This is a genomic window from Flammeovirga yaeyamensis, assembly GCF_018736045.1.
Classification (GTDB): Bacteria; Bacteroidota; Bacteroidia; order Cytophagales; family Flammeovirgaceae; genus Flammeovirga; species Flammeovirga yaeyamensis.
The window spans coordinates 3,342,033-3,399,703 of record NZ_CP076132.1; the positions used below are offsets into that span (position 1 = coordinate 3,342,033).

General features: G+C 33.1%; 30 protein-coding genes and 1 pseudogene (2 of these 31 cut by a window edge). 16 read left to right on the forward strand and 15 right to left on the reverse strand.

What is annotated here, in order from left to right:
- Positions 1–315, reverse strand: the beginning of a protein-coding gene (locus tag KMW28_RS13115; protein WP_066206201.1) for a 5'-nucleotidase C-terminal domain-containing protein. Its footprint begins 417 nt before the window's first position; 315 of the gene's 732 nt are visible here — the first part of the coding sequence; the start codon lies at positions 313–315; its stop codon lies beyond the left edge, outside the window.
- Between the two features lie 200 nt (positions 316–515).
- Here KMW28_RS13115 and KMW28_RS13120 point away from each other — a divergent pair, with 200 nt between their 5' ends.
- The gene (locus tag KMW28_RS13120; RefSeq protein ID WP_169663023.1) at positions 516–8,426 is read left to right on the forward strand and encodes a T9SS type A sorting domain-containing protein; all 7,911 of its coding nucleotides are present in this window, start codon (positions 516–518) and stop codon (positions 8,424–8,426) included.
- 138 nt (positions 8,427–8,564) lie between these two features.
- Here the strand turns inward: KMW28_RS13120 and KMW28_RS13125 are convergent.
- Both KMW28_RS13125 and KMW28_RS13130 read right to left on the reverse strand, forming a co-directional pair.
- A pseudogene (locus KMW28_RS13125) lies at positions 8,565–9,410 on the reverse strand (IS3 family transposase); the annotation flags it as partial.
- A 41-nt stretch (positions 9,411–9,451) separates the two neighbouring features.
- Positions 9,452–9,847 carry a transposase gene (locus tag KMW28_RS13130; RefSeq protein ID WP_205958251.1) on the reverse strand — a complete coding sequence of 132 codons (396 nt, stop codon included), beginning with the start codon at positions 9,845–9,847 and terminating at the stop codon, positions 9,452–9,454.
- Positions 9,848–10,440: 593 nt separating this feature from the next.
- Between KMW28_RS13130 and KMW28_RS13135 the strand changes: the two genes are divergently transcribed.
- Positions 10,441–12,417, forward strand: a complete 1,977-nt coding sequence (locus KMW28_RS13135) for an OmpA family protein (RefSeq protein ID WP_169666070.1) — start codon at positions 10,441–10,443, stop codon at positions 12,415–12,417.
- Positions 12,418–12,517: 100 nt separating this feature from the next.
- Positions 12,518–13,489, forward strand: a complete 972-nt coding sequence (rfaD, locus tag KMW28_RS13140; RefSeq protein ID WP_066206189.1) for an ADP-glyceromanno-heptose 6-epimerase — start codon at positions 12,518–12,520, stop codon at positions 13,487–13,489.
- A gap of 85 nt (positions 13,490–13,574) precedes the next feature.
- On the opposite strand, the gene KMW28_RS13145 is transcribed toward rfaD, so the two are convergent.
- The 5 genes from KMW28_RS13145 to KMW28_RS13165 form a co-directional block, all read right to left on the reverse strand.
- Positions 13,575–15,377, reverse strand: coding sequence for an alpha-amylase family glycosyl hydrolase (locus KMW28_RS13145; RefSeq protein ID WP_169666071.1), 1,803 nt, complete (start codon positions 15,375–15,377; stop codon positions 13,575–13,577).
- 85 nt (positions 15,378–15,462) lie between these two features.
- On the reverse strand, positions 15,463–18,909 hold the full coding sequence (locus KMW28_RS13150; RefSeq protein ID WP_169666072.1) for an alpha-amylase family glycosyl hydrolase: 3,447 nt from the start codon (positions 18,907–18,909) through the stop codon (positions 15,463–15,465).
- 202 nt (positions 18,910–19,111) lie between these two features.
- Positions 19,112–21,169 carry a SusF/SusE family outer membrane protein gene (locus KMW28_RS13155; protein WP_169666073.1) on the reverse strand — a complete coding sequence of 686 codons (2,058 nt, stop codon included), beginning with the start codon at positions 21,167–21,169 and terminating at the stop codon, positions 19,112–19,114.
- Positions 21,170–21,214: 45 nt separating this feature from the next.
- Positions 21,215–22,819, reverse strand: a complete 1,605-nt coding sequence (locus KMW28_RS13160) for a RagB/SusD family nutrient uptake outer membrane protein (RefSeq protein WP_169666074.1) — start codon at positions 22,817–22,819, stop codon at positions 21,215–21,217.
- Between the two features lie 16 nt (positions 22,820–22,835).
- On the reverse strand, positions 22,836–25,823 hold the full coding sequence (locus tag KMW28_RS13165; RefSeq protein ID WP_169666276.1) for a SusC/RagA family TonB-linked outer membrane protein: 2,988 nt from the start codon (positions 25,821–25,823) through the stop codon (positions 22,836–22,838).
- Between the two features lie 627 nt (positions 25,824–26,450).
- Here KMW28_RS13165 and KMW28_RS13170 point away from each other — a divergent pair.
- The 6 genes from KMW28_RS13170 (at position 26,451) to KMW28_RS13195 (ending at position 37,679) form a co-directional block, all read left to right on the forward strand.
- Complete coding sequence (locus KMW28_RS13170; RefSeq protein WP_169666076.1) at positions 26,451–27,479, forward strand: LacI family DNA-binding transcriptional regulator; 1,029 nt, start codon at positions 26,451–26,453, stop codon at positions 27,477–27,479.
- A 365-nt stretch (positions 27,480–27,844) separates the two neighbouring features.
- A complete protein-coding gene (locus KMW28_RS13175; protein ID WP_183364000.1) occupies positions 27,845–31,069 on the forward strand; it encodes a two-component regulator propeller domain-containing protein in 3,225 nt (1,074 codons plus the stop codon).
- A complete protein-coding gene (locus KMW28_RS13180) occupies positions 31,017–31,682 on the forward strand; it encodes an ABC transporter ATP-binding protein (protein ID WP_066206165.1) in 666 nt (221 codons plus the stop codon). The genes KMW28_RS13175 and KMW28_RS13180 overlap by 53 nt, the downstream gene beginning before the upstream one ends.
- An 89-nt stretch (positions 31,683–31,771) precedes the next feature.
- On the forward strand, positions 31,772–36,589 hold the full coding sequence (locus KMW28_RS13185; RefSeq protein ID WP_169666080.1) for an AsmA family protein: 4,818 nt from the start codon (positions 31,772–31,774) through the stop codon (positions 36,587–36,589).
- The gene (locus KMW28_RS13190) at positions 36,589–36,963 is read left to right on the forward strand and encodes a DUF1523 family protein (protein ID WP_066206157.1); all 375 of its coding nucleotides are present in this window, start codon (positions 36,589–36,591) and stop codon (positions 36,961–36,963) included. The genes KMW28_RS13185 and KMW28_RS13190 overlap by 1 nt, the downstream gene beginning before the upstream one ends.
- Positions 36,964–36,971: 8 nt before the next feature.
- Positions 36,972–37,679, forward strand: a complete 708-nt coding sequence (locus tag KMW28_RS13195; protein ID WP_169666082.1) for a YceI family protein — start codon at positions 36,972–36,974, stop codon at positions 37,677–37,679.
- 99 nt (positions 37,680–37,778) lie between these two features.
- Here the strand turns inward: KMW28_RS13195 and KMW28_RS13200 are convergent, their stop codons facing one another.
- The 3 genes from KMW28_RS13200 to KMW28_RS13210 form a co-directional block, all read right to left on the reverse strand.
- Entirely contained in the window at positions 37,779–38,234 is a 456-nt protein-coding gene (locus KMW28_RS13200; protein WP_066206151.1) for a CBS domain-containing protein, read from the reverse strand.
- 170 nt (positions 38,235–38,404) lie between these two features.
- Positions 38,405–39,151: a LytR/AlgR family response regulator transcription factor gene (locus tag KMW28_RS13205; RefSeq protein WP_169666084.1), complete on the reverse strand. Its 747-nt coding sequence runs from the start codon at positions 39,149–39,151 to the stop codon at positions 38,405–38,407.
- A gap of 3 nt (positions 39,152–39,154) precedes the next feature.
- Positions 39,155–40,066, reverse strand: coding sequence for a sensor histidine kinase (locus tag KMW28_RS13210; protein WP_169666086.1), 912 nt, complete (start codon positions 40,064–40,066; stop codon positions 39,155–39,157).
- Between the two features lie 400 nt (positions 40,067–40,466).
- On the opposite strand from KMW28_RS13210, the gene KMW28_RS13215 reads away from it, so the two are divergent.
- The 4 genes from KMW28_RS13215 (at position 40,467) to KMW28_RS13230 (ending at position 46,916) form a co-directional block, all read left to right on the forward strand.
- Positions 40,467–41,591, forward strand: coding sequence for an efflux RND transporter periplasmic adaptor subunit (locus tag KMW28_RS13215; protein ID WP_169666088.1), 1,125 nt, complete (start codon positions 40,467–40,469; stop codon positions 41,589–41,591).
- 21 nt (positions 41,592–41,612) lie between these two features.
- Positions 41,613–44,831: an efflux RND transporter permease subunit gene (locus KMW28_RS13220; protein ID WP_169666090.1), complete on the forward strand. Its 3,219-nt coding sequence runs from the start codon at positions 41,613–41,615 to the stop codon at positions 44,829–44,831.
- A gap of 81 nt (positions 44,832–44,912) precedes the next feature.
- Positions 44,913–46,238 carry a TolC family protein gene (locus KMW28_RS13225; RefSeq protein ID WP_169666091.1) on the forward strand — a complete coding sequence of 442 codons (1,326 nt, stop codon included), beginning with the start codon at positions 44,913–44,915 and terminating at the stop codon, positions 46,236–46,238.
- A gap of 156 nt (positions 46,239–46,394) precedes the next feature.
- Entirely contained in the window at positions 46,395–46,916 is a 522-nt protein-coding gene (locus KMW28_RS13230; RefSeq protein ID WP_169666093.1) for a GNAT family N-acetyltransferase, read from the forward strand.
- 160 nt (positions 46,917–47,076) lie between these two features.
- Here the strand turns inward: KMW28_RS13230 and KMW28_RS13235 are convergent, their stop codons facing one another.
- Positions 47,077–48,426, reverse strand: coding sequence for an MATE family efflux transporter (locus tag KMW28_RS13235; RefSeq protein WP_169666095.1), 1,350 nt, complete (start codon positions 48,424–48,426; stop codon positions 47,077–47,079).
- Positions 48,427–48,501: 75 nt separating this feature from the next.
- Positions 48,502–49,095, reverse strand: a complete 594-nt coding sequence (locus tag KMW28_RS13240) for an NUDIX domain-containing protein (protein WP_169666097.1) — start codon at positions 49,093–49,095, stop codon at positions 48,502–48,504.
- 83 nt (positions 49,096–49,178) lie between these two features.
- On the opposite strand from KMW28_RS13240, the gene KMW28_RS13245 reads away from it, so the two are divergent.
- Together KMW28_RS13245 and KMW28_RS13250 are read left to right on the forward strand one after the other, a co-directional pair.
- Complete coding sequence (locus KMW28_RS13245) at positions 49,179–49,631, forward strand: PH domain-containing protein (protein WP_169666099.1); 453 nt, start codon at positions 49,179–49,181, stop codon at positions 49,629–49,631.
- A 112-nt stretch (positions 49,632–49,743) separates the two neighbouring features.
- On the forward strand, positions 49,744–50,238 hold the full coding sequence (locus tag KMW28_RS13250) for a hypothetical protein (RefSeq protein WP_169666101.1): 495 nt from the start codon (positions 49,744–49,746) through the stop codon (positions 50,236–50,238).
- Between the two features lie 51 nt (positions 50,239–50,289).
- Here the strand turns inward: KMW28_RS13250 and KMW28_RS13255 are convergent, their stop codons facing one another.
- Together KMW28_RS13255 and KMW28_RS13260 are read right to left on the reverse strand one after the other, a co-directional pair.
- On the reverse strand, positions 50,290–51,603 hold the full coding sequence (locus KMW28_RS13255; RefSeq protein WP_169666103.1) for a hypothetical protein: 1,314 nt from the start codon (positions 51,601–51,603) through the stop codon (positions 50,290–50,292).
- 294 nt (positions 51,604–51,897) lie between these two features.
- Positions 51,898–54,231, reverse strand: coding sequence for an amylo-alpha-1,6-glucosidase (locus KMW28_RS13260; RefSeq protein WP_169666105.1), 2,334 nt, complete (start codon positions 54,229–54,231; stop codon positions 51,898–51,900).
- A gap of 497 nt (positions 54,232–54,728) precedes the next feature.
- Between KMW28_RS13260 and KMW28_RS13265 the strand changes: the two genes are divergently transcribed.
- A protein-coding gene (locus tag KMW28_RS13265; RefSeq protein WP_169666107.1) for a glycoside hydrolase family 38 N-terminal domain-containing protein crosses the window boundary here: on the forward strand, positions 54,729–57,671 show its 5' portion. Its footprint extends 360 nt past the window's final position; only the first 2,943 of its 3,303 coding nucleotides appear in the window; the start codon lies at positions 54,729–54,731; its stop codon lies off the right edge, out of view.

Below are 57,671 nucleotides of genomic sequence, written 5' to 3' on the forward strand. Positions count from 1 at the left end.
CATAACAACTAGATCAGCGTCAAATCCATTTTTCTTGACAATATCCAAACTTAAATCACACAAAAAATTCCCTAACAGGTTATTTGGTTTTGAAATAACTAAATCCTCATCTACAGTGGCGATCACTTGATTCATTTCTTTATCAAGCTTTGTTTTATAAGGGTCGATGAAAGAATTCATCTCTTTATTATCCGAAATTTCTTGATTTATTAGGTTTGATTTAAAATCAACTTGATTTAATGAAACTTTTTCTTGTTTACATGCTGTTATAGAAAATATAAACAAGGAAAAAATTAAAAGAACTCTTTGATACATGCTCGGTATATTTATAATTACACTCACAGAAGTTAAGAAAATTTAAATTAGTAAAGATCAATAATGATATTTTTTTGATTCCAACATCAAATTAATAGCATTTTATAAAGAATAAGGTTAATTTGCATAACTTTATGTAATAACATTCGTTAACAAACGAAGCTAAGTTAATTTTTCATTCTATAACTTCAATGACTAACATGAATAAGCTATACAATAGTTTTATTGCTGCTCTAACTATTATAATTGTTGTTTTCTCTACTTCAAGTAATATTTATGGGCAAAATGTTGAGTTTCTAGGTTCGGTAAAATCTACTAATAATGGTACATTTGGCAACTCTTTAACCTCTTCTTCTAACGGAGAAAATTTAGTTGTTCACAATGATCAAGGTGAAGTAAATTTCTACGAATACAGAAACAATACCCTCAAACATTTAGGTTTAATTACTCAGACTTACCAAAAAAGAGTGATTAGTGTGAATGGTGAAGATTTCACATTCTACCCCCTTGTGGAAAAAGGTAGAGTTATTTCAAATAATAACGATTCTAACAATACACTTTTTGAGTTAGATGATATTTCAGGAGATGAAATTTGGGTTGCTGATTCTAAACTTGGATTTTTTTACTTTTACATCAAAGTTGATGTACAGGACATTTCTTATTCTGTAGTTAGTTCATCTTTCGAAATATTAAAATATTCTGGAGATTTAAATTCTTCTAAAACGATTGATGGAAGCGGGACCTTTCCATATGACATTACTTATACTTTAAACCCAGTCGAAAAGGACTTAAGTTTATTTGGTAGTCATGTCTCATTCGAAAATGATTTCACTGTATATATCAATGATCCTCAATATAATGGTTATAGAGGTAGAATTGTAAAATACGTAATGGAAGGTGGTTCATGGGTGGAAAAACCATTAGAATCTTTCATTCCAACAAATGTCCCTTATTTCAAACAATTTGGTTTATTCTTTGAATACGCTACAAGAAACAATCAAGCAGAAAAGTCACTTCAAGTATTCGGTGTTGATGAAATTTTCAGTACATATAATTTCACATCTGGAAATATTGCTTATTCCAAAGTACAGGGTTTTGTTCCATCAATAGTTAAATCATTCCCCTATTATTTTAACTCAAGTGGTTCAGCATTTGGTTCTTTTACTGTACAAGAGACAGCAGGAAAACAAAATTTATTCTTCACTACCTACGAGTTTGGTGATTTTGTTGTCGAAAACTTACCTGTAAACTCCACAGAGTTTGATGAGATTTACGATGTAGAGATTTACGAAGATTTCGGAGAAATCTATGTACATGTTGCAGGTGTTAGTGGAACGCAGGAAGTTGTAGAAACTTACGTTACTTTTGATAATTATAATTTCAATATTGTAACAAATGGCTCATATGTAATGAATAATGTTGGTAACACATCAACAGGGCAATTACAAATAACAAAACTTACAGAAGAATGGTACACTATCTATTCTCGTAATGCACAAAAAATCTACTTTTTCAACTTAGGTAATGATTATGAATTTGCCTATAGAGGCGATAATACAATAGATAAATCCGATGATTGGTCTCAGTTTGGTAATGGGTACTATTCTAATGGTTTGAACTTTTTGTTTACGGATACAAATACTAATCAGATTGATACTTATCGATTGCCGTATACTACAATAAATGATGGTGAATGGGATAGTGGAAATACTTGGATAAATGGAATTATGCCATTACCTAATGATGAAAACGCTAAAGTAATTATTAATGGTAATGCAGTTAATCTTGTTTATGGGGTTAATATCGACAACTTAACTTTAAATTTCAGCTCTAAACTAACATTAAATCCTTTTATTGAAGGAGGTGGATCCATTTCTGCAAATTATGTTACTAATAATGGTATTATTGATATAAATCAAGATTGTTTTATTCAGTTTCAATCTGGTATTAGTAATGGAACCATAAATGCTTTTGATAATTCAGCAGTTATGGTTAATGATTTCACTTCAAATGGGCTTATTAATTTTAATAAAAATGTTTATAATGAACTCGGTATAAACTTGATAGGACGAATTAATTCATCATCAGATATTATCATTACTAATACCACAACACTAAATGGTTTAATTGACATTTTAGATGATACAAAAGGTGTTAAGGTTCATCCTTATAACAATTTTGATTTAAGTTCTGGAACCGCAATTCCAACTTTTTTAGAAATCGAAGATATAAATGAAAGCTTGGCAACAGTTACTTTTAAAGGTATTTTTAATATCTACAAAGAACTTCGTTTGATAAGTGATATCGCTGATTTCTCAAATGCAGATATAACAATGGGCGACGGTCTTGAAGGTACCCTCTCATATATTAATTACAGTTATATAAATAACTTAACCTTCAAAAACCTTACTGTTAAATCCTCAACAAAAATCACTGACCAAAGCTATTCTGGAGGTATTTTAAAAGTTACTGATGCTTTAACAGTAAACGAGAAATTTGTACTAGAAGCAACTAACTTAGAATTAAATTATAACTCATCTCCTGATATCATAAAGGGTACACACCCTGTAAGTATTGTTGCAGGATATGATTCTTATATATATGTTGACTTAGGTTCAAAAGTTTCTGCTCCTTTCCAATTAAATTTCCCAATTGAAGGACAAATCATGGAAGATGGCCCTGGTCCATTTACAGATGCTGCATTCTCATTTACGGTTGATGAAATCAATTATTTATCTGGCGATGGCGGAAATGGGCTTATGTTATTCCTTAATAATTATGATGCTTACAGTAACCCGATTATTGATATAAGCGGTACTAAATATGGAGTATTACCAGGTAAAAGTTGGTACTTAGAAGGAGGCGAAAATGTAGATTCTTTTGGAGGAAACTTCACTACTAATTTAGGGAATACAAATGGTTTTAAAATTACAGATGTTTCTGAACTAAAATTAAATTCATCAAAAACAGATCTGATTTTTTCAGCTACAGGAGATTTAAATAATGCTGTGTTCTCAAAAATGAGCCCAGCAACAAATCAATTCTTTGAAGTTCAATTACTATCAACAAGCTTTGGTAAAAAATATACTTCTATTGCTGACTCCTATTTTGACAATCCTTCTACTTGGGATTTAGGAACTGTTCCTTCCACAGAACAAGATGAAATTATAGTCAAAAACTTAGTGCATTTTGATATTTATAATAACGAGACATTCAAAAAAATCACTGTAGAAGATGGTGATTCTCTGATTATGAATACAAATATCGAAGGATATCCATCCGTTCCTGAAATAGTCACGTTAGAAGAGTTAACCCTCAACAATACAGGCGTTTTAACTACAAACTATGTAGATCTAATTATCAATAAAACACTAAATATTGATAACACCTTAAACGATGTCCACAACATTACTGAAACCTCTCCACAACCAACTCCAAAGTTAATTTTCAACGGTGATGCTATTACTACTTCTGATAGAACTAAGGCTCATCTTAGTTATACTAATATTACTATTGGTAATAAAGGTGGAGCAAAAGAAGTAAATATTGATGCAAAGCTGAAAGTGAGAAATGGTGGTTTCTTTGAAGTTGAAGGACTTACTAAAGTTAAACTTACCAATGACTTCGTACTAGAAAATTCTAAAATCAGAAGAGGTGGTCATTTTATTATTGATAACAGAATTGATAATATCCCAAGAGATTACGAATTATCGTTCTCTGGAGACAACTCACCGGAATTTAGAAACTTCGAAGCTTACAGTACTAATGACATTGTTTTTATTACTCCTGCTGTTATCCAAGACTCTATGTATGTAAAAGGAGCAACAGGTGTATATCTAGAAGAAAATGCTTCTATTACAATTAATGGTGAAGAAGATGATAAATCAAAAACTGCAAATACTACCCCTTTCCTATTGGAAGTTGGAGAATTTGCTGGCTTATCACCATCTTCTATCCCATCAAAAATTAATATTTCAGTAGATGCCTCTCAAAACAGAGCCTATTTAGTTGATGCCAATATTTCCCAAATCAATTCTATTGGTGATACTTTATATGTCATCCGAGGTACTGAAGGAGGATTCAATACAGGTGCAATAAAGCATATCGTCAATAACCTTTTGGCTTCTCCACAATTGGTTGTCAATTCTTCTAATTTAATTGAAGAGCAACCTATTGTAACCAACTCAACAGAGTTTGTAGAAGTTTTCTTAGGAGTAAATGATCCGATTACAGGAAATTTAAGAAACTTAGATAAAGAGGAGAATGTTGTTATTGAGCTTAGTGGTAATCCAATCACTAATTTCACGTTAAAAGAAGTAACATTAACAGATCAATTTGGCTCTGTTGATTTTACTGTAGCGAGCATTCCAATGTCTGAGTTTTCTAGTATTATAACTACTGAGCCTAGTGTATTTGGATTAGATGTTTATTTAAATCACACAACATATACAAGCTTAAAAACTCCAGCTCAAGGTATTCTTTACCAATTCCTTCCGGAAGGCTATATCGATGGACAAGACCTTCTTCCTGTAGTCGATTTCCTTAACTCACTTACTTTCAGAAATGAAGATTTCAGAACGAACTTCAGTGTTACTTGGGATCCATCTGAATTATATTCATGGTCAGGTAAAATGAGCGATTTCCCAGGAATTGAAAATATTATTGAGCTAGATGAAGTGGGTGGATTATCAAAAATTAATATTGAAAACAAAGATATTAACGGTTGGAATATAGCCACTCTTAACGGTTTAGTTGGCCCTCCAATCGAACCTCAAAGTATTGACGGAGGTGATGTCCAACCTTTATTTGTCGAAGAAATACCTGAAGGACCTCCTGTTTCATCAGGCTACAGTCATGTTATCATTAACGCTGATGGAAACTACTTATTCTTCGATCAGTTTTATGATTACATTACAGGAGTTTCCCCTCAATTAAATTATACTCCAGGTGTTCCATTCGAGCTTTTTGATAAATCTTATATTCTAAACACTTCATTTATATTCTCTTTTGAGGAAGAAGGATATTATGGTGAAACCTATGAGTGGTTTAAGTATAATGATATCGATGACATATACGAATCTATTCCTCTATCTGCATCGTCAATAGATATTGATAATGTACTTCAAGCAGGTGAGTATAAAGTGATTCTCAAAGACAAAATGGTCTCACATGATTTTGAGGTTGAGATGAAACTTACAATAGCCATAGAAAGAGGTGATAATGACAAAGAATACCTTAGAAACATTTTAACAGAAGCTGGTATAAGCTTTGATGCTGAACTTCCTTTCTGGGAATGGTATCAACAAGCTACTGTGGATGATATGGGGTATATAACTGCTATCAACTTAGATGATTTATCTTTAAGATCTATACCTAATGATATTCAGTTCCTGACGCAATTAAAAGATTTGTCATTAGCGAAAAATAAAATTAAAGATATCCCTGGTTTCCTTTTAGAAATGGGACATATAGAAACACTTAATGTATCCGATAACTTATTATATTTTGACGATTTTGATGATCTATTTGTATTAGAGGGAACATCCACTACAGTAGGAAATCAGTCTTTTGAGACTATTGAAACTACAGTTAAAGTAAAACATGGTGACAATGCAGATTTAAAAGGATCTAATACTTATGGAACTGTTAGTACTATTTGGTACTCAGACCTAACTTTAACCCTAATAGAAAATGTTGGTGATACCTACTCTATTGTAAACATGACACCAGACGATGCTGGAGAATTTTATGTAACAGTAACATCTTCTGGACACCCCGGCTATCAATTCGTTACAGATAAAGTTACTTTACAATACGCTTTAGGTGATGCTGATTCCCTTGTTCTTCAAACTTTCTTAGAAAATAATTCCATTGAATTTAATATAGAAGATGAATTCAGAAATTGGTTAGCTAACGAAACAGTAATTGATGACTTCGGTAAAATTACTTCTTTAGATTTATCAAGTTTAGGGTTAACATCTCTTCCTGTTGGATTAGAAAGCTTCACATCACTATCAGCCTTAGATTTAAGCGACAACATTCTTTTCTATGATGAATTAAATAAATTAGCTGATCTTAAAGCAATTACAACAGTAATTCCTCAGTCATATCAAGAAAAGGTGATAACGGCAGAAGTTCTAGAATATAACAGTTATTCAAATACCGAAATGGGTGTAGAAATCCCTGGTATCTCATTGGATTACATTTGGTATTTAGATGGTGAACCTTATTCTAATGGAGAGAACTTCAGTATAGATAACTTCACTTTCTCTGATGAAGGTCAATACACTCTAAAAGTTACGGAAGCCTTGAATAACTGGCCTGGTTTAGAAATTCAAGTAGCAACTTTAAATCTAGTTTATAGATCACTTATTACTGAAGAAGATTCACTTGCCTTACATCAATTATTCACAGAAATGAATGTTGATTTTGACGACACTCAAAGAATAGTTGAGTGGCCAAGATTTTCTTTTGATCCTGAAACAGGAAAAATCATAGGGTTAGACTTAAATGAACTTGAAGGTGTTACTGCATTGACTTCAACAATTGGTTTATTCGATGATCTTGAATCACTAAAATTATACGAAAGTAATCTTACAGATCTTCCAAACGAATTATGGTCATTACCAATGCTTAATTACTTAGATTTATCTAAAAATGATTTTGATGATGAAGATATTGTAGGAATAGATAATCTATTTAATCTAAGAACTCTTTGGTTAAGTGAAAACAATCTCACTACATTACCTGATCTAAGTAATTTGAATCAATTACTATATTTAATTGCAGATGACAATGACATTTCTAATGTAGATTTCGATTTATCAGCTTTAACTAATTTGATTCATTTATCATTATCAGGTAATAATATCAATTCTATAACTGCCGATTTCTCTAATATGATCAACTTAAAGAAGATTGATTTATCAAATAATAATCTTACTTCTTGGAGTAGCGCTTTACCAGCGGGATTCGAAGAATTGATCTTATACAGTAATCAGTTAGAATCGTTAATTAATGTTCCAAACACCATATTACTTGATATTGCTGACAACTATTTATTCTTTGATGATTTCGAAGGGTTTGATAAGTCATCAATTGTAAAATATATACCACAGAACTACCCTATTTACTATGAAAATATTGCCTTAATTGAAGGCGGTTCTTATTCGGTACAAATTCCTATTGAAATTAAACCTGAATACATTTTCACATGGTATAAAGATGGAGTTATTCAAGGTACGTTTACAAACAACCAAATAACATTGGAGAATATGTCAGCCCTTGATGTCGGTATTTATTCTTGTTTCATTTCTCATACCTACTGGTCTGATTTGAATATCAAGATTGCAGAAATTGGTGTTGGCTTTGATTGTTCAGAAAACCTTTCTGTTGCTATTGAACCAACTTCTTCTACTGACTTCTGTTACAATGAAGAAATCACAGCTACAATATCAACAACTGTTTCTGATGAAAATGTCACTTATGCTTGGTATAAAGGTGATGTTCCTCTTCAATTACAGAATGCTGCTAATTTAACTGTTCATGAAGCAGGTGCTTATTCGGTAAGAATACGTAATGCTAATGGGTGTATAGCTTTATCGGACACAGTTCATGTAACAACATCTGAAATTATTGAAACGCCAATTGTCGTATTTAATGGTGACTCTCTGAATGTAAGTAATACTTATGATAACATGACATACCAATGGTATTTGGATGGAGAACCTTTGGATCAAGTGTTTAGTAGTATGTTACCTACACGTTTAGGAAGTTATACTGTAGAAGCAATTAATGAGAATGGTTGTTCGGCTTTATCACCTAATTATTCATTAGGTGAAGACGATGTTACTAACCTGGAAGATGAGTTAGTTAAATTACATATTTATCCTCAACCAGCTGATGATTACCTATTCATTGATAATTATGGATATCAAATAGAGCAATTAAATGCATTTGATGTATCGGGTCAGGCTCACACATTACAATACAGTAATGAGCAAGGTAAAGCCCGAATATCTACATCATCTTTAACAAATGGAATGTATATCCTATATATTAAAACTAATGATGGTAAAACAGTTCATCAGAAAATTCTGATTTCGAATTAATCAATTTCATGTAAAGTCCTGAAATAACGATACAGGTTTTTACTAAATTTATTTTAAATATAAGACTCAATAATTTAAAAGTTATTGGGTCTTTTTTTCGCCTAACATATTTCCACCATTAAAGGTTTCTAAAATTTGTTATGTTGCTTTTACCTTTACCTTTTGGTAAGTTCTTCTTCTTTTTCCTCTTGTTTTATGCATTTGAATTGGTGTTTTCATATAGCATGACATATGAGGTCGCACTAAGTTATAAGTTTTTATACATTCTTTTAAGTATGCTTCAAAGACTATTTCATAATTAACATATTTACTCAGATTAAAATCATGCTTTATGGTTCTGTTGATGCGTTCTGCAATAGCATTTTTATATGGATCATAAGTCTCAGTCATACTCGTTATAATTTTTGCTTTTCTAAGCAATTTCTGATAAGCTTTGCTGCAATACTGTACACCTCTATCTGAGTGATGAATTAACTTTTCCCCCTTATACTCACGTTGTTTTATTGCCATTTTTAATGCCCTAATTGCACCTTGCTTATCTAACGACCTAGATAAGTCATATCCCATAATTTTTTTAGAATAAGCATCCGTAATTAAAGCTAAATACCAAGGGTTATCTCTTGTGCCAACATATGTAATATCAGCTACCATGACTTGTTCAGGCCTAGTAATTTCTAAGCCATCAACCAAATCTGGATAAGTTTTGAATCTATGATCTGAGTCTGTTGTTACATGATATGCTCTCTTAGGTTTTATATCTAAGTGATTGGCTTTCAAAATCTGCAGCAATTTATCTCGTCCTACACCCAGAGATTTCAAATCAGAGTACAGTAGAGTGTACAACATTCTATGACCACTGTTGGGTAACTTTATTCTAACGTTTTCTACGAGTGATACTACTTGCTCAGAAATTTTCAGATCTTTTTCTTTTCGCTTAATAGAGCGGTAATACACTTGACGGTCTTTCCCAAGTAATTGACTTGAATATTCTACACCTTTAGAATACTCACCTCTGAAATGGTCTACTACTTGGGTGAAGAGTTTTTTCTTATATCAATTTTATATTCCTTTTCAGCCAAATCAATCATCATATCGAAAATAATTGATTTATGGTCAGCTTTTTCTGCTTCAGCCTCTAATCGTTTGATTTTCTTTTTTGCTGTTTCCAACTCAAGTTTAAGCTCTAATAACTCTTGTTCAGGTGTTTTTTTCTTCATGGCACTTACTTTATGGTTCCAGTCAAAGTTACCATATTTTTGTAACCAAATCTTTACAGTTTGATTCCCTTGAATACCATATTTACGTTGAGCTGCTTTAAGACCTAGTTGACCGTTTTCAACTTCCGAGACAATTTGAAGCTTTAAGGACATTGGATAATCCTTTTGGGTACGTTTAATGAACTGATTTTTATTTTCTTCCATGATAACGATTGTTTTAGTGTATCGTTATTTTAGGACTGTACATCACATAAATAGAAAAGAGGCTGAATCATTTTCATGATCAGCCTCTTTTTTTATTCCTAATGGATTATATATATAGTATTTGTGTTATTATCTTATCTTGATAATGATGCTGCTTCCGGCATCGCTGGTTTTGAAGTTTTTTCAATAGTAATATTCACTTCCTCAGTATGGCTTACACGGTTGAACATAAGGAATAATCCTATGAGAAAAATGATGGTGAATATTTTTACTAATGTCTTCATAAGAGTGGTTGATTATCTACAATTATTACAATTATGTACGAGACCTAGACAAAAAATATTTCAAAATTTAACATCTTATTTAAATATTGAAATGCATTTCTTTAAATAGTACAAAATCTTTAAAAAGCATCTAATTATGTGACATTTTTGATACAAATTTAGTTCGATTTCTTCCTATTTTTTTTGATTTTTTTATACCTATCAAATTTTTATTGGTAACTTGATATAAAGAGCTAATTTGAAATTCCATCAGATTTCTCCTTTATTCTAAATTTGTTGAATTTTCACATCACCTTTGTTTTTTAAACAATGAATAGAATTGTTTCATACTGTTTATATTTCACATCTTTCTTACTTTCTATTCTTGCTCCTCAAATTATGTATGGGCAAGGTGACAAATCATTTGAGAAGGTTCATTTTCCAAATCAGACAAAAGAATTAAAAGTTGCCATTCGAAATATCGAAATCGGTGACAATTATAAGAATGTCTATCACTTGTATGATAGTGCACTGATTTATTATAAAAAAGCAGAACAATTAAATTCTGAGAGTGCACAATTACAATTTAAAATTGGACAGGCATTTTATTTATCAGATCAATTAGATAGTGCAGATGTTCGCCTATGTAATTCATTAGCACTTGATAAAAATAATTTAAAGACAGTTTTTCTAGCTGCTCGAGTGGCTCATTTAGAAGAAAAATGGGATAAAGCTATAGAACTTTATGAGAAATATAATTCTCTTCATGATGGTATTGTTTCGCCATCAAAAAGTGAGGTAGACTTCTTACTTTCTCAAACCAAGTTTGCCAAAACTTTAGACAACTCCTCACTTACTATTAAAAACCTCGAAGAGCTCAATTCTTCATCAGATGATTTCCAAGCACACTTACACCCTCAAACCAATCAACTATTTTTCACTTCAAATAGAGCATCTCAAAATAGTGTAACTCCAAAATTAGATGGATTGTATTATGACAACATCTATTATTTTAACTCTGATTCCAACCAAGTTAAGCTAATCAAAGATCATATAATCAATCCGGAAGGAAATAGTAGTGTCACTGGAATATCCAAATCAGGCAAAACCTTAATCATGTATCAAGGAGCATTACAAGGTGTGGTAAGTTACAGTCGATTTGAAAATATAAACGGAGAGAATATCCCAAAAGGAAAAACTAAACTCCCAAAACAGATTAATAATTATTTCTTCACCCAAGGAAGCGGTTCCTTTACTCCGGATGGTAAAGAGTTCTATTTCTCTGGTAAAAGAAAAAAAGATATGCACTCAAATATTTTCATTTCAAAAAGAAGTGGAAAAAAGTGGACTAAGCCAACCCCTATTTTTAAAGGTGATTCGGAACATCTAAACCCTTACTTCTCCACTAACGGAGATACACTTTTCTTTGCATCAAATGACATGAAAAGTATAGGAGGTTATGATATTTTTTATAGTGTAAAAAAAGGTAACAACTGGAGTGAGAAAGTCAATTTAGGATTAGGAATAAACAGTCCATTTGATGAAATCTCTTATTCAGCGAATAAAGATGGGAACATTAAATATGTTGCGTCAAATCGTTTGGGCGGTCTAGGAAATTATGATATTTATGAGATATCAGATGGCAATAATGATAAGGATGAAATTGTTCTTGAAAAAATCATTACTCCTCATGTCAATAGAATTGAGCTAACGATAGTAGATGCTGAAACAAAAATGCCGCTTATAGCAACACAGATACAATTATATAATCTTGAAGAAAATGTTCTTTTAAGGAATCAAATTACAGATCAAAACGGACATGTCATCCTTAATGACTTACCTAGCGAAGTGGATCTTGGTGGTAATATTCTAAAAAAGGGGTATGAATTCTATTCAAGAAATTTTGAGATTGATAGAGATACATCAAATATAATTATTGAACTTCCTCCTATCCAATTAAATCAGAAAGTCACACTTGAAAATATATTTTTTGATACCAATTCGAGTGTCATCAAAGATAAATCTATTCCTGAGTTAAGAGCCTTACTCAACTTCTTATTATTAAACGATAAAGTAAATATATTAATTGAGGGTCATACAGATAATGTAGGAGATAAAGAATACAATCAGAATTTATCCAATACTAGAGCTGATGCAATTTTAAGGTACCTCAATCAAAATGGAATTCCTGAATATCGACTTCAAGCAAAAGGGTTTGGTGATACCCAACCTATTTCAGAGAATACAAACGAAGAGGGTCGAGCAAAAAACAGAAGAACGGAATTCAAGGTCATTAAGACACAGTAAGCTCAATAACTTTATTATTTTATTGTATCTTCGCACTTGTCTTTTGAAAAGAAACGTTTCAAAATGACTTTACCAATCAAATATTCAAAATTAAGAAATTATGATCGTAGTTACGGGTGCGGCTGGCTTTATTGGTAGTTGCATGATATCTAGATTAAATGAAGATAATTTTAACCATATTATCGCTGTAGATGACTTCTCTTTTCCTGAGAAAAATAAAAATTTAGAAGGAAAAAAAATATTGGAACGTGTAGAAAGGGAAGAGTTTTTTGATTGGTTAGATAAAAATCACCTTGAGGTTGAATTCATTTTTCATTTAGGTGCAAGAACAAGCACAGCGGAGTTCAATAGAGATATCCTTTCTCATTTGAATACGGAATACACTAAGAAAATGTGGAATGCAACTATTCAATATGCAATCCCTTTAGTATATGCCTCTTCAGCTGCAACTTATGGCTTAGGTGAATTAGGATATGAAGATAGTGAGGAAATTATTCCAAACTTGAAACCTCTAAACCCATATGGAGAGTCAAAGAATGAGTTCGATAAATGGGCTTTACAACAAGAAAGACAACCTATGTTCTGGGCTGGATTGAAATTCTTCAATGTTTATGGTCCTAATGAATATCATAAAGAAAGAATGGCTTCTGTTATTTTCCATGCGTTTAATCAAATTGGAAAAACAGATGCAATGAAATTGTTCCAATCTCACAACCCAGATTATAAAGACGGAGAACAACAACGTGATTTCGTTTATGTAAAAGATGTTGTAGAAATGATGATGTTCTTAATGCATCATAGAAAAGCTGAAGATTCAGGTATTTACAATGTTGGTACTGGTGAGGCAAGAACTTTCCTTGATTTAACTAAAGCTACTTTTAAAGCAATGGGCATTGAGGAGAATATTTCTTATATCCCTACTCCAGAAGACATCAGAGATAAATATCAGTATTTTACTGAAGCAACAATGCAAAAAATGAGATCTATTGGATATGACAAGCCTTTCACTTCCTTAGAAGAAGGTGTTGAGGACTATGTCAAAAACTATTTGATGGATACGAAAAGATATTAATAGAAAAAGGCGTTTGAAATAAATGCTTTTTAATATTTGATTCATTTAAGAGATGGTGTCATAAATTAATGATACCATCTTTTTTTTATTTTAATTCTAAAATAGAAATTGATAACGGACTTAAGAACATGTTTTCTTTTAGTTTAAATTCAAGATTACTCAAAATATTTTTACCTACTTCATATCCTTTTACACAGCTTTTATATTTTGAGAAATCAATTTTTACTTCTTCTTTATCATTATTATTAATAAGAACAATAATACTCTGTGCTTTTGAGATTCTAAAATATACATAGACTTCATCTAGAGGTATAAAATGAACTAACTTCCCCTCTGCTATTGCCTTAGCATTTTTCCTCCATTTCAGTAATTTAGAAATGAAGTTCCAAATCTCATTCTGAGCATCACTCCTTCCTTCTGCAGTAAAAGCATTGACCTTATCTTTATCCCAACCACCAGGAAAATCATTTCTAAGTGAGGAATGATCACTTTCTTCCCCTTCGAAAAGTAGTTCAGTGCCATAATACAGTTGAGGTATCCCTCTTGTAGTTAATAAAAAACCAATGGCTAGTTTTAATCTTTCAACTGTTTTTACCTTGGAAAAAACTCTTGTTATATCATGATTATCCAAACATGTCAATAACTGATATGGATTTTTATGTAAAAAGTCTTGTGAAAGCTGATTATACAATTGAAGCATTTGACTCTCCCAATATTTAGATTTATCCGATTTTGAAAATGAATTACAAGCAGTAAAAGCTAACGGAAGATCTGTCACTGCTGAAGTATTATGCTTATTATATGTATTATATCTTGCAGCATAACTTGTTTCTCCAACAAGCACTTCAGCCACAATGTAAAGTGATGGATACTCTTTTAAAATTGCTTTACACCATTGGTCATTAAACTCTTTAAATACATAACCAAACGTATCTACTCTTAATCCATCTAATTGTGCATATTCTATCCACCAAATCGTATTTTGGATCAAATATTTGGCTAATAATGGATGATTTTGATTTAGATCAGGCATTTGATCCGTAAACCATCCCTCCTGTGTACTTATTTTATCCTCAGAAGACGCATAGGGATCAAAAGAAGTATTCACATGGTAATTTGTACCCAAATAATTTTTAGCTTCATATCGATCAATATATAGCTGATTATTTAACCAATTATCATCTGGGATATCAGATAGCCACTTATGTTGAATTCCTATATGATTAAAAACAACATCTTTGATCAATTTCATCTTATTCTGATGTAATTTCTGAGAAAGTTCAAGATATAAATCATTCGAACCTAATCTCTCATCCACTTGATAATAATCGGTGATGCCATATCCATGATAAGAATACTCCTTTGCATTATTTTCCAAAACGGGAGTTAACCAAAGTGTAGAACAACCCAAATCTTTTACATAATCTATATTGTCAATAATCCCTTGTAGATCTCCCCCATGTCTTCCAAAAGGTTTATCTCTATTTTCTCTCTCAAACAATCTTTTTGATTTAAACTGACCTCCTTTTGAAAAACGATCTGGCATAATGAGATAAACAACATCTTTAGGTTGAATTGTTAAGTTGTCATCCTTATACTTATTTTGAATGTTCCTTTCTTTTAATTCATAGAGAATTTCCTCAACAATATCTTCGCCCTTAAAAAATTGAATGGTAAAAAACTCCGCTGAAATATTTTCTTTTAAGGTAAAGTTGATAAACAGATAATTTGGGTTATGGGTTATCTCAGTACCATCCAATCTTAGTAAATGATCTGCATCCTTAGTTTTTACATCATATTGGCTGATGTTTTGACCATAAACCATCAACTGTAATTGTTTATTCTCGAAGGAGTTCCACCAATAAGGGGGTTCAATTTTCTGAATCATAAAGAAACATCATTAATAAACTATAAAAATAAAAAAAGCCTACAACTTTCGTCATAGGCTTTTCAAATTAGTCAGAAAACATAAATTATCTTCTAATTACTTTCTTCACTACTCTTCCTTCAGAAGTAAATAATTCAACAAAGTAAATTCCTGCAGGGAACATAGACAGATCCTTTTTAAATTGACCATTCACTTGAAGTTGAGTACCTAACTGAAGTACTCGACCTGATTGGTCTCTTACAATCCACTCTACATCACCTTTCAAAGAAGTACTTGTTAAAGTCACCTCACTTGAAGTAGGGTTTGGAGAAGCAATTACACTTTTACTCAATTCATTATCTTCAATTGAAGTAATGTCGTACGAAATTGAGTAAGTTAAATTGTTAATATTGGCACGAATGATACATGCACCGGACTGAGGTACTACAATATCTCCTCCTTCACCAGAAGCAGGTTGTAATTTGCCGTCTCCAGCATCTCCCCATTGTCCGCCGTTCCAGTCTTGTTGATCTATAAATTTGAATGACTGATTGATCACTACATTTATATTATCTAAATAAAATCCTCCTTCACCATCTTTTGTCATTTCTAAAGATTTTGATGGATCCCAAGCAATACCTGCTACATCGCCTACTAAATAAAGTTTTGCGTTGTTTTGTTCGAAAGAAACGAAATGAGGACCTTCGGAAACATCTCCAGAAACCGCTTTTAATGACATTTCGAATGGTTTATCAGTATCAGACAAGCCGAATAACTCTTTTGGAGTGAAGGTCGCTACATATTTATTCCCTTCTTTTGTCATCGGAGTTGTCTGAACATTTGTAATGTTACCTGAACCATACTCATCCATCACTAGCCCTGCTTCAAGAGTTACAGTTCCATCAAAAGTTTTTCCGGTTCCTTCTGGATTAAAGTAAACTTTGATTTCATCTTGTTCTCTAAAACCATAAGGAGTCACTTCAAATATTCTTTGATATCCGGTAGCTAATCCTGCCTCAGGAGTTGTTACTTGAACGTTAGTCAGAACAACAAACTCAGAAGGGTTTAATGTCATAGTTCCCGATGCTGGCACAGATTCTCCGTTTTCAAAGTAACTATACCAATTCGTATCATCAGAAGAATAATCATAAGTGTAATCCTCTTCATTTAAAGTAAAGTTACCTACTACTTTTACTTTCATTGTAGCTCCTTCTAAGGATATAGTTTTAATATCACTTCTTAGATCATATGAGTATTTATCATCAGCTAATGAACCCAAGTCATAATCATTTCTTAGTTTTAATAAAGCAGCATATACTTTATACAGTTCATCTCTAACTTCATCATTTTGAGTATCAAATTCTTTAATAAGTGGTTTTTCAGAAGTTCTATTACCATCACTTACCTCACCTTGATATTCTGATTGATTGATAGAAACATTGTATCCTCTTTCACCAAATTGCCAGATCAATTTAGGACCAGGTACTAAGAAGAATAATGCAGATGCCAATTTTGCTCTACCAATACCATTTTCAATTTTCTTTAAATCATATGTTTGAGAGACTTTACCTGATGTTTCAGAATCATAAATTAAACGTTCTTCATCATGTGACTCCATATAAGACATCACACCATGAACAGGCATATCTCTTTCTTTAGGAGATTGCCAAGCGATATCTGAATTATTTCCTTTTACAATATCTCTAAAATTATGGTTGATATTACCCCACATCGAAATACCAGCTTGTGCTAGTACCTTTTCTTCTGAGTTATCTGCCAAATGTTCAAAAATTACCAATGCATTAGGATTACGCTTTTTGATCTCTGTATTCATTCTTAATAATAAATCAATACGATCCTGATCATAGGCACTACCCCATTCATCACCATCAGTCTTAGGATTATTACCAAAACCTTTTGTGAAGTCAAAACGGTAACCATCAATATGGTAATATTTCATCCAGTGAGCATTCACACTATCTACTAATGCCTTGGTGTAAGAACTTTCGTGATTGAAGTCCGCCCCCCATTGTAAGCCTGGATTTGTGAAGTTTGATGTCTCATTAAACCAAGGGTTATCAGCACTAGGATCATCGTAATCTCCACCTTTGTTATACATACGTACCATTGGTGAAGAATGATAAGAGTGATTCAACACCAAGTCAATAATTACTGATAAACCTCTAGCATGTGCTTCGTCTACAAATTCTTTAAACTTATTCTTTGGACCGTAGTATTTATCTGGTGCAAAGTAAAAGTTAGGGTTATAACCCCAAGATAGGTTTCCTTCAAATTCGTTTACAGGCATCACATGTATCACATTAGCTCCTAGATTTTTGATGTAATCTAATTCAGCAATTGCTGCCTCATATGTTGCTTCCTCCGTAAAATCCCTAAATAATAGTTCATAAACTACAGCATCCTCAATAGGTGTTGGTGTAAAATCGGATGTTTTCCAAATATACTCTTCTTCGTTTATTTTGAAAGTAGAAGCTCTGAATCTAGTTTTCCCAGTTGGATAGTCAATTAATCCAGGATAACGAGTATCATCGATATATTGATCATCAGGGTCAGAAACTTTTTCAGTATAAGGATCTGCAATAATTAAAGATCCATTGATTAAATATTGATAGATGTATTCAGTATCTGGATCCAAATTATCAAGTGTAATCCACCAATAATTTGCATCATCTTGTTTATCTACCTTCATTAATGAAGAAGACGTTGGTGTCCAATCGTTAAAATCACCTATTACATATACAAATTCTTTTTTCTTAGCAGGGTCTTGTAAAACAAGAGTTACAGATGTAGCTCCATAGTTTACTCCTAATTGAGTTGCTTCAGCTGGTCTTGCTGCTTCTTGTATTGAACTTGGTCTAATTACCAATCGTAAAGAACGAGTAACTGTTTGATCGTCTGCAGTCGCTATGATTTCAAAATCAACTACTCCACTAGAACCTGCATAATAATTATATGTTAAACTAGTTCCGTCAGTTACAGTTTGAACTGTATTTCCATTAGCTTTTAAAACTATATTTGAATTCATATTAGTTGTTAAAGCAACTTGAGTTGTAGTATATTGATCTACAATCTCTCCATCCTCAGGATTTGTAACCGATACAGTTAATGCACCATCTTGAGCCGCTTCAAAAGTAAAGTCACTTGTTTGACCATCACCCCAATCTGCACCTTTAAAAATGATACCGATACTAGTAATTTCATCGGGTTGTGCATCAATAAATTCGGTTGGAATAAAAGAAATCTCCCAAATGTTTCCACTTTTCTTTGTCCATTTAGCAGCTGCTTGTGCCGAAGTAGCAGGATTTACGTTTGTAGGTGCACCAAAATCAGTATTTGGTACCCATACCCAAGCCCAAGCTTCAGTTAATCCTTCTAATTGTGCATTGCCTGTTACGTCAGCCGTAAATGTCACTTCCTGATTTACAATAATAGGTTCAGATGAAGTTGTAATTGTCTGGGCTCTCGAAGTAGTCAGAGTTGTTAAGATTAGAGCCAGAATAAAGTAAGTATTTCGTAGTATTATTTTCTTCATAAAGTCAAAGAATTTCTATAAAATATTCATTTTCATATTCATAAAGGTACAAATAACACTATAGGTTTCAAATTTTTTAACGCACTGATTTTATGCAAGTTAACCTCAAACGGTAGCGCAATCGGTTTCGAAAATAAATAAAAAAAATACAGCCACCTTATTTCTAAGGTAGCTGTATTTATATGTTTAATAAAATTAATTATTAAGGAGTTGGTGAGATAGAACCTGTGTTATCACTAAAGTTTAGATCAATAACATTTTCTCCACCAGTAGCTGGAACTGCAGTTTGGTCACCACCTGCTCCTCTGTATTCAATCATTCCATTAAAGATATTGAATTCAGATTGCCACCAATCTCCTCCTCCTAACCATACATCTCCATTGAATGAAGCAGCTGTGTACATTCTGATAGGTTGTGTATCAACTAAAGTTTTTGTAATGGTTAATTTAGTATTGCCATTGTCAATAGTAAATTTGTTTGCAGGATTCTCAGAATCCCAGCTTCCAACAGCCTGACCAATTAGATACACATCTGGCTCTTGTACCAAAATTTGGTTTTTAACGTAATCAACTACAATAGTATAGTATCCTGTAGTTGGAACATTAATATTAGAACCGCCAATAGTTTCAACTCTTGGTAAAGTTGTATCATTCTCATCAGAACCTCCGAAATCATTAGTCCATGCACGATCAGGTGAAATCTTAACACCACCTTGACCAGCTGTCAGGTAAACTATTGCCCAGAATCTTTCAGGATGATTAGCAACAGGAATTAGTTGTACATCATATGCAGTATTCCAATCCCATCCGCCTAAGGCACCACCAGTCATCCAAAGTTCAGTTGGATAAGCTTGGTAAGGTGTAATTGTTAATTCAATAACATCAGACTCTAATTGTGCACCTGATGCAAAATTAGCAACTACTTTTAAATTATGTGTACCAGCTTGATCAGCACTTCCACCATCATCTAAAGCTGCTCTATTTACAGCTTCAGTAGTTAATGTAGCAACAGTAAGATCTGTTCCTGAGTAGATTGATTGACCACCTAGGAATAATTCATAGCTTGTAATAGATTCTTCACCAAAAACAGCAGCAGACCAAGAGAATGCTTGAATTACATTGTCTTTATCATCTTTTGCAAAACGTAAAGTTGTTGAATCAGGAGTTGCTAATACAGGTGCTGTTCTTTCTATTGATGCAGAGAAGTAATATACCAAAGAAGCAGGGTTTTTAAGATCTAATGAAAGTTGCTTTTCACCAGCAGTAACTTCAATTGGATCACCACCATTAACTACAATACCTTCATTCTCACCAGCACCTAAGTTATGATTATCACTACCTTTGAATGTGATAGTACCATCACTAAATGTAGTGTTAGCAAATAATACTCTGTTTTGAGGGTCCCATTCCATCACTACATCGCTAGCAACACCAGAACCAGTAATTACAAATGACAATGGTTCTACAGTAAGTTTTGTACCTCCATCAGTATCTAAGTAGAACATTGCTGGAGAGCCAGTTGGGTTAGGAATATCTCCACCTTCAGCATCTAAAGCCATTGATTCTAATCCACCATCTACTGCTGTCCAATCACCACTTGCACCATAATTAGTACCGCTCCATGTTGCTTCAGTACAAACTTTGAAAGCACCGTCTAAATACATGTAACCAACGTATGGACCACCTGATGCTGCCGCTGAACCTAAAATTGTTGTAGGATCATTTTCAGCCCAACCATTGTGGTTACCACGTACATACATTTTGTTAGCAGGCAAAGGAGCCTCAAAATAAGGGAATATTTTAACAACTCTACCTTCAGATGTTGTGTTTGCTTCTAAAACACTTTCGTTACTCATTGATGCAACCACACTAAGTGTTACATTAAAAGTATCCAAAGCAGCTTCAGTGACAATACCTGTTACAGCAATGATTTGTTCATTCACTGCTTTTTGTGTCAATGTAATTGAAGTAGCAGGGCCAGTTGCTTGACCAGCATTACCAACACCTTCATATCCTTCTACAGTGACAGCAATATTGTAATTCACTTGAGTAGAAACACCAAAGTTAGCTGCTGACCATGACATTGTCGTAAATGTATTTTCAGCAGAGTCTTTTTCAAATACATATACACTATCCGTGCTTGGTCCTTCTGAAATTACAGGAGGAGTATATGTATCTGATCCACCAATCTGAACTTTATCCTCCTCTTTACATCCAACAAAGAATGCAAAGAGTAAAAGGATTGAATATATCTTTTTCATATTTTCTATAATCAAATTCTAAATGAAGTTTAATAAAGGGTATGATTAATACCCTTCATTTTGCTTTAAGTTAGGGTTAGCATTCAAATCCGAAGAAGGAATTGGCATTAATCTGTGGTAATCAGCAACAGAAGTACCGTTTACAGTACCACCTTTGTATTGCCAGTTAGCACCACTTGTATATTGTCCCCATCTGATCAAGTCAGTTCTACGGTGACATTCCCAATACAATTCTCTAGCTCTTTCGTCTAGAATCCAAAGTCCAGAGTTTACTTCTGTTGGAGTTACTGTACCTACACCCGCTCTAGTACGAATTTGGTTGATTAAAGCAAGAGTTCCTCCAGAAACAGAACCACTTCCTTTTAATTCAGCTTCTGCTAGCATAAGTACTGCATCTGAATATCTAAATGTAGGGAAATCAGTATCTACGTGATCACCATTTGGATCTGGATTTGAAATAGCCGTTCCATCAGCATTATTGTTCGTGAATTTACGTACAAAATACCCTTGCGTAAATTTGAATTGATCATCGATGTCTCCACCATCATCACCCACAGTTAATAATTCTCCTGGACCTCTTAAGTCAGCTCCGTCAACGAACTTAGCGTTTAACTCTCTTAATGCACGGTTACCACCCCATCCTGAGTTGATACCAAAGTCTGCAGCTGACATTGAACCACCCACTGCTGCGTGAATCATGTATGTCATACCACCAAATGTTTGTGTATTTAGTGCATTAAAATTGAAAGAAAATATTGTTTCTGTAGAAGTATGGTTATCTGCAGAGAACATTCCTTTGTATGAAGGGTTTAAAGTATATGCACCAGAAGCAACCAATTTATTTAATTCAGCTTCAGCTTCTGACCACATTGCAGTTCCAGTATATGTTTCAGCATTAAGGTATAACTTAGACAACAACATATACGCAGCTCCTTTGTCCGCTCTACCAAGCTCACCAGTTCTTGGTTCTGGAAGCATTGTTTCGATTTCTTTTACTTCTGAAACGATAAAATCAAATAACTCTCTTCTATCAGAACCCCAACCTGGCAGACCTGCTGGATTTGGCAAGAAAGCACCTACAGGGTCACCTTCTGTTACGAATGGAACACCATTACCGAATAAATCAAGTGCATGCCAGTAAGCAAATGCTCTAATAAATCTTGCTTCTGCTCTCATTGTTGAGAATTGAATGCCATTTACTTCTCCATCTGCAGGAACGTTTCTCAAAAACTCGTTCGCTAAAGACACTTGGTAAATTGCTCTGTAATAGAAAGCACGAATAAATTCGTTATTTGCTTGCCATGTCATTTGAGAAATTCTTGGAAGGTTACCATCATTCCAACCGTTGATTGCTTCATCTGTTGGTAATTCTTGTAACACATAGTATCCACGAAGGTATTGACCATGACCTTCATCTAGGAATTTGATATCTGGATTACCTGTCGGTCCTTGCTGACCAGATAAAGTAAAACCAGCATACAGTTTTGCTAATGCATTAATGTAATTAGCAGGATCTGCAAAAACTTTGTTTGCAGTAGTTGCATTTGGATCAATTGGCTCCGTGTCTAGGTCATTGACACATGAAGACAATGTGATAGAAGAAATTGCCAATACAGCAGCAACTTTTCTTGATATATTTTTAAAATTCATTTTTTTCAACTTTTGATTAGAATCCAACATTTACACCTAATAAGAATGTTCTTGGACGAGGATAAACATTGTTATCAATACCGCCGAAGATTTCAGGATCTAAACCACTGTAATTTGTAATTACAAATGCGTTGTTCACTGTTGCATTCACTCTTAAGTGGACAGCACCATTCTTTAAGTTATTGAAGTTGTAACCTACAGAGATGTTATCTAAACGGAAGAAGCTAGCGTTCTCAACAAAGTGATTTGAGAAATATTGTGGTTGATTGAACATTGTAGAACCTAACGCTGTTGGTTGGTTGTTAGTGTATCCAACATCAGTAAATGTACCTGTTAAAGAAGCACCTGATGCTAAGTTGTTATACACATAGTTACCCAAGTTCATACGACCTGCCATACTAAAGTCCCAGTTTTTATAAGAAGCTTTAGTAGTGAAACCAAACATCCATTTTGGATCTGGATTGTTATATTGGTATTTATCATCTTCTGTTACTCTACCATCGTTGTTTCTATCAACATAAGCACCATCTAAAGGATTACCGTCTGAACCATAAATTTGTTCCCAAACATAGAATGCTTGTCTTGGATGACCTACTGAGTGAATTTGAACTGTGTTACCAGTACCACCCGCAATACCACCAGTCAATACACCTCTGTAATCTTCGTCTTCAACTTGTGTAAGTTTTGTGATCTTATACGTTGCATATGTAACGTTTACTCCAAAATCCCAGAATAAATCACTTGTATTGATAATTTTATGATTTAAAGCAATCTCAATACCTTGGTTTTCTAAGCTACCAACGTTAGTTAATAACTGATCCACTAGGTTTGAACCTGCAGGTACTGGAATAGTATTCAATAGATCATCTGTAGTTCTCTTGTAAACATCGATTGAACCTGTAGTTCTATCATCTTTGAAACCAAAATCAACACCTAGGTTATAAGTAGTTGTTTCCTCCCACTTAATTTTAGAATCGTATCCTTCAGGTCTTAAAGTTGGTAAATGTTCAGGAACCCAGTTACCATTTCCATCTTTCACATAGAATTCAGCTTGCGCTCTTTCATTTTGAGAGAAAGTATATTGTGGTAAATAAGGGTAATCATTCGTATTAATGTTTTGTTGACCAGTAATACCGTAACCTGCTCTTAATTTTAAAGTACTTACTAAATCATTCGTTGCTAAGAAACCTTCTTTCTTGATGTTCCATGCTGCAGCTAATGAAGGGAAAACACCCCATCTTGTATCAGGAGAGAATCTTGAAGTACCATCACTTCTTACAGTAGCAGTTAATAAGTATCTATCTTTGAATGTATAGTTCAAACGACCAAAGAATGAAACTAAATAGTTTTCAGTTCTAAATAGCTTTTCGTTATTAACAAAACCTGCAGCTGTTGCGTCTCTATTGTACTCCTCTCTCCAGAAATGCTGCCAAGAATAACCTGCCATCACATCAATTTTTGAATCAATAGAAGGTAGATCTTTGTTATATTGTAAATAGAAGTCTAATAATTCATTCTTTTTACTCTGCGTATATCTGTTATCTAAACCTGCTTGATTACCAACAAAAGCTGCATCAGTACCTGCTTTTACAGTACCTTCAGACTCAGAATAGTCATAACCTACGTTTAAGTTCGCTCTTAATTCTGGTAAGAAGTGGAATTTATAATCCAATTGCATGTTACCGATGCTTCGCTTTACAGTAGATTCATCTCTTTTTTGCTCTAATAAAGCTAATGGATTTGAAGGAGCAATAGTAATTGGGTTACCATCACCGTCCAACCATGTAAAGTATCCACCATATGGCTTAAACTCATCACTATCATATTTAGGTTGATGAGAAGGATCCATAGCGATTGCAGAACCGATTGCACCTGTATCAGCAAATCTGTTTTGGATATACATCCCTTTCACATTTACGTTCACTGATAGGTGATCATCGAAGAATTTCGGAGTTAAACTAAGGTTACCAGTAGTTCTATCCATGTGTGAAGTGTTCAAGATACCGTCATTCCAAGTATAACCAACTGATACACGGTATGGAAGCTTATCTTTTACTGAACCTGAAACGGAAACATTGTGGTCTGTACTTACTGCTGAACTAAAGATTTGATCTTGCCAATCAGTATTTGTATTACCCATGAAAGACTCCGCTTTGGAGTTTTCACCCCATCTAGTTCTAATTAGGTTTCTAAATCCATCTGCATTGTACACATCAACAGTTTTTGGTACTGTTGCAATTGAAACGTTACCTGTGTAATCAATTTTCATTTTTCCTGAAGAACCTTTCTTGGTAGTAATCAAAACGACACCGTTAGAAGCTCTTGAACCATAAATTGCTGTTGCAGAGGCATCTTTTAATACTGTAAATGTCTCGATATCAGCAGGGTTAATTGCTGACAATGGGTTTTGCATACCTTGGATACCGTCGTTATCAACAGGTACACCATCAATTACAATTAGTGGGTCGTTAGAAGCAGATAAAGATGAACCACCACGAATACGGATATCAGCACCAGCACCTGGAGCACCACCTGCTGTTGTAATTGCTACACCAGCAACTTTACCTTGTAATTGTTCTTGTGGGGAAGTAATTGCACCTTGATTAAAATCTGATGCGTTAATTGCTTGAACCGAACCAGTAGCATCTTCTTTCTTTACACTACCATAACCAATAACTACAACTTCTTCAAGTTGTTCCGCGTCCACTTCCATTGCCACATCAAGATTAGTAGAAGTACCTACTGAAATTTCTTGTGCTTTGTAACCAATGTAAGAGACAACTAGTACATCCTCACCGTCGGCCAAAGTAATTTTGAATTTACCATCAAAATCAGTTGTACCACCTTTAGTTGTACCTTTTACCAAAACAGCCACACCAGGTAGTGGGTCGCCATTCTCATCTACTACAGTACCACTTACAGATCTCTCTTGTGCAAAAGCAACTAAAGAGAATAAAAGAAGTAGCATCGTCGCAGCAAATTGCTTTGTAGAGTTAATGCTCATTTTCATACTTAAACAGTTAGACAAATAGACAAGTATTAAATTTAGATTATCATTTTATAACTATATATAGGTTAATTTTTTCTAATAGATCTTTATTTAAATATACAGTAATTAAAATTTCATCTTCATATAATACAATTTTCAAACAAACTTTGCGTCCGTTTGATAATGCAAAATAGCGACTATTATTTATACTACAAAGAAATATTTATTGACATTTTAAGTTTTTTTTTGACTAATTAAATTAAAATTATCTTCCGAAACCGATTTCAACAATAAAACCTCGTACGCTCTATTATTCCATATTTATATCATAATCGAAATTTTTATACTGTATTTTTTAATTTTTTTAAATTTTTATATGGTTTAATTGTAAATTAGTCACTTATAAACAAAACTTAAATATTTAAAAAAAACTAAACAATCCCAACCATTCATTTTTTAAAAAAAAGTTGATTTTTTTTTTCAACTCAACACGAAAAAACACAACATTTAAATTTATTAAATCTCCTCAATCGGTTGCGCAATTTTTTACAAAAAATTAAAAATGAGTAGGTGATTTCCCATCAATTGCATATATTTTCACATATCAGTACAATTTTTACTCTACTTATAGGAAAATTCAGCATGAGAAAAGCACAATACACGATGCAAGACATCGCGAATCAGCTTGGAATATCAAAGTCTACAGTTTCTAGAGCTTTAAAAAACCATCCCGATATTAGCCAAGAAACTAAGGATGCAGTAAACAAACTTGCTGAGGAAATGGACTATCAACCAAACTCTCTCGCATTAAGCTTAAGACATAAGAAATCTTTTGTTATTGGTATTATTGTTCCAGAAATTGTTCACGACTTTTTTGCCAATGTCATTTCTGGTGTACAATCAGTAGCATATGAAGAAGGATACAATGTAATGATCTGTATTTCTAATGAATCTCCGGAACAAGAAGAGGTTGATGTGAAAGCAATGTATTCGAGTAGAGTCGATGGGTTACTTATTTCTCTTTGCAAAGAAACCAAGAAATTAAAACACTTAGAAAGTATTGTTAACAAAGGTGTTCCTTTAGTGATGTTTGATAGGGTATCAGATAATCTAAATGTTAGTAAAGTGATTACTGACGATTTTCAAGGAGCTTTTGTTGCCACTGATCATTTAGTGAAACAAGGATGTAAAAAAATTGTCCATCTCAGTGGACCAGATAATTTATCAATTAGTTCTTTAAGGCTAAATGGATATAAAGATGCTTTAGCTAAAAATAACATCCCACTAGATGAAAATCTTATCATCCCATGCCCTGAAGGAACTCTTTCAGAAGCAAAAGATACTGTTAAAGACATTATTGAAAAGAATTTAGACTTCGATGGAATTTTTGCTAATAATGATGTTACAGCTATTGGTGCAATGAATGCCCTTAAAGAACTAGGCAAAAAAGTACCAGAAGATATTTCTATTGTTGGCTTTGGTGATTGGCGTTTATCTCAATTATTAGATCCACCATTATCTTCTATCGAACAATCAGGATTTGATATTGGTGTACAATCCGCTAAGATTTTATTTAAACAAATAAAGTCTGAAGAAAACGACATTGAATTCACTCCTGTTACAAAAGTGGTTCAAAACAATCTGATCGAGAGAAAATCAAGTCTTAAGTAATTCAATAGTTAAGACAATACTTATTAATAAATTAAGTAGTTTATAGGTCTATGTATTCATACAAACCCTATGAACTACTTTTTTTAATGAGTTTTTGAAAAACAATTTTTAGTATTCTACTATCCCTTTTGAACCCTTCCCCCCTGTTTTCTTTAGATTAATTAGAATAAACAAGCATTTTTTGAAATTATTAATCGTCTATATCAGCTAAGTAATATTAATCACTTATCTTGTATTATAATTTATTTACATGCATCATCATTGACTTTATGACATTAGAATTTGATGTGTATCATAAATTAAAGAATAAACTTTTTAATCATATAGTGAGATATAATCTAGCAAAATTATTTTGCACTTTTCATATGCACCGATTACTCTTTTGCTTCCTTTCTTTTCTTTTTTGTTCTGTAAGCATTTTTGGACAACAATACAATATATCCTCTTTTGGTATTCATGACGGTTTAAGTCAGAACAATTGCAATACTTTAATTAAAGCCAATAATGGTGCTATTCTTATTGGAACATTAGATGCAGGAATCAACATTAATAATGGGCAGTCATTTAATGTATTTGATGTACGCAATGGTTTATCTAATAATTTCGTCAATGATTTTGAGCTGGATGAAAGGGGTGGTATTTGGGTTGCTACCAATAATGGGTTGAACTATATATATAATCGAAAAATTAAAAGTTATATTGAGAATGACACCCAATCTTTTAGAGTACAGCAAATCGCATTTGATAAAAACCTTAAAACTGTTTGGGGAGTCACTCTAAACCATAAATTATTTAGACTGACCAGCTATTATAAGTTAGATGCATTTGAAGGCAATCCAAAATTAACGTACACTGCTATAGCTTCTGATGAAGATGGGTTGATTTGGGTAGGGACCAAAAGACAAGGCCTTTTTGTATACAAAGGGGATTCTATTGTACAACAATATAATATTCGTGACAACATCACTACTATTCAACACCTGTCCAACCAAAGAATTGCTTTAGGTACCACCGATGGTGTGGTAATATATAATAAGAAGAATTTTTCTAAAGGTGCTTTCAAAATATTAAAATCTAAGAAAGTAAGATGTATGGCCGAAGATTCACAAAAGAATTTATGGGTCGGTACTACTTTTAATGGGGTATATATTACTAAGGGGATAAAAATCAAAAGAAATATCTCTAAAGAGAACGGATTAGCACGTCAAATAAATGATATCGAAGAGGATGATGATGGAGGAATTTGGTTGGCAACTAAAAAAGGACTTTATCGATATAATAATGATATTTATACACTGTATGCTAAAAATTACAGTATTGCTTCTGATATTTTAGAAACTTATCAAAGTTTTGATACAACTACTGTACTTGGATCTGAAAGAGCTTTAACCTTTATCAAAAATGATAAATTCTCTGGAAAAGTTGCTTTACCGCTTAGTACAAGATCTCTTGACATCATTCAAGACAAAAAAGGAAGATATATTATTGGTTCTGACCACGGTGTTTATCGTCTTGAAAATGGATTTTGGAAAAACCTAACCCCCAAAGAGAAAAATGATATTAACGAATACCCTTCTACTTTCTTTGAGAAAAACAACTCTATTTATGTATGTGCTTTAAATCATATTTATGAAATAAAAGAGGATTCTTTAAAGGAAGTTATCAACTTAAATCAATATCTACAAAACTATAGAATTTCTAAAGGGGTGGTCTCTCCTATTGACAATAGCATCTGGCTAGGAACAATGGGTAAAGGTTTAGTGTATCTTGATACTGCATGGAATGTGAAAAAAATATTTCAGAAAAAAGATAAATCGATTCCAAGTCTTTATATCAACGATTTAAAATTTGATAAAGAAGGTCAGTTATGGATAGCTACCTCTGAGAGTGGAATTTGCAAGATTAGAGACATTAATTCTCCAGCAATTAGTTTTCAAGAAGAGAATTTATCTTCTACAAACATTCGAACGATTAATATTGACCAAAAAGGTAATATTTGGGCAGGTAGTAACACCTCTATAAACCATCTTATTTCATTGGAAAATGACATTGTTCGAATAGAAAGATATGGAGCAGACGAAGGATTTAGTGCTTTAGGTTATGAAAGAGGAAGTGGATCTATCGACCCTGAAGGCAACTTATGGTTTGGCACTGAGGATGGAGCAGTAAAGATCAACCCAAACCATCAGGTTTACAGCACAAAAACACCAAAGATTTTATATAAGAATGTTTTAGTATTTTCTGATAATATCCCTTGGGAAGACTATTCTGAAGGTATTGATCCTGATACGCATTTACCTATTAATGCTATTCTACCACCAGAATACAACCACCTCACTATCAACTTTGTTGGGATATCCATGAATGTCCCCAATAAGATTAAGTATCAGTGGAAATTAGAAGGATTTGACGATAACTTCTGTCCTCCTACATCAAATAATCAAGCCGTTTATACTAAACTTCCTCCAGGAGATTATAATTTCATTTTAAGAGCCGTAAATGCTGGAGGGGTAACTTCAGAAGACGAAAGGTCATTTTCTTTTAAAATTGACAAGCCTTTTTATCAAAAAAGAAGTGTGATAGCATTATTTACTCTCTCACTATTATTTATCATCTTTTATTTCTTTTACTATTACCTAAAACAAGAAAGAGATCAAAAAGAAATCTTACAGAAGAAAGTTGATGAACGAACTCGAGAAATTGTAAAAGCGAGAGAAAGAGTAGAAAAGACCAAAAATGAAATAGAGCAAAAAAGTGAAGAATTAGAAGTCATCAATACTAAAGTTCGAAAAAGTATCCAATATGCAGCTACTATACAAAAAGCACTTATTGGATGTGATCATCATTTTGTTGACTTATTTCCAAGATCATTTAACCTTACTATTACAAAAAGTGAAGTGACCGGTGATTTTGTATGGATGCATGAAAATGATAAATATATTTTTCTATTACTAATTGACTGTACTAATCATGGTGTTCCTGCTGCATTGATCTCTATTGTAGGAAATCAATTACTTGAACAAATCATTCATGATAACGAAAATATCACTGGTGCAGAACTTTTAACAAAATTGGATTCCTCTCTAAAAGAGGCACTTAAAATAGATGCCAACACCTTAATTAGTGATGGAATGGATATCGCTTGCTGTCGTTTTGAAAAAGGCACAAGAAAAATTAATTTTGCAGGAGCAAGACGACCGCTCATTATCATAGAAAATGGAGAATTAAGAACAATCAAGAGTAATTTTTGTAGTATTGGAATTGTTTTTAATGATGTTACCCCTCAGTTTGATAACATTGATTTCGAATTAAACGAGGAAGCAACGATTTATTTATTTTCTGATGGATTTGCAAATCAGTTTAATGCGGAAGGAGAAAAATTCAAAAAAGTACAATTCAAAAAGTTACTTATTGAAGTATCTTCTTTACCTATGGCTGAACAATGTAAAAAGCTACATCAAATTTTCCATGATTGGAAAGAAGGTGTAGAGCAAGATGATGACATGATGGTTGTTGGGTTCAAATATGATACAAACTATGCTGAAAGCGAAAGGGATCACAAAATCATACGGGAAGTTGAACGTTCTTAAAGGCATCGATTTAGAGATTCATGCCAATGAAATTGTTTCAATTATGGGTGCTTCGGGAGCCGGAAAAAGTACACTACTCCAAATTTTAGGAACATTGGACACGCCAAAGGAAGGCAGTGTTTGGATTGACAATGAAGATGTTACTAAATTAAATGGTGATAAATTGGCTCAATTTAGAAATGAAAAGATTGGATTTGTCTTTCAATTTCATAACTTATTACCTGAGTTTTCTGCTCTTGAAAATGTTTGCATGCCTGCACTCATTGCTGGAAAAGAACTTGAGGAGGTAAAAGACAAAGGTGTTCAACTGATGAAAATGCTGAACATTGGTCATAGAACAGACCACAAACCATCTGAAATGTCGGGTGGCGAACAACAAAGATGTGCTATTGCTCGAGCTTTAATCAACGATCCTTTGATCATTTTTGCAGATGAGCCAAGTGGTAATTTAGACTCTGAAAATGCTGAGGGATTACATCAATTATTTCTTGAATTAAGAGATAATTTCAATCAGACATTTGTGATTGTAACACATAATAAAGAATTGGCAAAGAAAGCAGATAGACAGCTTTGGATGAGAGATGGTATTATCGAAAATATGGTTACTGAATAAGCTTAATCATCATTATATTAGATCATCATACCACATTAACATAGGACATAATATACATGCTATTGCTCTTTTAGGTATGTATTTTTTGAATGGATAAAGAAAATCCCGTACATAACGATCAACAGAAATCTAAGAATGATTTACCAAAGAAAGCCAAATCTTTAGGAAGAAGAGTGGCCAATGCAGTCTTATACTCTTTTATTGGCTTAATTGTTCTTCTTTTTATCATTTTTGGGGTGGTTCATGTTGCCTTAAATAATTATGCAGAAGAAATTGTTGGTGAAATTGTACTGAAAAAAGGAGTTGCAACAGCTACAAAAAATAAATATTCTGTACAATATGATGATCTTGATGTTAAGCTTATTGCTGGTTGGTCAATACATGATTTTTTATCTAGTGGGTCTATTACATTAAACAATGTACGGTTTATTCCTGACAGTGTATTTGTTGCAAAAAATGATAGTCTTCCATGGAATCAAAAAGAAAATCTAATTGATATTCATGCCCAAAACATCAATCTTCAAAATATTTCATTACTAAGAGCTGTATTTCAAAAAGAAATTTATGTCGGCAATATTGTCTTTAATGGTATTGAAGCTGAAATACATAAATATAAGTTCGGTAAAGTTGAAGAAACCAAATTAAAGGATACAGATAAAGAAAAGTTTGAAGGGCTAAAAAAGTTTTTTGTTAAACAGAAAAAGAATTTCAATCGTTATCGCATTGGAAATATTGAGATCATTGATTCTAAAATTGATTTCATAGATCACACTAAGAGCACTGAACAACAAGTTAATATTGGAAAATTAGATACAAAAATAAATGATGTGTATCTAGATTCTTCGACTCTTTATCAAGAATTGGTTCCGTTCCATGTAGGTGCTTTAGAGTTTGAGTCTCAAGACTTAAAATTAGAATTAGAAAAGTCCCCTATCGGAATATCATTAAGGAAATTCTATTTTTCATCTTATGATAGTTCACTTACAGTTTATAATACCTCATTATATAAAATTTCAGACAAGAAAACTCCTATATCAGGTGCTACAATTCCCCTTTTATCTTTGGAAGGCATCGATATAAAGAGTTTCCTTTATGATAGTATTGTAGATATAAGAAGAATAGAAGTATCGCAGCCTAGGGTTGAATTAAACTTAGGATCAACTGGAAATAAAAAGAAGCTAAAGAAAAAGAAATCAGAACCTCTACCTCCTTTTATCAAATATATTCATGTTCAAGAGTTTAGCTTAAACAATGCTAATGTGCCTTTAGAGAGTCCGTCACTAGGCAAAAGAGAAATCAAAGACTTCTCCACTCATATTAATGATATTACAGTTAATAACTCGACTTTAAAAAATAAAATTCCTTTACTTTTTTCTCAATTTGATTTTGTATTAAAGAATCAATCTTGGAGTTTAAATAATGGACATTATGTTAGCGTTGGAAGTGTTCATTATCACTCAAAGTATCAAAATTTAAGGGTATATCGACCATATTATGCTCCCTATCGTATTTCAAATGAAGTTGGTGAAAATGCAAAAATAAAAGCATCGGCCAAAAGCTTGAAAATGGCTAAAGTGGACTATCGCACTTTTTTACAACAACCACTTGATAGTCTTTTGGCATTGAATACCATGGAGCTAAATCAACCAAATGTAGAAGTTTGGTTACCTAAGAAGAAAGAAAAAAGTAAGAAAACACAAACCCCAAGAAAGTATCAATTTATTAAAATAAACAGTACTTCAATTAATAAGGCAAAAGTTACCTTACACCTTCCTGAAGACTCTTTATATAACGATAAGAAAGTAGCAGTACAAAACTTCAAACTTCATCTTGATACTTTACTATTGCCTATTCATGATCCTTTAAATTTTAAAGTAAGTAATGGTGATGTTAAACTCTATGATGTACAAGTTGAAGATGTTGTCGATTATGATATTATTCTTGATAAAGCCGCATTTACATTAGCAGATTCATCTTTTGAAGTACATGGTGTAAATATTTCAAGTCAACATACCGAGAACAACAAAGTAAAAATAAACACATTTGTAGATGTGGTTTTTATCGAACAAATCTCATGGAGAAAGTTTTTAGCGACTGATTCTTTAAGTGTTGAGCGAATTTTTATTGACATACCAAGTGCTGATATTAATCTACCTCTAAAACAATTACAAGAAGAGGCAGACGCTACGAAGATAAAAGAAACATTTGTAGAGAATAAGCCAAAGAAGACGCCTTTTAAGCATCTTCAAATCAATCAATTTATCTTCTTAAAAGGACCTCTATCTGTATACAATCCTGATCAATCACTATTGGTTCAGAGTAATTCTTCTGGCATTACTATGGATAATTTTAGGCTGGATAAGGACTCTATCAACTGGGATGAGTTGACTTTCCAATTACATGATCTTTACTTTCCTTTTGAAAAAATTCATCATCAAGCCCGAGTTTCTGAAGTTAAATTAAAATCTTCTACGCAAGATTTAATAATAGATGGTTTAACCATCACGCCAACAAATGAAAAATTAAATAAAAACTATCACCTTCTTTGTGGTATCAATGAAATCAATGTAAAAGGAATTGACTATCATCTACTTACTAATTTAAAACAAGTAGTTGCAGATGAGATAAATATTGATGGCTTAAGAGGAATTATTTCAATCAATTTACCTCAAAAAGATAGTACTAAAGTAGAAAAGAAACCTAAAGTAAAAGAAAAGAAACCATTACCTCTTCAATACATTAATGTTGGGAAAATTAATTTAACCGCAGATGATATTGCATTATTGGTAAATAACGGACCTCAAAAAAATAATTTTGTCACATTTTATGGTGGTGAATTTCAACTAAGCAAGATCAAATCTTATCCTGATAGTGTAAATCATATTGGGGATATACGTCCAGAAGACTTTTATGTCACTTTTAAAGGGTTGCAATTAGAAAGTGATGAAAACCCTATGAAAATCACCTCCTCACTTTTTGTTGCTGATAGTAAAGGCGATAGTTTATATTTAAAAAATACGAATTTTACTCCTAAAATGGCCTTTCAAAATGTAGCTAATTTAGATTCAGTAATGTCATTAGCTATCGGTGATTTAAAATTGAAGGGTGCAGGAATTAAACCTTTACTTTTTGAGAAGAAAATTGATGTAGATTCTGTTTTGGGTAAAAACATCTATTACATCACTCCTGCAAAACGAAAGAAGAAAGAAGTGAAAGAGGGAACTTTTGCTGAAAAGAATTTCCCTAAAGAAAAAATAGAAGACCTTCTTACTAAGTTTACATCAATTCATGTTGGTTATATAGATATTGACAGCAGTCAAATAAGTTTTAGGTCGCCAAAACAGACCAATACTTACTCTCGATTGATGGAAAGAGAAAAATCTACTGTTGTTCTAAAACAATCCAACATCACACAAGCTAAAGTAAAACGAAAATCAGAAAGAATTAGAAGGAAAACCAAGCTTTCAAAAGATGAAAAACTTGATCTAATTAATCAAATACTAAAAGATACTATAGGTCAAACTGTTGAAATTTACCCTTTGATTCCTACGGTACTAGATACTGCAGTGGTAAAAACACATAAAGAATCTTTACTTGCTCGATCTTCAGAAAACTCTTTAAAGAATATACATGTCACTCTTAAAGAATTCGATATCAACCAAGAATTACTACAAAAAGAATATTATGTTGGTTTAAAAAGTGCAGTTGCCCAAGTTGGAAAAAACTCTATCAACTTAAGTAATGGCATGTATTCTATCAATTTCGATTCACTTAGTTATAATTCTCAGTATCAAGATATTTATGTAAAGAATTTCGAAGTAGATCCTAACTATTCTAAAAAGGATTTTGGAGTAGTAAACGAGTTTCAAACGGATAGAATTGAAGTGAATATACCCGATTTATTAGTAAGAGGAATTCATTTCAAAAAATATGTCTATAGAGATTCTCTTCATTTGAATGGATTGGAAATTGATCAGCTCAATTTATCAGCATATAGAGATAAATCAATTCCTGTCGACCCATTTAAAAAACAACCTAAGATGCCTCATACATTATTTGAGGAAGCACCTATCACTTTTAATTTAGATAGTATTACAATTACAGATAGTAGTATCGATTACGAAGAATTTAAGGGTGCTGTAGAGAATGCGCAAATGGATATTGATTCTACTGGCGGACGTTCGGGACAATTTCAGTTGAACAACTTTACAGGACAAATCTTTAATATTACCAATAATACATCAACTTTAGACTCCATTCCGTTTGCCGAAATGTTTGTTAAAGGTACTTTGATGAATAATGGTGGTGATTTAAAAATGTATTTAAGAATGCCTCCTTTAGACTCTTTGGGTACTTATTATTATGAAGGTGAAGTAGGTGAAATGGATTTAGTAAAGCTGAATCCTCTAATTGAACGTTTGGAAATGATCAAAGTGAAAGACGGTCATTTAAAACGAATGTATTTTAAAGTATTGGCAGACGATTCTTTGGCGGTGGGAAATATGCAGTTTAGGTATAAAAACTTAGAGGTGGATGTTCTTAAAGAAAAAGAGAAGAAAGATGGCAACCTGAAAAGAAATGCCTTTTTCAGTTCTGTTGCTAACCTTTTGATAAGAGAAGAGAATCCTCGTTTCCCTTCGATGAAACAAGGACACATCTATAATGTGAGAAACCAAAATAAATTTATCTTTAATTATTGGGTGAAAACGGTACTTTCTGGCGTTGCATCTACCCTTTCGCCACTTATGGAACCAAATTTGAAATTTGAAATTGATCCTGTGACTAAGGAGGTCTTGAGAAAAAGAACTCCCGAAGAAATTAAGGAATTAAAGATAGAAATTCGATATATTGAAAAAAATACAAAACGTAAACAGAGACTAAAAGGACCTCTTAAAAAAGTATATTAATGAAAAAAGCACTTTATATTGGTATCGCAGTTGTTGTGTTTATCATTTTCGTATGGATTTTCCCGAAAGTAAATAGAAGAACAATAACAGCTACAGTTACAAAAACGGAACGTAGTATCGGCAATTTAGACGATAATAAAAGTAAAGACCGTTTAGGAAAATATCTGATATATACAATGGATGAAAAAGGCAAAGCCCATGTTTTTGAAAACATCGATACATGGATTTGGTTTAAATTTAATTCATCTGATGTGTATGCCAAAATACAACAAAACAAGACCTATAATTTTAGTATTGTAGGATTTAGATTTCCTATTTTTTCAATGTACCCCAACATTATTACCGTCGAAGAGGTAAATGGGGCAAATAATTAATTCACACTATGAAATTTTTAAACTTTCTAAGCATTCTTCTAATCTTTTCTTTTGGTATTTTCTCATGCGGTGAGAAAAAAAGCACTGCCAATGAAGAAGCAACTCACGAACACGGAGAACACACTCATGATCATGGTTCAGGATCACACTCTCACGTTGTAGCCTTCGAAGACGGAGACTATAATGTAAATGCAGAGAAAAGTACTTTACACTGGAAAGGTTCTAAAATCGTTGGGGACGAGCATTTTGGAAAGCTTTCTATCAAAGAAGGAAAATTAGTCGTTAAAGAAGGTCAGTTATCCACTGGTTCTACTTTTGTAATCGACATGACTTCTATTACTGTAGAAGACTATGCTGCTGACAATCCTAAAAATGGTAAGTTAAAAGGTCATCTTGAAAATGATGATTTCTTCTCAGTAAACAAGTTCCCTACAGCGACATTAACATTAACTGAAGTAAAATCAGGTGAAAATGGTGCTTTAAATGTAACTGCAGACCTTACAATTAAAGGTATTACTGCTCCTGTTACATTTGTGGTTCAAACTATGTCACATGATGGAGAAATGCATGCAATGTCAAAAATCGAATTTGATAGAACTAAGTATGACATCAAATATAAGTCGGGTTCTGTATTCTCTGACTTAGGTGATAAAGCAATTAAAGACAACATTGAAGTTGCCGTAAATATTTATGCTGCTAAAAAGCAATCTGTATAATTTATCATTTTGATATAAAATAAAAGGGAACGAAATAAATCGTTCCCTTTCCTGTCTGTATAAATAAGTTTGGATGTAGAATAAGTCAATATTAACTGACTACCATGTAGTTGATTTTAAATCAATGGCAGCTCTTAAAATATCTCTTCTACTTACTTGTCCAATAAGCTTTCCTTTTTTAACAATTGGATATCTTCTATATGATGAGTTCTTAAAAAGCATCGCTACTTCTACCACATCTCTGTCGGGGGTGATAGACATTACCGCTTTTGTCATGTAATCTTTTACTCTACCCTGTGATGCAGGGAAGTTAAGATATCTGCTTTCTAGAACAATGTGTAAACAGTCTTTTTCGGATAACATTCCTACCAAATCTCCCTCATCGTTAATTACCGGAGCACCAGAGATTTTTTTCTCTACAAGTACTTCCATTGCTTCTTCAATAAATTGGTCTGGTTTGAATACGATTAGTTTTTTTGTCATGTACTGATCAACCGATGGATACGGTTTAACATCATGTGGATCTTCAATGAGACGTTTTGGTGTAAAATTCATATTTATAGATTATTTAAATGAGTAAAAAGTTAATGGTTGATTCATTAGGAGGATTTCCTCACTAATCAATCACATTTATTCTCATAATATACACAAAATCAGTCAATAATGCTAATTTACAACCCAATAACAACAGATGTAAGTAATGTTCTATAAATAATTTTGATATTTTACTCAAATAATTTAAGTAACTGATTTCTATAGCTTTGACCTACTGGTAACTCTACATCACCTAAACTTAACATGTTTCCTTCCAAGCTCTCAATCTCAGATTTATTGACGATATAAGACTTATGAATTCGGATAAATTGATCATCAGGTAATTCTGATTCCAACTTTTTTAATGACACTAAAGCAAGAATATTTTTATTAGTGGTATGAAAAGCTACATATTCCTTCTGCCCTTCCAAATATCTTAAGTGATTATATTTAATTAGATGAAGTTTGTAATCCGCCTTTATGCTAATACTATCCTTTTTAGGAACTACTTGATCTATATTTTTTGATTGTTGCTCTAATGCTTGGTCTTCATCAGATGTTTTGGATTGAATGAGGTCGAATTGTTTTATCACTTTGTTTACCGATTGTAAAAATCTTGGAAAAGTAATTGGTTTTAGAAGGTAATCAAACGCATTTAACTCATATCCTTTTAATGCATATTCTGAGTAAGCGGTAGTAAAAATAACCAAAGTATTGTTTAGCTGAATTGATTCAACAAACTCAATACCCGTTAAATTAGGCATTTGAATATCAAGAAAAATTAGATCGACTTCATTGGTTTGAATAAAAGTCAGAGCATCAATTGCATTTTTAAACTCACTCAATAATTCAAGTTGAGGCACTTTTGATACATAATCTTTAATTAGGCTTCTCGCTAAATGTTCGTCGTCTACTATGATTGTTTTTATGGTCTTCATTTATTATGCATTAAAATGAATAACTAATTTAACTTCAAAATGCTCTTTTTCCTCGGATATCGTTAATTGATGTGTATTCGGATATATCAATTTTAATCGCTTTTGAACGTTCTTAATCCCAATTCCACCTTTAGTAGGATCATTATTTTTTGCAGTGTTCTTACTCTTAGAGTTTATCACACTAAAATTTAAAGACTGATTGTTTTCTGAAAGTTTTATTTTTACATAACCTTCATCGTCTTCTTCTTCTAATCTGCTATACTTAAATGCATTTTCAACAAATGGTTCCAGAAGTACAGGAGATATTAAACGATTATTATTCTTTACATCAATATCAAAATGTATATTCTGATTGTCTTCCGTTTTCATTTGTTGGAAATCGATGTAATTATGAAGGTAAGAGATCTCTTTGGATAGTTCTACCCTTTCTTCATTGCAATCATACAATAAATAACGCAACATTTCTGATAACTGTGCAATTTTATCAGGTGCTGTGGGCATATTCATGTAAGACAAAGAATAGATATTGTTCAATGCATTAAACAAAAAATGAGGATTGATTTGAGAACGTAGAAACTTTAACTCCGCCTCCATTTTTTCTTCCTTCAACTTCGTTTCTTTCTCCTTTCGTTTGTTATCATACTCACTTACTGTCAAAATAGTTGATATAATAATAGTAAGTAAGATAAACACACTTCCAAACCCAAAAGGATAGATCCACTTATATTCTAATACGCCTTTTAATGGCTCTCTTAAATGTTCGTTTTCTGCAAAAAATGTTTCTTGATCCAATAACGGGAACATCATCTCGCTAAAGTATAAAGATACTTTTATGGTGATAATATAAAGTAAAATAACCGAAACTACGTACCATGCTTTCTTGCTTTTGGCAATAAATAATTTAGGTATAAGCACTTTTGAATTGACTAAAACAATCAATATGAAAACACTTATGTTTAATAAGGTTTTTGTAAAGGAATATATAGGCCCTATCCAATAATCTATCATGAACATGAATAGAAATAGACCTAATGTAAAAAGGGCAAATTTATATGACTTGGTCAGCTTTCCGAACATTGTTTTCTAATTTTTTATCAAATGAACAGATTGAAAGTGATAATTAATAGGAAGTTCTACCAATAGTTAATTTTCATCTACAAAATCAAAGATATCATCAATAAACTATAAAATTGATCGTGTTCTTTGTTTTGTTGAAAATAAAAGGGCATTGGTTGATTTAATTTATATAAGACAGGTGGTTAATGCTAATTCGCTTAAGTAGAAAAAACATATCATTACAATCATTAATATAGCAATGTCTAAGAATATTATTAGCTTCCTTGGAATAGCCCTAACCGTAGGGATCACTGGATTTATTTCGTTAAAACTTATCAAAGATAAACCCACTCCCAAAAAAGCAGTTAAGCAAGAAAAAGTTATTTCGATTAAAGCAGGAAAAGTTGAATTTACTGATGTAAAGAACGACCAGTCTTTCCATGGTAGAGTAAACGCTGCACAAACATTTATTTTATCATCAGAGGTTGCTGGCAGAATTGTTCAGACTAATGTGCGTTTAAAAGAAGGAAATACTTTTAGAAAAGGACAAAGCTTAGTTCATGTATTTGATGAGGATGTGAAAGCTACTCTAAAGTCGAATAAATCGAGCTTTATGAATACGGTTGCTTCTATTTTAGCAGATATTAAAATTGACTATAACGATGAATATCAAAAATGGTATGACTTCTTTACTTCAGTTAAAATAGATAAACCTCTACCTGAATTACCTAAAATTAACTCGGATCAAGAGCGTTTCTTCTTGGCCTCAAGAAATGTAATTACAGAATACTTTATGATCCAACAAGCTGAAATTAATCTAGCAAAATATAAAGTCTATGCTCCATTTAATGGAACATTCAAAACGGTTAGATTAGAAGCAGGATCTATTGTTTCTCCAGGTTCTGAAATTGGTGTTATTTCTAGAACAGATGTTTTGGAAGTAGTTGTTGAAGTGGAGCCTTTAAATGCTAAATGGATTAACAAAGGTGATAAAGTGATGGTTAAAACTGAAAGTCGTATTCCTGAAACTATTCAAGGAACGGTGATCAGAAAGTCTAAAATTGTAGATCCACAATCACAAACTATTAAAATCTATGTAAATATTCATCCAAACTCACAAAGTGAGATTTACGAAGGTCAATTCGTTGAAGTTACTTTTAATGGTGAAACTATTAAAGATGTGATTGAGTTACCACGTGAAGCTGTAATGGAAGGAAAATATGTATTTACTGTAGAAAATAACGCATTGGCGAAAAAAGAAATTGTAGTGATTAAAACAAACCACGACAGCTATTTCATTCAGGGATTAAATCAAAATGATATCCTAGTTGAAGAGTCCATCTTTAACGGAAAAGAAGGTGCTAAAGTAAATATCAGAGGTTAATCAAATCCAAATTAAAGTAAGATGAGAAAAATTGTAGAAGCATTTGTCAGAAGGCCGTTTTACGCCCACATGTCATTATTGCTGATCATAGTACTAGGTGGATTTGCGATTTTCCAAATGAAAAAAGCTTCATTTCCACTATTAGAATCAAGAATTATTACAGTTACTGTCGCCTACCAAGGTGCTTCACCAAAAGAAATGGATGAAGGGGTAACTACATTGATTGAAAATAAAATCAAAGGTATTCCGGGCATTAAAGAAACTAAATCTGTTTCTGCAGAAAACATTGCCACGGTAACCATCACTACTCAAGCAAAAGCTGATATTGATGAAGTACTTACGGATGTCAAAAACGCAGTAGATGGTATTTCCAACTTCCCTGCCGGTGCTGAAAAACCTTCAGTAGCCAAGAAAAGAGAAGTTACAAGTGCCATGTATTTGGACTTAAAAGGTGATGACCTCCGTACTATTAAAGAGTATGCGCAACGTATTGAAGACGATTTCTTAGCTTCAGGAATCATCTCTCAGATTTCAATTTCTGGGTACCCTAACACGGAAATTTCTATTGAGGTTGATGAAGATTTATTACGTCGATACAATATTTCTATCGACGACATCAAACAAGCTATTGCGAGTAATAATATTGATGTAACAGGTGGTACGATTAAAAACTCTCGTGAAGAGATTTCAGTACTGGCAAGATATAGATCAGCAGATGCTGAAGACATCAAAAACATTGTTGTTCGTGCTACTGCAGACGGTAGAGTTCTAAAAGTAGGCGATCTAGCTGATGTACATTTCCAGTTTGAAGACGTTCCAAATGCGGTATGGAATAAAGGAAAAAGAAATATTTCTATCCAACTTCAAAAACTGAATACAGAAGATCTTCAAATGATCTCTGAATATGTAAATGATTATGTTGAGGAATTTAATGCTTCCCATGATGATGCAGAAATGATGATCAGTTTTGACTTCCTTACTATCGTAAATTCTCGTTTAGACACCCTGATTGAAAACGGTTTAATGGGTATTGTGTTAGTAATTATCACTTTATCATTATTCTTAAGCTTTAGATTGTCGTTATGGGTAGCTTGGGGTATTCCAAGTTCATTCTTGGGTATGTTTATTTTCGCTTCATTATTGGGTGTTACATTAAACATGATCTCCCTTTTCGGTATGATCTTGATTATTGGTATCCTTGTAGATGATGGTATTGTAATTGGCGAGAATATATTTACGCATTACGAAATGGGTAAATCCCCTATTAGAGCCGCAATTGATGGCACAATGGAAGTAATTCCTGCCGTTTTAACATCAGTATCTACGACAATTATCGCCTTCTTCCCTTTCTTATTCTTAGAATCAGGTTTGGAAATGATGAGTGAAATGGCATTGGTGGTGATCCTCTGTTTATTGTTCTCATTATTCGAAGGTATGTTCCTTCTTCCTGCCCACGTAAGTAACCCTAAAGTACTTACGCCAAGAAAAGAGAAAAGTAAATTCAATACTGTAAGAGAGAAATTGGACAAAGTAATCTTTGCTTTTAGAGATAAAGTCTATGTTCCAATTTTAAGATTCTTATTAAATTATAAATGGTTTGGTTTATCCATCCCTACAGCTGCAATTATTCTAACTGTAGGATTAATTGGTGGCCGTGTGATAGAAATGACTTTCTTCCCTGCTCCTCCAGGTGATTTCTTTAATATCGATTTGGCCTTAAAACCAGGTATTCACCAAGACAGTACGAAAGAGTATTTGATTAGATATGAAAATATTGCTTGGGAAGCCAATGACATTCTTAAAGAAGAGAACAATACAGATTTCGACTTTATCAAAACATCTTTTGTGAGTATAGGTAACGCCTTTAATGGTGCAGAGACTGGTACACATACAGGTCAGGTCTTCGTTATTCTTGAGGATCTTTCTGAATCTCCTATTGATGTGAGTACCATTCAAGCAAAGATTCATGAAATGATTGGTGAGGAACCTACTGCTCGTAAATTATCGGTCGGTGCCAATAATATGTGGGGTGCTCCTGTATCCATCTCCTTGCTTGGTCATGAATACGATCAATTAGAGGGTGCTGCAGATTTCTTAAAAACAGAACTAAACAAACAAGCTGCACTATACAATGTAATGGACAACAACCAAATTGGTGGTCAGGAAATCCGTTTAACATTGAAACCTAAAGCTTATGCACTTGGGTTTACGGAAGCCAGTTTGATGACACAAGTAAGAAACGGTTTCTTCGGTGCAGAGGCACAAAGACTTCAGGTAAATAAAGATGAGATCCGTATATATGTTCGTTACAAGAAGGACAATAGAAGTACTCTAGGTGATCTAGAAAGAATGCGTATCCGTACAATGGATGGAATGTATCCTCTAGCTCAGCTAGCTGATTTCGAAGTAACACGTGGTCCGGTGGCCATTAACCACTACAACGGTGAAAAAGAAATTAGAGTAGAAGCTTTCCTATTGAATGCTAACGATCCAAGTATTCCTATCATTGAAGAAGTGGAAAGAACGGTTCTACCGGTAATGAAAGAAATGTATCCTGATGTTCGAACGGAGTATCAAGGTCAGTTAAAATCGTCGAAAGAAGATTCAACAGAGTTATTTAACTACTTCATTATTGCCTTCTTATTTATCGTAATGATTTTGATGTTCCACTTTAGATCATTCACGCAAGCAATTATGATTCTAGCAATGATTCCTTTAGGAGTAATTGGTGCAATGTGGGGTCATGGTATCGAAGGTCAAGCTATTTCGATGTTCTCAATCCTTGGTATGGTCGCCTTATCAGGTACGATTATCAATGATGCTGTAGTTTACTTATCTAAATTTAATCAAGATCTACTCGCTGGGTTATCATTTGATGACGCCTTAATCAATGCTGGTAAATCAAGATTTAGACCTATTTTATTAACTACACTAACTACAACAATTGGTTTGTATCCAATGATCTTGGAAACTTCGGTTCAAGCAAGATTCTTGGTTCCTGTAGCCGTATCCTTATCCTACGGTATTTTGATTGGTACCACTTTCATTCTACTTATCCTTCCTGTTTTAGTAAAAATAGTAAATGATATCCGAAGAGGTAAAAAACAAATCTTTACTGGTAAGAAACCAACAAGAGAAGAAGTAGAAAATGTATTTACTGAAATCGCTGCGGAAAAAGCAATGGAACAAGTAAATGAAGCATTGGCAACTGATCAACATAAAGGTTTAGTCAATCATTAATAAATATTGAAATGATGATTCAGAAGGATGTGGGGTGTTTTCAAAAGCATCTTTCTGAATCATTTCTAACAACAGACTTCAATGAAAAAAATATTCATATACTTAGGAATTACTTTGATCTCTATAAGCAGTATTTTCGCTCAGAGTAAAAGTGATAGCTTGGTCACTCAAACAGTTAATTTAAGTCTTGCTGATGCGATTTCAGAAGGTTTAGAAAATAATTATGACATTAAGATCGCTAAGGAAAATGTAGATATTTCTGAAATCAATAACACTTTGGAAAACGCGGGATTATATCCAACAGTATCTACAGATTTAGGATGGAATCATAACTGGTCCCATGCCATGAATTCCAACTTAGGGATTATCACTCCTTCGGTAAAAACCAACTTTACAATTTTTAATGGCTTCCAAGTTTGGATCAATAAAAGTCAGTTAGAAGAGTTGCAAAACTATTCTGAGGGTAACGCCCAAGTAGTGATAGAAAATACAATTAAGGATATCATTATTGGATATTTCGAAGCACTTTTAGAACAACAACGTTTAGATGTTACCGAACAATTAGCAGCCCTTTCGAAAGAAAGATATGACTATACTATGTCGCAAAAAGAATTAGGGCAAGCGGTAACCTATGATGTACTTCAAGCACAAAATGCTTGGCTGGAAGATCGAAGAAATTCATTAGAACAAAAAAATAAACTTCAAGTGAAATTAAGAGACTTGAACTTTATTATGGGTGTTCCTCAAGCAGAACAAGTGTTATTTAGCCTTACCGAAAGTTTTGAGGCCGTTGAAAAAGATTATCTTTTATCAGATCTAATTGAGAGAGTGAATGCCGATAACTCTACTTTGAAAAACAATTATATCAATCAGATCATCAAACAAAAAGATATTGAATTGGCTAAAGCAGCGTTTATGCCTAACCTATCTGGTACTGCAAACTACCAATATACGGCGAACTATGGTGGTGCAGAAGGTATTCCCAACTTCAACATTGATGGTATGAGTGGTGCTGTAGGTGCTACCTTATCTATTCCAATTTATATGGGAGGTAGCAGAAGACGTGCAAAACAAATTGCAGTAATCAATAAGCAAATTGCTGATATTGAGACACAACAAATGTCGCATAGTTTGAATAATCAAATGATGCAGGTTTACGATACCTATGTTCTTCAGAGAGAAATTTTAGAATTGACAGAAGAACAAGTTACCGCTGCTCAAATGAACATGGATATGTCGACTGAAAGATATAGAAATGGACAAATCAACTCATTTAACTTGAGAGATGTTCAAATTCAATATTTAGATGCTCAAAATTCGAGATTAACAGCCATCTATAATTTGATATCTACCAATACGGAGATTGTCCGTTTGACAGGTGGAATTATTGATGCTTATTCTGAATAGAAATTAAGATACTACATCGTAATTAAATATATAATCAGAATTATCAATTGCATTAGAGATAATGCAGAATTGGAACAATGGAATCTGACTTGATATTATCGGGTCAGATTTTTTACATTTAAATAAAATTAAATTAGAAATAAACAAAACCTTATTTTGATTGAATTAAGACCAATACAAAAAGAAAATGTCAACTCATTTTATCAGTGGCTCAATGACGAAGAAGTCATCAAATATTCTCTATCTCTTTTTCAGAAGCTGAATAGTAAAGAGGAAATTCAAAAATGGTTTAACACAATAATTGATGATCGAGTGAATCTCAATAAAGGGATTTACATTAAGGGTACAAATATTTTTATTGGGTATGCTGGCATCAGTAACATCTCCACCACAAATAAATCTGGTGAGTATTATATATTTATTGGTGATAAAGACTGTTGGGGTAAAGGTTATGGTACAGCAACAACTACAGAAATTATTAAAATTGGGTTTACTGAAATGGAACTGAATCAGATAATGTTGACGGTTTCTGAACCCAATACAGGTGGCTTAAAAGCTTATCAAAAAGCAGGATTTAAACTTGAAGGACGACTAAGACAAGCAGCTTTCAGAGATCATGAATTTCATGATAAAATAGTCATGTCTATTTTGAAAGAAGAGTATCAAGAAAAGATATAATCTCAGAACCTTTTTCTAAGTTTTGTGTTTATAATAGTAAACAGTGTTGCTCCTAACACTTTAAATTTGTATATTTAGTTAAAGAAATTAAGTTGTGATTTTGGATGTACAGGTGCATAGTATGCCAAATTACAGCAAAGGCTATTCGAAAGAGTAGCCTTTATTTTTTGACTAAATTTCTTGCCCACTTCCCTGTATTTTTTCTCCATATGTAGACCGATAATCTTAAATACTCTTCTATTGAGACCACTACATACACCCAATAAATTGGTAAATCGAAGTAAAAAGCAGCCACTACTCCTAGTGGAATAGAGAATAACCAAGTACTAAAAAGGCCTAAAGAGGTGGTGAATTTAGTATCACCTCCACTTCTTAAAACACCTGCTGCAGTAATGTAATTGGTCATTTTTATAGGGAATAAGAAGGCAAAGATCCAACATAAAATCTGAGTTAACTCGGAAACCGCTGGAGACACTTCGTAAAGCCTAATGTATAAAGGACTGAGTAATGCAATGAACACTGCCATTCCAATACCTACCAAAAAAGTATTAATGGTAAACTTGTTTCCGTAGAGTTTTGCCTTTCTGAAATTATTTTGTCCTAATTCGTATCCAATTAATATGGCAGCTGCAGAAGCTAAACCAGTAAAGAAACCAAAGAATAGTACTTGTAGTGGAATGGTAATCGTCATGGCTGCAATATCTACCGTTCCCATTCTACCGTAGATCATCGAATAACCTGTCTCTCCCATTGCCCAAGAAATTTCTCCCAAAACTAATGGAGCACTTATGCTAATTAGTGGGAGTAACATGTCTTTATCGAAATGTACAAGATGCTTCCATTTTATATCACCTGGGAATTGTTTGTATCGGACTAAAATATATAAAATGATGGCTTCCAACCACATGGCCACTACGGTTGCCCAAACAGCTCCTTCCATTCCCATTTCTGGAATAAAACCAACTCCGAAAATGAGTACATAGTTGAGTACGGTGTTGACTACTATTTTTATCAAACTAATTCTTAGTACCAAATTCGCTTGTCCGATACTTCTTAAGGAGGCACTATAAGATGCACTTAATAAAGCTGCAGGAAATCCAATAGCAATAATTTGTTGATATAAGCCACCTAATTTTATCACCTCCGGATCCTCTGAAAACATAGAGAGTATTTGATGTGGAAATGCAACACTAATACCCACTCCAATAACAGTGACTAAAATGCCAATTTTGAATAAATCGCCTAAAAGATAAGAGATTTTTTCTTTTTCATTTCTTCCCCAAAATTGAGCAACAAAAACGCCAGCTCCATTGGCTAAACCTATTATGGCCACCAAAAAAATAAAAGATAGACGGCTACCTAAACCTACGGAAGCTATAACAGTTTCCCCTAACTGACCCACCATAATTTGATCGATCATACTTAAAGCGAATTGAAGCACACTTTGTAAGGATACAGGTAATGCGATATCCCAAACCTCTTTTAAGAAACTCTTCTTTGCGTTTTTCACTAATTATTAGATTTGATATGAGAGTAATACTACTCAGTTTTCAACATACAAAGTTAGCTTGCTTTACTTAATGATCTATAGGTTGTTATCATATATTTGAGGGTAATGTAAAAAAAGCCATTGTATCGCTAATAATGTTTTCCCATCCTCAATTTGATTATCAAAATACATTTGTTTTAACTCTTCAGCAGAATACTTCACAATCTTGATATCTTCATTTTCGGTACTTAAACCACCTCCTTCATTCTGTTTATCACCAATATGAGCAAAATACAAACGAACCTTTTCTGAACATCCTCCAGGCGTTGAATAGAAAGTTGAAATATGTTCTAGATGATGTACTGCATATCCTACTTCTTCCAAAACTTCTCTTTTTGCAGCATCTTCAGCTGTTTCTCCATCATCAATTAGACCTGCGACACATTCCCATAAATATCCGTTTCCATTAAAAAGAGTCGGAATTCTAACTTGTTCTACAAACCAATAATTATTTTCTGAAGAATTATAAAGCAAAACTGCAATCGCATCATTTCTAACCACGCATTCCCTATCAATTATTTTAGACATAGTTCCATCATATTTTTGATGTTGAAAAGTGATTTTGTCTACATTCAAATGTCCATGATATACCCTTTCGTTGCTGATAAGCTTTATCTTAGATTCTTCCATAATCAAAGTTTTTTTGTATCTTAAGTAGTTGTTGTTCCTTTAAAACATAAAAATACAACCCTCACATCTATATTTCTACTTCAATGAGGAAAATCAAATTTTATAGCCGTATAGAACCAGTTGCTAAATTTTTTTGGATTGCAATTCTTATCATATTATTTAGTGTCATTTCAAAATTGATAGTGACTTTTGGTAGAGGTCCTCTTTTACCAATTGTTCCCCCTTTAGTCATTATTGGGTTATCTTTGGTGTTAATCATCTCATTTCTAGTTACTTCCTATATGACTATTGACAAGGAAAAGAAAATTGTATCCTATAAAGCAGGGCCTTTTGATGGGGAAATAAAAATCGATAAAATCAGAAAAATCAAATTGAATACAAGAATGTATGTTGGTCTAAAAATTGGTTTATCATTTAAAAAGGGAATGATTATTTATTATCATAAATATGATTCCATCTATTTTACACCTAAACATTCTGATGATTTCTGTAAACAGTTGAAACTGATTAACCCGGATATAGAAATAGTCCCTTAGGTCTATTTCTCAAAACTAGAAGAGGAATAAATTGTCCGAATTATTAATTAAACTGTCTATATTTATATAATCGTTGAAAGACGATGAATTTCAATAAACCAAAAAGAAACTAATGAAAAAATTAATTTTAATCTTAACTGTTTTCTTACTAGGGTCATCTTCCTTATTCGCACAAAAATTATTATTGGACAAAGAGTACACCTATAAAATGGATTACAAAACGTTCAAAAAATTATACCGTAAGGAAGAAGATAGAGATAAAAAGAACTTTATTATTTACAACGGGAAAAAAGTTTACAAGAAAAATATGGGTGATGTATATATTGCTTATAAATGTAAGTTTGATTCTCAAAAAAGATTAGTCGGTTTTGACCTTCAATTTATTGGTAGAAGTAAGGAAGCTGTAAGAGAAGCTTCGGTTTCTTATATGCAAGAATTAGTTCAAGCACATGGTTATAAAGCAGTAACTGCAGGGAGTAACAAATTAAATTATCAAAAAGATAGTTTCTGGTATAAGCAAGGTACTTTGGGTTACGATTATATCGACAAAAGAAATAAGTCTTGGGTTGCTAAATATACGATGTCTGTTTACAGTCAAGCACAATAACAAAAAGGGCTCACTTTTAAAAAGTGAGCCCTTTTTGTTAATCATTCTGTTTTAGTATACAGAATAAAAAGGAACTGTTGTCAAAGCATGTACATAATTTTGCTTATCGTCAGCTGTTGTTGGAAAATCTTTGATTTCTGTTACTACACCTGTTTCTAAATCAATAGAAGTTAAGTGCATAATATCAGTTAAATCATCAAGTCCAATAGCGTAAACAACATCGTTTAATTTAGCTATTGACATTACTCTAAAATCATCTACAGATAAATTTAAATCTGTTCCTGAAAGAGTTAGACTTGACTGTGATTCCATTAAATCATTATATAAATCTAAGCTACCTTCATTACCTAAATAATAATTCCCATTATCCATTGGAAGAAAACCTCCATAATAATTATTTGCTGTAATATCTGAATAAGAAATAAATTCTCCATCCTTAGATAATTTAACATAAGAATGACCATGGCCATTAATCCAAGCTACACCAAATAAGTTCCCATCTTTAATAATTAGAGAAGACATTGCATCCCAAGTAGTACCTGTATCTGGGTTTTCATAAATCAGAGTCGCAACTAATGTATTAAGGTCAATTTTGTAAACACCTGCACCTTCTGATTTTACTAAACTTGCATAAGCAATTTTATTGTCAACATCATCTACAACAAAACCACGGATACCTTTCAATGGGTTACCTTCCTCATCAATGACAGTACCTATTTTTGTTGAATCAGTTAAACTTGTTGGTAAAACTGAATATAAATTACCTGTTCCTCTTTCAGCAAAAATCAAGATATTTTCAGAAACTAACTCAAATTCAGTTTCAATAATTACATCTTCTCTTTCAACGGTAAATGGAACATCTACTTGTGTCTGATAACCATAATTTTCAATAGAGAAAGTGTAAGATCCAGGAAGAAGTTCAAGGGCTGCACTTCCTTCCTCATCTGTTGTTAAAACAGTACCTTCAGATAAAGTTAATGTAGCTCCTTCTACGTTTACTTCACCATTCATTACAGAAAAAGAAACAACAGAAGTAACTGGAATCCAAACTAAATCTACAGATACTTCAACAGCCTTGTCTGTGATAATAAATGATTTATTTGTGTAATCTTCATATCCTTCAGCGACTACTGAATAAGGAAATACTCCAGCAAGGAATGATTCTTTCAGCATTCCATTAGCATCTGTTGTACCAACAGTATCGCCGTTCACGATAATTGTAGCACCTTCAAGGGCATTTCCCTCATCAAGCACAGTAAAAGAAACCTCATACATAGGTTCTTCATCATTTTCATTCAAATTACAAGATGTTAGGCCCAGAAAGAAAGCCCCAATTAGCCAAAATAATAGTTTAAAATTACGCATAGTTCAAATGTTAGTTGAAGTCTTTTAGTTATCAACCTCTGATAGTTTATCTAATTATTAGAAAGTTAGTCAGTTATTCAGATGGCTTAAGGTAACAAAAAGCTGCTTCAATGATTAAAAAATTGCAGTGCGAAACTATGGAGGTATATACAATAGTTCAAAATAACATTCCACTTACTATACACTTTATTAAATAATAATTTAAAATATTCTAAATAATATTGAAATAGTAACAAAAAAGGCTATTGTTTTTAGCAAACAATAGCCTTTTTAATGTATGTATTACACTAATTATTAATTTTTCTGAAATGTCTCTTTCATACAAGCATACTCCTTATCAAAGTTAGGCTTACAGAAATTAGTTCCTTCAAAAATTTCATCAGATTGTGCTTGTCTTGCTAATAAAGCATCGTCAAGATGTGCTTTCTTGAGAGCACGTTGTTTCCCCTCTTTTGAGAAAACAGTTAAAGTCAATTCTTTTTGATCTCTTGTCACTTTTACTCTTTCGCCTGCTTTTACATCAATCTCTAAATCTTGGAAAAGTTTATGATTAAAAACAAACTGAATATCCTTTTCTTTTAAAGTATAAGTATAGGTCTCAACACCATCAACATTTTGATATTCTCCTTCAAGTTGATCGTTGAAAATCTTTTCCTTGAATTTGAATTGATTTAATTTAGATGGAATTCTTGGAGCCACTACCAATTTGTTTTCGATAGCATTAGGTTGAATACCTAAGAAATATTGGTACCATACTCTTAATTGCTCTCCATTAGACCATGCTTGCATGTAGGTACCTGTTAATTTAGGGTAGTCTTTACCTTCGTGAGGGAAAGCATCTGCATTTTCGTTCATACTACCCACGGCTCCCATATCCAAAGATTGAACGTTCATATTTTGGAATAGTTGGAAGGCGATATCTTCCTGACCACTTTCGATCATTCTTTGCATAGCATAACCGTTGTTCCACTGCCAAATTGTACCGTTATGGTAAGCTGCATCTTTATGATAATGCTCCCATGCTAAGTGATATGGATGGAAATTAGGATCTTCTTGAGATAATGAAGCCACACCCCAAGGGTAAACTAAATGTTCCCAAATTTCTCTAGTCAATTTCATTTTTTGCTCATCATTTGTAATGAAGTCCATCGCAAAAAGTTGGTTGGGTCTGAATTGGAAATCAGGTTGATTGTCATGATCAATTCGGTCAGCCATATACGCATGAGTACCATCAAAGAAATCGTGCATAAAGTTATCTTGCACTTTATCAGCAATTTTTTGCCATCTCTTCGCATCACTTTTATGGTTGGTTACTTCAGCAAAATAAATAGCTGCATTTAACTGTTGGAACCATAATGCCTGAATATCATTCGCAAAGCTACCTCTTGGAGAATAAGCCACCTTGTCCGGCTCTCTTCTGGCATCCATCCAAGTATCTGCATCTTCGTGAGTTAAATAACCTTTCTTATTCACCCAATTTTTTAAAGCTCCATCTACTGATCTTTTTACTGTTGGGTACATTGTTTTAATCAATGTATTATCCCCTGAGTATTTGATGTACTCTAATAACTGACCAATAAAACGTGGCGTACCATCTGTTGTATGGTAGTTAAGCGATTCCATTTTTACAATGTTCGGAATTCTACCATAATACTTTGATGACGATTTTTTGTCTTGAACATCAGCAAATGAAAGAAGAATCTTTTTAGCTATATCCGTTTCACCTAACACTAAAGTACCACCAGGCAAAGAGATAAACGTATCACGTCCCCAGTACTCGTTGAACCAAGGAATACCTGCATAAATACCATAACCACGTTGGTGGGTTACTAAACCGTCCATTGTTAGAGTTAACCATGCCAATGCTTTATCGAAATGAGGATCTTCCGAGTGAATGTATGTATTTTCGGTAATCAAATCCGTCATTCTTTGCGTTCTTTCTTTAAACCACTCGCCATGCTTTTCTCTTGCATCTTGAATTAGTTTAACGGCTGCTTCTTTGTCTTTAGCAATAGAAACATAAAAGCCACCTCTACCCGATTTCGTTACTGCTGCATAGCCATTCTCATCAATATTTTCCTTGTGAGATGGAGCAACAGCAAGTACTTTAGAAGGATCTTCCGTTGATGTATAATAAGTAGCTTGCTTATCTTTTCCAGTCTCTTTTATCTGATCACCTAATAAAGATAATTTTGTTTTCTTACCTTTTACTGCTTCAAGAGAAACATAAAGCACATCTTGATCATCAAATAGAATTAACTTTTCTACTGCAAGATCTGTCTTTCTTTGTAAATAATGAGGGTAGGCAATTACTTCAGAATTTTTTCTGTCGAACGCTTTCTCATCAATTTCAATTTTATAATCTGTAAAAATTCTTTTCTGACCAACGTTCCAACCATCGAACCAACTATATAATTCAGAGTTTAGAATGTGTGAAGATGTTTGGAAGTAAGCACTTCTCTTGTTGGTATAAGTAACAACACGATTTTCCTCTTTTGAGACAGGAACAGCTATCTCTTGAAGAATGTTATCGTTAATTTTTTCTTTAGATACATATTTCTCTTGCTCCGAACAGCTAAAGAAACTGATTAAACATAATAACCCTATCAGGGAATGTCTAAAATTCATAAATACATTCATTAGTTTTAAAACGAGTTCTCTTTTTTCATACGAGTGGTTGAAAATCAACATCAACTCTATTCAATAATATAACACCAAAACAGTCTATATTATGTACCAATTTAATAAAGTTATGGTTGTTATGACTATTAAATTCATCATTTTTTAATGATTAGATTAAGACATTTGATAATCAAATATTTAGATTGTTATACAGCCTAATCCTAAAAGTATCCCCTGTAATACAGACAATTAAGTAAGACAACAATACCACTATCACAAAAACCTTCAACCGATTGAATTTACAATGTTAATAAATGTGGTTTAACAAATAATAGGTGTACACTTTACGCAAAATTTTTCATTTTTGCATTGTAGGTATGTTTAAACATATAGACTTGAGCATATCACACCAAATTAAAGTATGAGAATAAAGGTATTTAGAGAGTGTTCTTTAACACTTTCGACAATAATCCACTAACCATCGATTAAATAAGTCCACCGCAATGAATCTCAAAAAGAAACCTATTTTATTTAGCTTCATTTTATTACAGCTAATTCTAATTTCAAACACTTTTGCTCAAGATAGCAAGTTCCTAAAAGGCTTTACTAAATATAAGCAAGGAGATATTATGCCATATAAATCTCCTCAAGAAGACGCAAACAAAGCCATGCTTGTGCGTTGCGAAGAAGGCAAAGAAGTAATGGAGTGGGAAGCTGAAGAAGTTCCCAAAAATTACAATGGTAAATTTGTTGAATTCGGCTTAATTATGGGTGTAGATATCGATAGAGCACAATACAGCTATGATATCTATATCAACGATAAAAAATATTTTACATTCACTGCTCCAGAAGAAAGTATTTTACAAGATGTAGAAACAACAGGTCCTAATGCCTCTACATTTACTTTTAAAGGTACAATGATTGATGCTTACAGTGATCTTTTTGGTTACGGCTTCTTAAAAGTGAAAACAGAAGACCTTCCTAAAGGTGAGCCTATCCGTATGAAAGTGGTGGCGCCAAATGTTGGAAAATCAAGCTGGATGATGGTCTTCCGTTATGGTGTTGGTGGCAATGTTAGCTGGAAACAAGAACCTGCAGTGATTAAAACTAAAAAAGGACCAAAACAACAATTAAGAGCTACTGTTTTACATTATGGTAATCCAACTGATGCTGTAATTGTTGCTGGAAAAGATAAGAAAAAAGTAAAACTGAATGTTGGTGCTAACATCTTTAGAATTGAAGTAGACAAAGTTACTTCTCCACAAGATTTACATGTTCAAGTTAAAGTAGGTAAAGAAATTCTTGATGACAGAATGCTTACAGTTGATCCTGTAAAACACTACGATTTATACTTATTGCACCACTCTCATGTTGACATTGGATATACTCATACTCAAGATGAGGTAGAAAAAGTACAATGGAAAAACTTGGATGACGCAGTAATGATGAGTCAGAAAACACAAGATTTCCCTGAAGGATCTAAATTTAAGTGGTCTGTTGAAGTAATGTGGGCTGTTGAAAGCTACCTTAAAAATGCTACTCCAGAAAAAAGAGCTGCTTTTATTGAGGCTGTACAAAACGGTTCTATCGAATTGGATGGTTTATATGGTAACATGTTAACGGGTTTATCTAACCCTCAAGAGTTGGTAGAATCTACTTTCGATGCTTTAGAAGTTTCGAAAGAAGCAGGTGTTCCTTTAGAATCTGCTATGATTACTGACGTTCCTGGTTATACTTGGGGTATGGTTCCAGTATTAGCACACTCAGGTGTAAAATATTTATCTGCAGGTACCAACGTTTTCCATAGAATTGGATCTACTATTTCTACGTGGGGTGACCGTCCGTTCTATTGGAGTTCTCCTTCTGGCGAAGAAAAAGTATTGGTTTGGGTACATGAAAAAGGATATTCTCACTTCCATACTGGTTTAGGTTTTACAGATTTGAAAGTATTATTGACTCCAAAATCAGTTTTTGATTACCTGAACGAATTAAACGAAAGAAATTATCCTTATGACATCACTACACTTCGTTATACAGTAGGATCTGATAACGGACCAGTAGATCAAGGAATCTCTGAAACAGTAAAAGCTTGGAACGAAAAGTACGAAACTCCAAAAGTATTACTTTCGACAACTACAGAATCGTTTAAAGCATTTGAAGATAAATATGGCGATGAACTTCCTGTAGTTAAAGGTGATTTCACTCCATATTGGGAAGATGGTGCAGGTTCTACATCAAAAGAAACTGCTTTAGTAAGAAATGCATCTGAGAAATTATCGCAAGCAATGACATTATTATCAATGAATGATGTTGAAATTCCTAACAAAGAATTTGAGCAAGCATGGAGATATGTGCTTTTATATAACGAACATACTTGGGGTGCTTACAACTCCATTTCAGAACCAGAAGCTGATTTTGTACACTCACAATGGGCTGTAAAACAATCGTTCGCTATTAAAGCGGATAGTATTGCAGATGCAATTTTACAAAAAGCATTGGCATCGACAAAAGATGAAAAAGGGGTAACTTTAACCAACACTGTTTCTTGGGAAAGAGCAGATATGATTACCCTTTCGGCAGAGCAATCGCAACAAGGAGATATTGTCTTGAACCGTCAGGGCGACGTCTTCCCTACTCAACGTTCATCAAATGGTAACTTGGCCGTATGGATTCCTAATATTCCTGGTTTTGGTTCTAAAGAGATTTTCGTTACTCCAGGTGAAGCCTCTACAGTGAAAAAAGTCATTAACCATGAAAATGGTTTTGAAAATGACCAAATCAAAGTAGAAATTAATCCTGAAACTGGTGCAATCACATCTTTATATGATAAAATCAGAAAGAAAGAGTTAGCTGATACAAAAGCTTTAAAAGGTATTAATGATTATTACTATGTAAAAGGAAGAAACCCACAATCTCCTTTAACTACGGGTAATGATGTTACTATAAAATATATTGAAAAAGGTGATTTAACTTCGACTATCGAAATTTCATCATCAGCTCCGGGTACGGAAGAGTGGAAACGTTTGATTACAATTAATGCTTACTCTAATGAAGTAGCTATCGAGAATAAAATCAACAAAACAAATATCTACGATCCAGAAGGTGTTCACATTGCATTCCCTTTCAAAGTAGATGGTGGTACTGTTAGAATTGATGTTCCTTTCGGTGAGTATATTCCAGAAAAAGAACAATTACCGGGTTCTTGTAAAAACTATTTCACGGTTCAGCGTTATGTAGATGTTTCGAACTTAGACCATGGTGTTACTTGGGCTTCTCCAGATGCTCCAATGATCGAACTAGGTGAAATTACAACGGATGCATTAAGCTATGGATGGGTAAACGAAGTGAAATCTACTCAAACGATTTACGCTTATTTGATGAACAACTATTGGGAAACAAACTACAAAGCGAGTCAAGATGGATGGCATAATTTCCGTTTCGTATTG

What these genes read in the sequence shown, in the direction of transcription:
- KMW28_RS13195 (WP_169666082.1), top strand. Translation starts at nt 36,972, where the DNA reads ATGAAATTTTTAAACTTTCTAAGCATTCTTCTAATCTTTTCTTTTGGT.
- KMW28_RS13170 (WP_169666076.1), top strand. Translation starts at nt 26,451, where the DNA reads ATGAGAAAAGCACAATACACGATGCAAGACATCGCGAATCAGCTTGGA.
- KMW28_RS13180 (WP_066206165.1), top strand. Translation starts at nt 31,017, where the DNA reads ATGCTGAAAGCGAAAGGGATCACAAAATCATACGGGAAGTTGAACGTT.
- KMW28_RS13160 (WP_169666074.1), bottom strand. Translation starts at nt 22,819, where the DNA reads ATGAATTTTAAAAATATATCAAGAAAAGTTGCTGCTGTATTGGCAATT.
- KMW28_RS13250 (WP_169666101.1), top strand. Translation starts at nt 49,744, where the DNA reads ATGAAAAAATTAATTTTAATCTTAACTGTTTTCTTACTAGGGTCATCT.
- KMW28_RS13135 (WP_169666070.1), top strand. Translation starts at nt 10,441, where the DNA reads ATGAATAGAATTGTTTCATACTGTTTATATTTCACATCTTTCTTACTT.
- KMW28_RS13255 (WP_169666103.1), bottom strand. Translation starts at nt 51,603, where the DNA reads ATGCGTAATTTTAAACTATTATTTTGGCTAATTGGGGCTTTCTTTCTG.
- KMW28_RS13120 (WP_169663023.1), top strand. Translation starts at nt 516, where the DNA reads ATGAATAAGCTATACAATAGTTTTATTGCTGCTCTAACTATTATAATT.
- KMW28_RS13150 (WP_169666072.1), bottom strand. Translation starts at nt 18,909, where the DNA reads ATGAAGAAAATAATACTACGAAATACTTACTTTATTCTGGCTCTAATC.
- KMW28_RS13205 (WP_169666084.1), bottom strand. Translation starts at nt 39,151, where the DNA reads ATGAAGACCATAAAAACAATCATAGTAGACGACGAACATTTAGCGAGA.
- KMW28_RS13240 (WP_169666097.1), bottom strand. Translation starts at nt 49,095, where the DNA reads ATGGAAGAATCTAAGATAAAGCTTATCAGCAACGAAAGGGTATATCAT.
- KMW28_RS13130 (WP_205958251.1), bottom strand. Translation starts at nt 9,847, where the DNA reads ATGGAAGAAAATAAAAATCAGTTCATTAAACGTACCCAAAAGGATTAT.
- KMW28_RS13260 (WP_169666105.1), bottom strand. Translation starts at nt 54,231, where the DNA reads ATGAATTTTAGACATTCCCTGATAGGGTTATTATGTTTAATCAGTTTC.
- KMW28_RS13155 (WP_169666073.1), bottom strand. Translation starts at nt 21,169, where the DNA reads ATGAAAAAGATATATTCAATCCTTTTACTCTTTGCATTCTTTGTTGGA.
- KMW28_RS13220 (WP_169666090.1), top strand. Translation starts at nt 41,613, where the DNA reads ATGAGAAAAATTGTAGAAGCATTTGTCAGAAGGCCGTTTTACGCCCAC.
- KMW28_RS13215 (WP_169666088.1), top strand. Translation starts at nt 40,467, where the DNA reads ATGTCTAAGAATATTATTAGCTTCCTTGGAATAGCCCTAACCGTAGGG.
- KMW28_RS13165 (WP_169666276.1), bottom strand. Translation starts at nt 25,823, where the DNA reads ATGAGCATTAACTCTACAAAGCAATTTGCTGCGACGATGCTACTTCTT.
- rfaD (WP_066206189.1), top strand. Translation starts at nt 12,518, where the DNA reads ATGATCGTAGTTACGGGTGCGGCTGGCTTTATTGGTAGTTGCATGATA.
- KMW28_RS13145 (WP_169666071.1), bottom strand. Translation starts at nt 15,377, where the DNA reads ATGATTCAGAAAATTGAACCCCCTTATTGGTGGAACTCCTTCGAGAAT.
- KMW28_RS13200 (WP_066206151.1), bottom strand. Translation starts at nt 38,234, where the DNA reads ATGAATTTTACACCAAAACGTCTCATTGAAGATCCACATGATGTTAAA.
- KMW28_RS13190 (WP_066206157.1), top strand. Translation starts at nt 36,589, where the DNA reads ATGAAAAAAGCACTTTATATTGGTATCGCAGTTGTTGTGTTTATCATT.
- KMW28_RS13175 (WP_183364000.1), top strand. Translation starts at nt 27,845, where the DNA reads ATGCACCGATTACTCTTTTGCTTCCTTTCTTTTCTTTTTTGTTCTGTA.
- KMW28_RS13245 (WP_169666099.1), top strand. Translation starts at nt 49,179, where the DNA reads ATGAGGAAAATCAAATTTTATAGCCGTATAGAACCAGTTGCTAAATTT.
- KMW28_RS13225 (WP_169666091.1), top strand. Translation starts at nt 44,913, where the DNA reads ATGAAAAAAATATTCATATACTTAGGAATTACTTTGATCTCTATAAGC.
- KMW28_RS13185 (WP_169666080.1), top strand. Translation starts at nt 31,772, where the DNA reads ATGGATAAAGAAAATCCCGTACATAACGATCAACAGAAATCTAAGAAT.